General features: G+C 39.0%; 39 protein-coding genes (2 of these 39 cut by a window edge). 26 read left to right on the top strand and 13 right to left on the bottom strand.

Going from position 1 to position 57,671, the window contains the following annotated elements:
* On the bottom strand, positions 1-981 hold the start of the coding sequence (locus BMY50_RS17745) for a TonB-dependent receptor (protein WP_093326945.1). 1,443 nt of this gene lie to the left of the window's left edge; the window shows 981 of its 2,424 coding nt (coding positions 1-981); its start codon is at positions 979-981; its stop codon lies off the left edge, out of view.
* A gap of 361 nt (positions 982-1,342) precedes the next feature.
* On the opposite strand from BMY50_RS17745, the gene BMY50_RS17740 reads away from it, so the two are divergent.
* From BMY50_RS17740 to BMY50_RS17725, 4 genes are all read left to right on the top strand, one after another.
* On the top strand, positions 1,343-4,795 hold the full coding sequence (locus tag BMY50_RS17740; protein WP_093326942.1) for a family 43 glycosylhydrolase: 3,453 nt from the start codon (positions 1,343-1,345) through the stop codon (positions 4,793-4,795).
* Positions 4,796-5,016: 221 nt separating this feature from the next.
* Positions 5,017-8,016: a SusC/RagA family TonB-linked outer membrane protein gene (locus tag BMY50_RS17735; protein WP_093326939.1), complete on the top strand. Its 3,000-nt coding sequence runs from the start codon at positions 5,017-5,019 to the stop codon at positions 8,014-8,016.
* 10 nt (positions 8,017-8,026) lie between these two features.
* Positions 8,027-9,421, top strand: coding sequence for a SusD/RagB family nutrient-binding outer membrane lipoprotein (locus BMY50_RS17730; protein ID WP_093326936.1), 1,395 nt, complete (start codon positions 8,027-8,029; stop codon positions 9,419-9,421).
* Positions 9,422-9,475: 54 nt separating this feature from the next.
* On the top strand, positions 9,476-11,224 hold the full coding sequence (locus tag BMY50_RS17725; RefSeq protein ID WP_093326934.1) for a DUF885 family protein: 1,749 nt from the start codon (positions 9,476-9,478) through the stop codon (positions 11,222-11,224).
* Positions 11,225-11,633: 409 nt separating this feature from the next.
* On the opposite strand, the gene BMY50_RS17720 is transcribed toward BMY50_RS17725, so the two are convergent.
* The 3 genes from BMY50_RS17720 to BMY50_RS17705 all read right to left on the bottom strand — a co-directional run bounded on the left by BMY50_RS17720 (position 11,634) and on the right by BMY50_RS17705 (position 17,092).
* Entirely contained in the window at positions 11,634-13,304 is a 1,671-nt protein-coding gene (locus tag BMY50_RS17720) for a M1 family metallopeptidase (RefSeq protein WP_093326931.1), read from the bottom strand.
* A 193-nt stretch (positions 13,305-13,497) separates the two neighbouring features.
* Positions 13,498-15,687: a S9 family peptidase gene (locus tag BMY50_RS17710; RefSeq protein ID WP_093326927.1), complete on the bottom strand. Its 2,190-nt coding sequence runs from the start codon at positions 15,685-15,687 to the stop codon at positions 13,498-13,500.
* A gap of 10 nt (positions 15,688-15,697) precedes the next feature.
* Entirely contained in the window at positions 15,698-17,092 is a 1,395-nt protein-coding gene (locus BMY50_RS17705) for an aminopeptidase P family protein (protein ID WP_093326924.1), read from the bottom strand.
* 514 nt (positions 17,093-17,606) lie between these two features.
* On the opposite strand from BMY50_RS17705, the gene BMY50_RS17700 reads away from it, so the two are divergent.
* The 7 genes from BMY50_RS17700 (at position 17,607) to BMY50_RS17670 (ending at position 29,539) form a co-directional block, all read left to right on the top strand.
* A complete protein-coding gene (locus BMY50_RS17700; RefSeq protein ID WP_093326922.1) occupies positions 17,607-18,482 on the top strand; it encodes an AraC family transcriptional regulator in 876 nt (291 codons plus the stop codon).
* A gap of 91 nt (positions 18,483-18,573) precedes the next feature.
* The gene (locus BMY50_RS17695) at positions 18,574-19,485 is read left to right on the top strand and encodes a dihydrodipicolinate synthase family protein (RefSeq protein WP_093326919.1); all 912 of its coding nucleotides are present in this window, start codon (positions 18,574-18,576) and stop codon (positions 19,483-19,485) included.
* A gap of 84 nt (positions 19,486-19,569) precedes the next feature.
* Positions 19,570-21,051, top strand: coding sequence for an aldehyde dehydrogenase (NADP(+)) (locus tag BMY50_RS17690; RefSeq protein ID WP_093326916.1), 1,482 nt, complete (start codon positions 19,570-19,572; stop codon positions 21,049-21,051).
* A 130-nt stretch (positions 21,052-21,181) separates the two neighbouring features.
* Entirely contained in the window at positions 21,182-22,180 is a 999-nt protein-coding gene (locus BMY50_RS17685) for a 4-hydroxyproline epimerase (protein WP_093326913.1), read from the top strand.
* A 39-nt stretch (positions 22,181-22,219) separates the two neighbouring features.
* On the top strand, positions 22,220-23,500 hold the full coding sequence (locus tag BMY50_RS17680; protein WP_093326910.1) for an NAD(P)/FAD-dependent oxidoreductase: 1,281 nt from the start codon (positions 22,220-22,222) through the stop codon (positions 23,498-23,500).
* A 127-nt stretch (positions 23,501-23,627) separates the two neighbouring features.
* Positions 23,628-25,262: a hypothetical protein gene (locus BMY50_RS17675; protein WP_139202286.1), complete on the top strand. Its 1,635-nt coding sequence runs from the start codon at positions 23,628-23,630 to the stop codon at positions 25,260-25,262.
* Positions 25,263-25,480: 218 nt separating this feature from the next.
* The gene (locus BMY50_RS17670; RefSeq protein ID WP_093326904.1) at positions 25,481-29,539 is read left to right on the top strand and encodes a hybrid sensor histidine kinase/response regulator transcription factor; all 4,059 of its coding nucleotides are present in this window, start codon (positions 25,481-25,483) and stop codon (positions 29,537-29,539) included.
* A gap of 138 nt (positions 29,540-29,677) precedes the next feature.
* Here the strand turns inward: BMY50_RS17670 and BMY50_RS17665 are convergent, their stop codons facing one another.
* The 4 genes from BMY50_RS17665 to BMY50_RS17650 form a co-directional block, all read right to left on the bottom strand.
* Positions 29,678-29,902, bottom strand: coding sequence for a hypothetical protein (locus tag BMY50_RS17665; protein WP_093326901.1), 225 nt, complete (start codon positions 29,900-29,902; stop codon positions 29,678-29,680).
* 218 nt (positions 29,903-30,120) lie between these two features.
* Positions 30,121-30,630, bottom strand: a complete 510-nt coding sequence (locus BMY50_RS17660) for a hypothetical protein (RefSeq protein WP_139202285.1) — start codon at positions 30,628-30,630, stop codon at positions 30,121-30,123.
* A 303-nt stretch (positions 30,631-30,933) separates the two neighbouring features.
* Entirely contained in the window at positions 30,934-32,256 is a 1,323-nt protein-coding gene (locus BMY50_RS17655; protein ID WP_093326896.1) for a sensor histidine kinase, read from the bottom strand.
* Between the two features lie 11 nt (positions 32,257-32,267).
* Positions 32,268-32,948, bottom strand: coding sequence for a response regulator transcription factor (locus BMY50_RS17650; protein WP_093326894.1), 681 nt, complete (start codon positions 32,946-32,948; stop codon positions 32,268-32,270).
* Positions 32,949-33,524: 576 nt separating this feature from the next.
* On the opposite strand from BMY50_RS17650, the gene BMY50_RS17645 reads away from it, so the two are divergent.
* From BMY50_RS17645 to BMY50_RS17620, 6 genes are all read left to right on the top strand, one after another.
* A complete protein-coding gene (locus tag BMY50_RS17645; RefSeq protein ID WP_093326891.1) occupies positions 33,525-36,755 on the top strand; it encodes a SusC/RagA family TonB-linked outer membrane protein in 3,231 nt (1,076 codons plus the stop codon).
* Between the two features lie 11 nt (positions 36,756-36,766).
* Positions 36,767-38,767, top strand: coding sequence for a RagB/SusD family nutrient uptake outer membrane protein (locus tag BMY50_RS17640; protein ID WP_093326889.1), 2,001 nt, complete (start codon positions 36,767-36,769; stop codon positions 38,765-38,767).
* Positions 38,768-39,048: 281 nt separating this feature from the next.
* Positions 39,049-39,912, top strand: a complete 864-nt coding sequence (locus tag BMY50_RS17635) for a glycoside hydrolase family 16 protein (RefSeq protein WP_093326887.1) — start codon at positions 39,049-39,051, stop codon at positions 39,910-39,912.
* Positions 39,913-40,056: 144 nt separating this feature from the next.
* The gene (locus BMY50_RS17630; RefSeq protein ID WP_139202284.1) at positions 40,057-40,935 is read left to right on the top strand and encodes a LamG domain-containing protein; all 879 of its coding nucleotides are present in this window, start codon (positions 40,057-40,059) and stop codon (positions 40,933-40,935) included.
* Positions 40,936-40,966: 31 nt separating this feature from the next.
* Positions 40,967-41,398, top strand: coding sequence for a hypothetical protein (locus BMY50_RS17625; RefSeq protein ID WP_093326884.1), 432 nt, complete (start codon positions 40,967-40,969; stop codon positions 41,396-41,398).
* 306 nt (positions 41,399-41,704) lie between these two features.
* Complete coding sequence (locus BMY50_RS17620; protein WP_093326882.1) at positions 41,705-43,012, top strand: Gfo/Idh/MocA family protein; 1,308 nt, start codon at positions 41,705-41,707, stop codon at positions 43,010-43,012.
* A 67-nt stretch (positions 43,013-43,079) separates the two neighbouring features.
* Here BMY50_RS17620 and BMY50_RS17615 read toward each other — a convergent pair whose 3' ends face one another.
* Positions 43,080-43,577, bottom strand: coding sequence for a hypothetical protein (locus BMY50_RS17615; RefSeq protein WP_093326880.1), 498 nt, complete (start codon positions 43,575-43,577; stop codon positions 43,080-43,082).
* A gap of 251 nt (positions 43,578-43,828) precedes the next feature.
* Here BMY50_RS17615 and BMY50_RS17610 point away from each other — a divergent pair, with 251 nt between their 5' ends.
* Positions 43,829-44,545, top strand: a complete 717-nt coding sequence (locus tag BMY50_RS17610; RefSeq protein WP_093326878.1) for a hypothetical protein — start codon at positions 43,829-43,831, stop codon at positions 44,543-44,545.
* A gap of 10 nt (positions 44,546-44,555) precedes the next feature.
* Positions 44,556-45,029 carry a DUF6097 family protein gene (locus tag BMY50_RS17605; protein WP_093326876.1) on the top strand — a complete coding sequence of 158 codons (474 nt, stop codon included), beginning with the start codon at positions 44,556-44,558 and terminating at the stop codon, positions 45,027-45,029.
* Positions 45,030-45,069: 40 nt separating this feature from the next.
* On the opposite strand, the gene BMY50_RS17600 is transcribed toward BMY50_RS17605, so the two are convergent.
* The 3 genes from BMY50_RS17600 to BMY50_RS17590 form a co-directional block, all read right to left on the bottom strand.
* A complete protein-coding gene (locus tag BMY50_RS17600; protein WP_093326873.1) occupies positions 45,070-45,735 on the bottom strand; it encodes a TetR/AcrR family transcriptional regulator in 666 nt (221 codons plus the stop codon).
* Between the two features lie 193 nt (positions 45,736-45,928).
* The gene (locus tag BMY50_RS17595; RefSeq protein WP_093326870.1) at positions 45,929-46,636 is read right to left on the bottom strand and encodes a hypothetical protein; all 708 of its coding nucleotides are present in this window, start codon (positions 46,634-46,636) and stop codon (positions 45,929-45,931) included.
* 115 nt (positions 46,637-46,751) lie between these two features.
* Positions 46,752-47,660 carry a helix-turn-helix domain-containing protein gene (locus BMY50_RS17590; RefSeq protein WP_093326869.1) on the bottom strand — a complete coding sequence of 303 codons (909 nt, stop codon included), beginning with the start codon at positions 47,658-47,660 and terminating at the stop codon, positions 46,752-46,754.
* 392 nt (positions 47,661-48,052) lie between these two features.
* Here BMY50_RS17590 and BMY50_RS17585 point away from each other — a divergent pair, with 392 nt between their 5' ends.
* Both BMY50_RS17585 and BMY50_RS17580 read left to right on the top strand, forming a co-directional pair.
* Positions 48,053-49,051, top strand: coding sequence for a glycoside hydrolase family 43 protein (locus BMY50_RS17585; RefSeq protein WP_093326867.1), 999 nt, complete (start codon positions 48,053-48,055; stop codon positions 49,049-49,051).
* 68 nt (positions 49,052-49,119) lie between these two features.
* A complete protein-coding gene (locus tag BMY50_RS17580; RefSeq protein WP_139202283.1) occupies positions 49,120-50,949 on the top strand; it encodes a family 43 glycosylhydrolase in 1,830 nt (609 codons plus the stop codon).
* 24 nt (positions 50,950-50,973) lie between these two features.
* Here the strand turns inward: BMY50_RS17580 and BMY50_RS17575 are convergent, their stop codons facing one another.
* A complete protein-coding gene (locus BMY50_RS17575; protein WP_093326861.1) occupies positions 50,974-52,119 on the bottom strand; it encodes a glycoside hydrolase family 88/105 protein in 1,146 nt (381 codons plus the stop codon).
* A gap of 267 nt (positions 52,120-52,386) precedes the next feature.
* Between BMY50_RS17575 and BMY50_RS17570 the strand changes: the two genes are divergently transcribed.
* The 5 genes from BMY50_RS17570 to BMY50_RS17550 form a co-directional block, all read left to right on the top strand.
* Positions 52,387-52,815: a DoxX family membrane protein gene (locus BMY50_RS17570; RefSeq protein WP_093326859.1), complete on the top strand. Its 429-nt coding sequence runs from the start codon at positions 52,387-52,389 to the stop codon at positions 52,813-52,815.
* A gap of 61 nt (positions 52,816-52,876) precedes the next feature.
* The gene (locus tag BMY50_RS17565; RefSeq protein WP_093326857.1) at positions 52,877-54,583 is read left to right on the top strand and encodes a glycoside hydrolase family 3 protein; all 1,707 of its coding nucleotides are present in this window, start codon (positions 52,877-52,879) and stop codon (positions 54,581-54,583) included.
* Positions 54,584-54,755: 172 nt separating this feature from the next.
* Positions 54,756-56,474 carry a glycoside hydrolase family 3 protein gene (locus BMY50_RS17560; protein ID WP_093327104.1) on the top strand — a complete coding sequence of 573 codons (1,719 nt, stop codon included), beginning with the start codon at positions 54,756-54,758 and terminating at the stop codon, positions 56,472-56,474.
* A 45-nt stretch (positions 56,475-56,519) separates the two neighbouring features.
* Complete coding sequence (locus BMY50_RS17555) at positions 56,520-57,299, top strand: ABC transporter ATP-binding protein (protein WP_238383807.1); 780 nt, start codon at positions 56,520-56,522, stop codon at positions 57,297-57,299.
* 34 nt (positions 57,300-57,333) lie between these two features.
* Positions 57,334-57,671 carry the beginning of a hypothetical protein gene (locus tag BMY50_RS17550; RefSeq protein ID WP_139202282.1) on the top strand. It continues 1,342 nt past the right edge of the window, so only the first 338 of its 1,680 coding nucleotides appear in the window; its start codon is at positions 57,334-57,336; the stop codon falls past the right edge of the window.

Genomic DNA, 57,671 nt, shown 5'->3' with positions numbered 1-57,671 from the left:
AACGGCACGCTCTTCCTCGAGAATTTCGGCCATAAGGTGGAAGGAAAGTCGGTCGTTTACTTCATAAACGAGAGACGGGGCGAGGAAGAATGACTTTTTAGATCCGGCATCTTGAAAACTGTTTTCATCATGATAGGCTGTATTAATGCGCAAGGCTATCTTTTCTGTTTTGCTTAAGGGTGTGTTGATATCGGCCGTCACCCTGTTTAATCCGTAGCTTCCCATTTGATAGGTAACCTCACCTCCAAACGCATAGTACGGCTTCTTCGTGATCGTATTGATCATTCCTCCATAACTATAAAAGCTACCCCCAAACAGTGTAGCCGAAGGCCCTTTGATAACCTGTATTTCTTCGATATTTATTGGATCAAGATTGCCGCTTGTTAAACCAGGTAAGCCATTATACATAATGGGTTGAGAGTCAAAACCTCTTAATGCAAAGTAAGAAGCTCCATCACTGGCTCTTCCCGTTGATTCCCAGGTTCGGGTAATGCCTGGAACGTTGCGTAAGGCATCGTCAAAGTTGGTAAGGCCCTGTTCCTTCATTGTTTCCACTGAAACAGTACTATAAACTTGTGGGTTTTCCAGCTTCTTTAAGGGCATCCGAGCGCTGTAAGTGTCTTTTTTATTCAGATTCTTGGTAGATACAAGCACCTCTTGTAAGGTGGCGGCATTCTCTTTCAATACAAAATTTACGTTCAGTGAACTTCCGGGACTTATCTCAATAGCCTTTTCTTGCTTTTCGAGGCCAACTGACGTCACTTTTAATATATAGGAGCCAGGTGTAACATCTTTTATTGTGTAATTTCCAGTTTTATCGGTTATGGAACCCTTGTTTGTGCCCTTAATGGTAATAGTTACCAACTCGGCCGGTTTGCCATCTGAGGTATGGATAGAGCCACTGACCTCGCCATTTTGGGCAAATGAAAGGCTGAAAGACCATAAAAAGAGAAAAATAAAAAGTGTAAACGGTTGTGACATGGGTAGTTAGATTATTTTGGCTGCAAATATATTATTTAAAACAAGTCTAAACAATTTTATTTTAAATTGTTCTAAATAAGAATTGATTCTTCTCTATTTTTATGTGCTATAAGAAATGAGAAGGAATGCGGATAAAATGCTAAAATATACTGCAAACTCCTAAAGAAGCACAAAACGACTTTCCGATAAAATCTGCTAATTCCTAGCAAAAATATAAGTAGAAAAGGGCACTGCTGGCGATTAACTTTGACTTATGTTTTAAATGTTTTATTAATCTTTAAAAACTACCCAACATAAATATGTTAAATTGTTAAGGGGCCTAACAATTCAAACCTTCTAAAATCATGGACAAATTAAGCCTATGTTCAATACAAAAAAAATACTCACTTTTTTCGTTTTTCTAGTTTCATTTTCGGGCTTTGCCCAGCAGCTGAAACATACTTCTCCACAAACCGGTAATCCAATTATACCGGGCTATTTTGCTGATCCTACCGTTAAAAAATGGGGCGATACCTATTATATTTATGCAACGACTGATGGCAATGGCTTTGGCTTAGGTCCCTCTCAAGTGTGGACTTCCAAAGATTTCGTAAACTGGTATATGCAGCCTATGAACTGGCCTTCAACACCTATTTATTGGGCACCGGATGTAAACAAAGCAAGTGACGGTAAATATTACATGTACTATAGCCAGCCCGTTGAATTATATGGGGCTTCTTCAAATTCACCTGTTGGGCCTTGGACTTCGCTGCTACCTGATAATAAACCCGTAGTTCCTAATCACTTCGTGCCGAATGTAATTACACTGGATGGACAAACCTTTCTTGATGATGACGGAAAAATGTATATGTATTGGGGAACTTGGGGTATTTATCCAAACAGTGGCTGTGGTATGGGCTTACTAAACGCCGATATGAAATCTTTTGCTAAAACGGATATCATTCCAAATACCATCGCCAAGGATTTCTTTGAAGCGCCATTTATGTTCAAAAGAAATGGGATTTACTACCTGATGTATAGCGCTGAACATTGCGAAGATGCAAGTTATAAGGTGCACTATGTAATGAGCAAGACCGGACCCTTAGGGCCCTTTACTTATGGTGAAAACAGTCCGATTTTGGTTACCAATGAAGAGGGTACAGTGCATGGACCTGGGCACAACAGTGTGCTGCAAGAAGGGAATGATTTTTATATTGTTTACCATCGGCATAATAATCCACATAGTGGTGGGGGATTCCATCGGCAGATTGCCGCCGATAAATTAGAGTTTGATGCCATAGGAAATATAAAAAAGATAGTTCCAACGCATACAGGTATTGGTGGATTGGCCAAAAACACCATCTCCGGGAAGAATTTAGCATTGGGCAGATCGGTCAGTGCATCTTCAACTTATAGCGACGACTTTATGGCGGCATATGCCGCAGATGATAATAATGGAACCTTATGGAAAGCTGCAGATAATATGCATGATGCCTGGTGGCAGGTGGATTTAGGTAAAGAAGAATCTATACGGAGCGTGTTAACACAATTTGAATATGCCACGTGGTATTATCAGTACTTGGTAGAATACTCGAGCGATGGCAACTATTGGGAAACTTTTGCAGATCGGACTAAAAATACGCAATGGGGAAGTCCGATGAAAGATTATGGTAACGTAATGGCACGCTACCTTCGTATTACCATAAAGGATACCCAGCTAGCAGGTTTAAACAAAGCAATTTGGAACGTGAAAATTTATAGTGAGGCCAACGTAGGCCGTGAGGAAGGAAAATTTTCGGACCCGCAGCAGCCTGTCGGCAGACAGCAGAGTATGGGTTTGTTAGTTGATCTAGAGGCAGATCAATACGACCTGCAAGCATCAGGAATGGAAGTGTCAAATAAAGGTGTGTTAGGGGGTGCCTTTCAGGTGAAGAACGGAGCTTATTTAGTGGATTTGGTACAGGGAAAGAAAGCTTTTATTTTCGACGGACAAAGTTACTGGCAATCACAAATGCTGCTTCCGGCAACATTAAGCGGCAATAGCAGTTTTACTATCAGCGCTTGGGTGCACAACTCGGAGATTGCTAAGGAAGAACCGTTGATGCAATGGGCTTCTGGCGGAAGGGATTTAACACATGCCTCGTTAGGATATGGTTCTGATCAAGCATTAGGTGCGGCTGTCCACGGGGGATGGTCTAATCTGCCTTTCAAAATAACGCCAGCGCCAAATCAGTGGCATCATATTGCGCTCGTTTTTGATGGCACAGAAGAGCGACTTTATGTGGATGGTATGTTAGAAAATGAAGGTAATCGTATGCTTTTTTTGCAAAAGGCATCAGACATTCTGATCGGAACAGACAGGCGTTTGCAACATTATTTCAGTGGAGCTCTTGCTTCTTTAAAGATCTTTGATCGAGCATTAGGAGTACAGGAGTTAAAGCAATTACAAAGAAGCGCAAAAAGAAGTACATACTTAGCTTCTTTTGAAGCGAAAGATTTGACTTTCGGACCAGTGAAAGCGTGGATCAACAAAGGCTACGGGGATGCAAGAATTGATTTTCAGGATCGTGCCGCTGAACTCTTGGCTTATAAACAGCAGATGGCACTGTCTTTAAAAGGTGGAAAAGCTTCTTTGTTGCACTATTTACAACCAAAATTAGACAGCATGGCTACCTATACCTTGACTTGGGTGCATGCGAATAATAAAGAGCAAGATAAAGGAGATTGGAAGTTAAGTACCCTCATAAAAAAACATAACACAATTTATCTCTATATAGCCAACAAATTGGTAAAGGAAAGTAGTACAGCGGATGTATTGAAAGATCTATTGCCCGCTGGAGATTTCTATCTGCGTTCTTTCTACTTATTGGATGAAGCATTAGATGTGATTCAGTTGGAACGTTTGGCAAATACGTTAGTAGTAAACATGGAATCAGTGGAGAAGTTGAAACTGACCTACTCCGTTAAGCCAAAATGGCTGACAGAGCATTTGGCATTTATGCAAGTAGATACCTCGCTTGCAGATAAGGGATATCAATTTAGTTTTAAAGATGCACAGGCAACTGGAAGCACTGCTTGGCAATCGGTTACCCATTATCTTGCCCAGGGATTGGCTTCAGGCGAGAAAACTAGCTTCAAATTCTTTGCAAAAGATCGTTTTGGTCGGGTATGGGTTTCAGCGGAAGCTCCGTTGGAGGGCAGCGTAAAAAACCTTCTTACCAATCGGCAGGAGGTGAAGGATTTTGCAAAAGACTTTTCCGTTCAGCGAATATGGGATGGAATGGAAGGGGGTATAGCTGACAGTGTAAAGCTTTCGCAGAGAAATGATACAATTGTATTGGCTTCTGCAAAAAGTGCATGGGACGGGAGTTCGAAAAAGGGACCTTTTTTATATAAAAATACTACTGAAAATTTTCTTATGCAATTGAAAGTGAGTGACATCGCTGGTTTGCGGCAAAAAAGACCCTTAGGAGCGAATGAAGTAGGTCTTATGTTACGTTACGTTTCTAAAGGGAAAGAGGATCAATTATTACAAAATGGTATTATGTTAGGCTGGGGGATAGGTAACATTGTAACCGATTTAGCAGGAGTTCGCCGGCAACAGCATAATAATACCGGTTTTGATTTTTATTCTTACCTGCAAATTCAACGAGAAGGTAGGTTTATTTTTGTTCGAGGCAGCAAAGATGGTGAGAATTGGCAGGAATTTCCGGGAAGTCCATATGAAAAGCCGCAATGGATAGGTGAAAACTTACAGATAGGGCCCTACCAAGCGAGCTATGGGGAGAAAAAAGGTTTTGGAATGTTTAGTGATTTTATATTTACGACAAATTAGAAAAAATACTAAACAAATTTTGTATTTATTTTTGTTTTCTACGTTAAATAATGCTAAAAAGTGATAAAAAATTAAAAATTTAACATAAAATTTAGATATATGCCAATATACGGTTTGTTGTAGTTAAAATTTGATAATCGTTGAATGTCATGATGTAATAGTTTTGTTATAGAGATCTCAAGGAAGATTCAACCAGCACAAACACCAACACTAAATTACTCATGAGAATTAACTATTTCATTTTACTCTTGATCAGCTTATTAAGCTTTTTCAGAGTGCAGTCTCAAACCGCTACCCTCAGAGGGAAGGTGATCGATGCGGCAAATTCACCCGTACAGGGTGTATCGATCCGTATTAAAGGCATTTCAACGGGTACCTCCTCTAATAGTGAGGGCGCATTTACTATTAATACTCCCTCAGGGGCAACATTGGTAATAACCGCCTTAGGGTATCAATCTCAAGAAATACCCTTTACCGGGCAAACACAGCTTACTATCCAATTGGAAGAGGACAACCAAACCTTAAATGAAGTGGTAGTTACGGCGCTGGGTATTAAACGAGAAAAGCGACAACTAACGTATAGCACACAGGAAGTGACCGGTGCCGATATCGCAAAAACCAAAGAGCCGAATGTATTAAACTCCTTAACCGGAAAAGTTTCCGGTGTGCAGATCACTTCTTCTTCCGGTCAGCCTGGTAGCTCTTCCAGGATCGTGATCAGAGGGACGAGCTCATTAAGTGGAAATAATGAAGCACTAATTGTGGTAGATGGTGTCCCCATTAACAACGATCAAACGGGAAATAATGGTAATGGAAACGGAATTAGCAGGTTTTCGGATATTGACCCCGCCATTATCGAAAGTGTCAATGTGTTAAAAGGTTCCGCGGCTTCTGCACTTTATGGTTCAAGTGCCGCAAGGGGAGTAGTGATTGTTACTACCAAAAATGGCTCTAAAGATCAAAAACCAAGCATCAACTTCACCTCACAATATGCAATAGATAAGGCCATTTATCCTGAAGTACAATCGCTCTATGCGCAGGGAGACCGCGGAATATACTGGAATGGTATAGATAATGATCAGAAAACAAGCTTGATATGGGGTCCAAGATTAGACACATTAAGGGTAAACGGAAATCCTGTAAGAAATGTTAATCCGATGGACGCCTTTTTCCAAACGGGAAAAACCTATACAAACACAATAAGTGTGCAAGGCGGAACGGATAAATCTAATTATTTTATGTCTTACTCATACTTAGATCAGGAAGGTACTGTTCCAACGACAGATTATAAGCGGCATGCTGCATTTGCAAAATTTAGCAATAAGATTTTTGATAAGCTAACGGCGAACTTTCAGTTTAACTATGTTTCTACTACTTCCCACCGCACCTCAGAAGGGTATGGCTTAGAAAGTCCGCTTTGGACGATCTATACAGCCCCCTTTTCTTGGGACCCATCGCCTGCTACCAATGAAGATGGAACCCAACGTGTTTTTCGCTATTCAAGGAATAACCCTTTTTGGGCATTAGAGAATATTTATAATGACACGCGAGGTAATCGTTTTATTCCCATTGCTACTTTCACCTATAATCCAGCGGATTGGCTGACAATAACTGAACGGTTAGGAGCCGATATTTATTCGGAGCAATCCAAGTACCATGAAGCACCGAGTGATGTGCTGGCGACACCGGGCATCCTGCGCGATCGTAATAATAACTATCGTCAGTTTAACCATGATTTCATTGCCGAAGCCCGCAAACAAATAGGAGATGATTTTGAAGTAAGTATGCTGGTTGGTAATAATGTGTTTTCAACCTACGATCAGCGGTATCAGATTACAGGCACAGGTGGTTTTACTGTTGAGGATTTTAATAATATTAGCAACACTGAAACACAGGTGAGTACAGAAGACTATAGGCGTTTTAGACGTGTCTCTTTTTACGCGCAGCCAACGGTTGACTATAAAAAGATGCTCACCCTATCTTTCACTGGACGCATGGAACAGAGTTCGGTTTTTGATAAAGAGAATCGAACGTACTTTTATGGTTCTGCATCTGGTGGTTTTGTATTCTCAGAGCTCTTAAAAGATAAAATGCCATGGTTAAGTTTTGGTAAATTAAGAGCTTCTTACTCAAAAGTAGGGAATGATAATGTTGGAGCTTATGCAACCACTACAGTGTACAGCATTGCCGATAATTTCCCATTCAATGGTATTCCGGGTTTCTTAATTAGTGGTGATTTGGGTAATTCTAACCTGAAAAATGAAACAACCACCGAGCTTGAAATAGGATTAGAAACACAATTTTTAAATAACCGTATCGGCTTAGAAGTTAACTATTTTGATCGGGATCATAAAGACCTGTTGTCGTATGTTACTTTGGCGAATTCCACCGGATACCGTAATTCATATATCAATGCTGGAAGCATGTATAACAAAGGTATTGAAGCTTTGTTAAATATTGCGCCTGTAAAAAAAGAAAATTTTTCATGGGACCTGACCTTTAATTTTACTAAAATTAAAAATAGGGTGACGGCTTTATACGACGATGCTGAGAGCGTACAGATCGGACAAACCTATGCCTTTAAGGGGCAACCCTACGGCACCTTCTTCGCCTCTGGTTATAGTTACAATGATGCCGGACAATTGCTAATTGATGATACAGGCTTGCCTGTAATCAGCGAGTCGAAGGCCATCGGGAATATTCAACCCGATTGGTTAGCCGGATTAAATAACAGCATTACGTATAAAAATCTAAATCTAAGCTTCTTCTTCGATATGCGAAAGGGTGGCGACCTGATGAATTCGGATGATCGCTATGGCTTCTTCTATGGAACAAGTAAGGCCACCGAAAATCGCGAAGATCGTGTGGTAGAGGGAGTGAATATAAATACAGGAGAAACGAATACGGTTACTGTTTCCGGACAGGATTACTATCAGCGCTTAAGTAATATTTACGAATCGGCCATTCAAGATGGTACTTACGTAAAGTTGCGTAATGTTAGCCTAACCTATAATTTTCCAGAGAAATATATTAAGAGGACCCCTTTTAAACGTGCTTCGTTAACGGCAACCGGACGTAATCTTTGGATTTACGCCCCTCACTTTACTGGGTCGGACCCTGAAGTCAGCAGTTATGGGACTGGTAACGACGCGTTAGGTTTATATGGTAATTCAGTACCTACTTCGAGGTCTTATAACTTTACGCTATCCTTAACCTTTTAATCGTAAAAAAATGAAATCATACATAGCTTATATAACTACCTTTGCAGCGTTGACTTTTTCTAGCTGTGAAAAGTTTTTGGATGTAAATGAAAATCCTAATCAACCTTCTACCGTACAGGAATCATTAATCCTTCCAGCAATTGAATTTAACCTTGTTCACAATGTGGTGGCTGGCTGGGCATCTATTAACGCGGCTCATTTTATGCAGTTAATAGCCCTTAATCAAGCACCTCCAAATACCGGAACGTATCTGTTGAATCCGGTGGATTTGAATGATACTTGGCGGTATACGTATACCGACTGTTTGCAGAATTTAAAATTGCTTAAAGAACAAGCAGATGAGAAAGGAAACGATATCTATGCTGGTATCGCTAATGTATTGACCGCTTATACCATTGCCTATGCTACTGATATGTGGGGGGATGTTCCCTATTCGCAAGGCTTAAATGCTACTGAAACTTTTCGTCCTGCCTATGATAGCCAGGAAACGGTGTATACAACTATTCAATCGTTGTTGGATGAAGCGATAGCAAAACTGACTACGGGGGAAGGCTCTGCTCCTGGCGATCGTGATTTTTTTTATAATGGAAATACAGAACAATGGGTTAAAGCTGCCTATACACTTAAAGCAAGGTATTATATGCATTTAAGTAAAGCGCCAAATCACAATGCAACAGAACAGGCACAATTAGCATTAAATGCCTTAGAGAATGGTATGCAAAGTAATGATGATGATTTGTGTTTGGTATATGATGGAACTTCTGGTAGAGAAAATCGGTGGTACAGAAACTTTTTACCTGTTGAAACAATCGTTTTATCTTCTAAAACGGTTGATTCATTGGTTAGTAGAGCCGACCCTCGGCTAGATAAACTGATATCGCGATCGAAGTTAAATAATAATTACAAAGGAAGATCGATCGGTTCCGCAGGAATAGGCGCATTGGAAGAATATTCTTTAGGGGGTTCATTTTATGCAAATGCTAATTCGCCGCTATACTTAATTAACTATAGAGAAGCGCTATTACTGAAAGCGGAAGCTACTTTAATCTTGTCAGGGCTAGAGACGGCAGCTCCTTTTTATCGGCAGGCAATTGAAGCAGACATGGCTCATATTGGTGTTTCGTCTAGCACTGCTATCGCTACCTATTTAGCGAGCAGAGGAAATATCAATGCTGATAACGCTTTGTCGTACATGATGGAAGAAAAAGCCGTTGTCAATTTTCTCTCACCAGAGATATTTAATGATTGGCGTAGAACAGGATATCCTGCAATTAATAAAGTGCAAAATGCTGTTTCCGATATTCCGAGGAAGATGCTTTATCCATTGAATGAGTTGACCAATAATCCGCAACCTCAACAGAGTGCCGATGCACTTACCAAACGTGTTTGGTGGGATGCGCAATAGTTATTCATTTTTTAGCGCCAAATCAAGAGGTTTGGCGTTTTCTATTTGAAAGAAATGCAAAAGAAATTTTTTTTATCAATAGCTGTTATACCGCTTTTTGTCAATTGGCATTCGGTTAAAGCGCAGATTTCTCCTGAACTATATGTCCCTTGTCAGGAAATCCCTTATTTGATGCAACAGTTTGAAGCTGACGAAGCAGCCATTTATCGTTTTTACTCACCTTCAGAAAATGCACCCCGATATCGTCCCGCCGAAGGGATGGGTTCACCCGATCGGCAAAATCGCTTAAAAGAATTGAATGAAAAATATGTCGCAAAACTGAAGACTGTTCAATTTAAGTCACTTCCACAGGAATGTAAGGTAGACTACCTCTTATTCACTAGGGATCTAAAAGAAAATCTGCACCTTATTAACCGGCAGGTTACTGCGATGGCTGAGTTGCAAAATTGGTTTCCTTTTGCCGATAGTCTTTTTTCTTTGGAGCGCTTGCGTAGACGGGGACAACCGCTGGATGCTCCTCGTGTGGCAGCTAATTTTAATAAGGTAGCTAAGGAAGTGCCAATGCTGATAACGAAACTAGGAGCGGTGGAGCTAACTCCAGAACAGATTCGGATTGCGCAGGAGGAGCTTCAGCTATTACAAAAAACTGCGAACAGTATCTTCCAGTTTTACAATGGTTATGATCCGGCCTTTACCTGGTGGGTACCCACCTCCTACCAGCAGGCCGACAATGCTTTAGATCGCTATTCACAAGCTTTTAAAACGAAGCAACAGCCCAATAAGATGGGGATTTATACCCGCTCACCTATCGGTAGAGAGGAGCTCCTGCGTCTTTTGAAATTGGAGATGGTGAATTACAGCCCGGAAGAGTTGCTGGCCATTGCGCATAAGGAAATGGCTTGGTGTCAAGAAGAAATGCAGAAAGCCACCAAAGAAATGGGTTACGGTACTAACTGGAAGGCCGCACTCGAAAAGGTGAAACAAAGCGCTGTGCCTCCGGGCAAGCAGCCCGAAGCTATTAATAAGCTGTACAAAGAATCGATAGATTTCTTGAAAAAGAACGATTTAATAAGTATTCCACCGCTCGCGGAAGAGACCTGGGGAATGATAATGATGTCACCTGAACGCCAAAAATCAAATGCTTTCTTTACCGGTGGATGGGAAATCAGTGTCACCTATCCAACTAATACGATGGATTATGATTTAGCTCAGATGCGGATGCTCGGTAACAATCCATACTTTTCAAGGGCAACGGTACACCATGAATTAATTGCAGGACACAACTTAGAGTTTTTTATGAATGCCCGGAATAGAACCTATAGAAATTTTGACACACCGTTTTGGATGGAGGGTTGGGCTCTTTATTGGGAAATGCTCCTGTGGGATAAAGGTTTTGCCCGTACACCCGAAGAAAAAATGGGCATGTTATTTTGGCGGAAGTATCGTTGTGCGCGTATAATCTTTCAGCTTAATTTTCATTTAGGAAAATGGTCGCCCGAACAATGTGCCAACTTTCTGGTAGAGGAGGTTGGCCATGAACGGGCAAACGTAGAAAGTGAACTCAATTGGCCGCTTTCGAGGGATAGCCAAGCTTTTCCGCTCTATCAAGTGTCTTACTATATTGGTGGACTGCAATTCTATGCCCTGCAGCGAGAGGCACTAAAATCTGGTAGATACACCTTGAAAGAGTTTCATGATACGGTGCTGAAATTGAATGCTATGCCTGTTGAAATGATCAGCGCTATTTTGTTAGAAAAACCGTTGGAAGTAAATTATCAGACCAAATGGAAGTTTTATAACTAGTTTTCGTAATGGCTTCCATATTAATAGGGCAATGCTAATACTTAATGCTCATTTTTACTTCAGATGAATAGTGTGGTCACTTATTGAATAGAGAATATGGGGTTTATACTAAGAAGTAACTACTTTAAGGATAAAATTATTCCTAAAAAGAAATTGTGTTTAACTCCAATATAGGCTTCTTGCTACAATGGCATAACAAACACCCAATAAACACTATAGAATGACCCTATAAACATACTATAATCACCCTGCTTTCTCCCTAGATCGACATAAGCATGTTGCTAGCTTAAGCCTGCCTTAGCCCTGTCTAAGCATAGGAATAAAGCTATAAAATAAAAAGCTCGGAAGCTTTATAAATTTGGTTAGGTTTATAAAGTTTCCAAGCTTCAAGGCGTAAACATTGATTTTACTACTCCACTAATACTCCAATATAATAATTAAAAGTATCTACTTCTAAGTTCTCTTTAGTAGCACCCGTGATATCTACTTTCTTCCATGATCTATCAGGGTTAATAAATTGATATTGCCCCCCTTTTACACGCACTTTAACAGGCATGCTAAAGTCGGCAACATCGGCAATCCAACGGCTATATAATTTGTTTTCTTTAAATCTGAATTCAAGGGTTGGGATATTAGTATGTTTGATATATTGATCAAATACCGGATTTAAATTCTTGCCTGATTGCTCGCTGATGAAGTTTACAATATCTTCATAATTAACGGTCTGATGATAAAATGTTTTATTTAAACCGCGCAAAATCTGCCTCCATTGTTCGTCGTTATTAATAATGGTGCGGATCATATTCAATAAAACGCCCCCTTTTGGATACATATCACCAGACCCTTCTTGATTTACCCCATAAGGACCCTGTACGGGATTATCGTTCTGTATGCCGCTTCGTATGCCGTGCACGTAGGCTTCTCCGGCCTCTTTTCCATAATTATAATCAACAAACAAGGCTTCCGAATAATTGGTGAAGCTTTCATGTATCCACATATCAGCAAGATCTTTGGAGGTGATGTTATTGCCAAACCATTCATGTCCGCTTTCATGCACGATGATGAAATCCCATTTCATGCCCCATCCCGTATCAGAGGCATCTCTGCCCCGATAACCGTTTGCATATCCATTACCATAGGTTACAGCACTTTGATGTTCCATACCGGTATAGGGGACATCCACGAGTTTATAACTGTCTTCATAGAACGGATAGGGGCCAAACCAATGCTCAAAGGCTTTAAGCATGGGTATAACATTAGTAGGAAAAAACTTCTTTGCTTTCGCCTCATTTTCACGCAATACCCAGTAGCTTAAATCTAATGCTCCTTTTTCTCCTTGGTAAGTGTCTGTAAAATTAACATAGTCGCCAATATTTACGGAAACACTATAATTGTTTATGGGATTGCTGACAAACCAATCAAATTGTGTATAGCCATCTTTATGGTTGGTTTTCTTTACAAGTCGGCCATTAGAAACGTCACTTAGGCCTTTCGGTACACGGATACTGATGAGCATGCTATCTACTTCGTCCGCTTGATGATCTTTAGTAGGCCACCAAACACTGGCACCCAAACCTTGACAAGCAGTAGCTACCCATGGTTTTCCTTTACTATCTTTTGAAAATACAAAACCGCCATCCCAGGGCGCTCGCTTGGCTACCTGTGGATTGCCCGAGTAGAATACTTGCATAGAGTCTAACGCACCTTCTTTAATTTCCGTAGGGAAGTTAACAAAGACAGCATTGAATTCACGCGTAAAGGGTATTGCTTGGCCATGGTATACCACTTTTTCAACTTTTAAGTTGGCGAATAGATCGAACTGTAGCTTCTTGAAATCTGTGACTGCCTCAAATTTAAAGAGATTGCTGCCACTGATGAACTTATTGTCGATATCTACTTTTACGTCTAAGTGGTAGTATTTGATATCATAGGAGGTACGTAACGGGGTCAAGGTGCCCCGTAAGGAATCTGCTTTTGTAAATACTGGCTGGTCTTTTATGAGCAGCTGCGCAGAACCTGCCAATGGTAACACAGCCATTGATAGGATGTATAATATTTTTTGATAGTTTAATTTAAACATGTTGATTAATGATAAACTTATTTTTTTCGATATCGCTTTTCATTTACTATGGTTTAGCGCAGGGACTTATCGTCCTGCTTTTTCGGCCTTGGCTGACGCGGAAGCTGAAAAGTATTTAATGCAGAAACGATGTAGCATCAGGCACAGCCGCGGCCTTTTTTGTTACTTTTGTGGCTGAAGACAAAAAGTAAACTCATCTTCCTCCCGGAGTGCAATACTGTTTCAAATAGTTCGTATATAATCTTGCCAAATGCGCCGACGTTCCTGCGCCTTCTGAAATAGAATGTGTGCGATTTGGGTAAGACATTAACTGAAATTGTTTATTATGTTTTACTAATTCATTGATTAGCATTTCAGCGTTTTGATAATGCACATTATCGTCTCCCGTACCGTGAATATATAATAAATTACCTTGCAGGTTTTTAGCATGCGTAATGGGAGATCCTTTAATATAATTTTGTTCTGCTTCCGGAGGTACTCCCATATAACGTTCCTGATAAATATTATCATACATCAATTGATTCCCTACAGCAGCCACAGCAATTCCTGTTTTGTAAATTTCAGGATATTGGAATAGTAAATTTAGGGTGGATGAACCGCCACCACTCCATCCCCATACAGCTACGCGGTCAGCATCCACAAAACCCCATTTGAGTATTTCCTTGGCAGCCATTGCCTGATCTCGGATATTAAGGGTGCCGATATTGCCATAGATTGCTTTTCTCCATGCTCTTCCTTTGGGTGCAGGTGCTCCGCGATTTTCTACTGATAGATAAAGATATCCGTCATCTGCCATGCTCCCCTCATAGAGTCGGTTTGAACCGATGCCGTAGGTGTCGGTAACCGTTTGTCCAGCGGGCTCACCATACACCATAAATACTACAGGATATTTTTTAGCTGGATCAAAATTTGTTGGTTTTACCATCCACCCGTCCATCTCTATACCGTCTACCGTTTTAATTTTAAAAAATTCTGGTTTAGGGCTATTTGTAGGAAGATCTCGGTGGACTGGCGCAGCAAATTTTTCTTTATGGTCAGGTAAACTTACCACAGCACCTGAACGATAGGTCATACTACTGCTAAATTCATGTTGTGCTATTTTTCCATTTGGAGAAATTTGATAACTATGGGTTCCTATTTCATCGTCAGGAGAGATTTGTTTTGCTTTCCCGCCTTTTAAAGAAATTTGATACAGATACTTTTGTGTTGCATTCTCAGGGGAAGCACTGAAATATATCTTTTGATTGGTTTCATCTATCAGATCAATTGCAATGATGTCATATTCGCCTGCTGTAAGCAATGTTTCCTTTCCTTTTAAATCTATTTTGTAAATATGACGCCAACCGTCTTTTTCACTTACCCATAGAAATGATTGACCTTCATCTAGCCACTCCCAACCGCTTGGGTCATCGTCATTCCAACGAGATTTTATATCTATCCAAGCATCATCATTTTCCCGGTAAATATCTTTTGCTGATCCATCAGCGATCTGACAAAGTATTAACTTACTTTCATTCTGCTTGCGGTTCAGCTGCTGTATAATAAGTGCCTTTCCATCCAAAGTCCATTCCATACGTGGAATATAGTGTTGTATGGGGTCGCCTGGAACATTCATCTGCTTACTTTCCTTTGTGTTAATATTCACTACATGAACAGTACAGGCGCTTGGATTTTGCCCCGCTTTAGGATACTCAACAGGAATCGTAAAAGAGTAAGTAGAATCAGTCGTGTTTAGCATGAGGTAATTACGAATGGTGCGCGCATCAATTTTCCAATAGGCAATATGTTTACTGTCCGACGACCAGCGGAAACCGTCACGGCAACCAAATTCTTCTTCATAAACCCAATCGAATGTACCGTTAATGATGCGGTCTGTACCATCCGTTGTTAGCTGAGTAACGGTGTTGGTTGCCAGGTCCTCGGTATATAAGTTGTGTTTACTAACATAAGCTACTTGTGTGCCATCAGGGGAAAGCTTGGCAAACATCAATGAGGAGGCAGGTAGGTTTTTTCCTAATTGTGTTAATTGTTTTTTGTTTAAATCATAAATCCAATAATCTCCACGGGTGTGATAACGCCAAACTTTTTTAGTATTGGTGAAGATTAATACTTTTTGCCGATTGTCCGAAATAGTAAAAGATCGAATATTTAACGGGCCGCTGCTATCTTTAGGGGTTAACTGGGCCGCGTCTAAATAACTTGTTGGATGGGTTGGATCCAGCAACTTGATCTCTACTATTTTTCCCTGTTCTATTTCATAATAGGCATTTCCATCTTTGCTCCATTGGGTTTTTACACCAGGTTGGGCAAATAAGAGATTTACAGAAAGGGTACCGAAAAAGAGGCAGCACGCCCATAATAGTTGGTTTATGTTTTTATTCATGTGTGTATTATTATATGTCTTTTCTAATCTCCTCTACTTCCTCTATTGTTTTAGCTAATTCTTTCCCTAGCTTTTTGTATCCCGTATCTGTGACAAGATAATTGTCTTCTATACGTACTCCTCCAAAACTAAGGTATTTTTCAACTTCATTGTAATTAATAAAATCCTTTAACTTATTTTCTGCTTTCCAGCGAGAAAATAATTCGGGAATAAAATAAATACCGGGTTCTACAGTTAGCACATAACCTGCGGCCAATTCTTTTCCCAGACGAAGAGATTTAAGGCCAAAGGTGGTGGTATCTTTCTTCAATGTTTCGGTATAACCTACATATTGTTCTCCAAGGTCCTCCATATCATGTACATCGAGCCCCATCATATGTCCCGTGCCGCATTGAAAAAATAATGTATGAGCACCTAAAGCTACCGCCTCTTCGGTATTGCCTTTCATGAGTCCAATAGATTTTAGTCCTTCTACTAAGGTGCTACAAGCTTTGAAGTGAACGTCTAAATAACGAACACTAGGAGCAAGTAATGCGGATGATTGCTGTAGCGCTTCTAGTACGATGTTATAAATCTCTTTTTGTTTATTTGTGAACGTCTTGCCTACAGGAAACGTTCTGGTGAGATCTCCGGCATAACCCATGGCGGTTTCCGCACCTGAATCGTTTAATACTAACTGACCATCTCTCAACGTGTTCAAGTGCTTATGATTATGCAATATTTCACCATGCACAGATAAAATGGTTGGATAAGCTAAACGACCTCCGGCATTTTGAGCCATTTCTTGTATAGCATTCGCTACTTGCAATTCTGTCGTTCCTGCTTTTGCCAATCGCATGGCTAACAGATGCATATCAACGGATGTATTTACCGCTGTTTCAATTTGCGTAACCTCTTCCTGACTTTTTACCGAACGTTGTGCTACTACCGCTTGGATAAAGGGTGCAGATGCCTGGCTAGCTAATTCTTTCAGACTAAGACCTAACAGGTCGATGAGTTTTAATTTATTCTCTGACTGATACGGAGGAAGGAAATGAATAACTCTTTGTTGCCGTAATGCTTTTTGTAGATAGGGTGCTAATTGTGAAGAAGGTTGTATATCCTCAATGCCTACCTTTCTACATTTTTCCTGGAGTGTTTCCTGTCGACCCATCCATACAATTTCATCAATGGTTAACTCGTCACCAAACAAAATATCCTTATTTTCATCAAGGTCAATGACGGCTGCAAGTTTTGGCTCTTGAATACCAAAATAATATAAAAAAGAACTGTCCTGTCGAAAAGGAAAAGCATTATCTGCATAATTCATGGGGCTCTCATTATTTCCAATAAACAATAAAATTCCTTTTGAGATAGTTGTTTTTAACTGCTTACGACGATCAATATAAGTACTCGAGTGAAACATATTTAATAAAATAGGTGTTTAAATTATGATCCGTTCTTGTTTAAAATTCAATTGCTGTCACCTAGTATAAGGCAATTTTTAATATGTTAAGCCTCCTGCCAGCCGTTGGACCAAAAATTAATTACGGATGAACTGCAAAGGTAAAGGAGTCGCTATAAAAACACCAAATAACCTTTTGAAATTATTTAAAAGGATGACTTTTTGTTTTTGCTCCTGCATTCTTCCTGAAACCGGCATTAGCTTGTCTGCTCGACCCATGTCAGAAACCTAAATCCTGCTTTTGATTCTGGTGACAACTTACGGATCATTGTTATGAAAGGGTAAAATTCATGATTTGTTTGCTAATAATCTATACTGTTTTTCTCTTATGCTGTTCATATTTTAACCTAAGGAGTAGTGTTTTGGTAATCAATTAACAAATATTGACCGTATTTTAACCTATTTTACAATTTATGTTGCATTTATCGGTTAAAATTAGCAAATTCACCCTACCTAATATACCAAACCGATTGAGATGAAGACACTACAATTTACAATTCCGGTTGCGCATGATCGAACAGTAATAGTTCAGGAAGATTGCATGCCCCACTTTTATCCGTATTTACATCGACATCATGAAGCTCAATTGATGTGGATTGTGGAAGGAAAAGGCACCTTAATAGCAGATAATAGTATGCATCCTTTTCAGGAAAATGACATTTTTTTATTAGGAGCAAATCAATCTCATGTCTTTAAAAGCAATGCTGATTATTTTGATGATGCTAACCCGAAACAAGTGCGTTCCGTTTCCGTATTTTTTAATCCGAATGGTAATTTAGCATCTTTTTTCAATCTTCCTGAACTTTATATGTTGCAAACTTTTGTGAAAGATCATACTAATGGCTTTAAGGTGCCTACGGACCATTTCAGAGAGGTTTATAGGCGAATCGTTCGTTTAAAAGAGGCGAATCAGATGGATCAATTAATGCATTTTTTCTATCTGTTGCGTACATTAAGTATCGTGTCAAAAAATGTACCAGCGCTGTCGGGTGGGACAAATGCTATTTCCGAAAATGAAGGAATCCGTATAGGGTCTATTTATAACTTTATTTCTCAAAATTTTACCAAGGCCATTACCCTGGAAGAGGTTGCTGATCAAGCGAATTTAACTCCCCAGGCATTTTGCCGTTATTTTAAGAAGCATACCGGAAACACGTTTGTGGCCTTTTTAAATGAAATGCGCGTGCATGAGGCCTGTAAAAAACTGACTCACCAGAAATGTGAAAGTATATCTGCCGTAGCTTATAATTGTGGTTTTAACAGCATCACAAACTTTAATAGAGTGTTTAAAAGTGTCATAGGAAATTCTCCGAAAGAATTTATGATAAGCTTCCATAAAAATGTTCACTAATGGAGATATGTTAAAATATGCTCACAATTGATTAATACATGGAAGGATGTCTTGAAAAGTACACTTTACCTTTGAAGAAAAAATTAATATAATGAGTAAAGAACTTTGGAAAGGAATTTATCCGGCATTGTTGACTCCCTTTAAAGAGGATGGAACAATTGATTATGACATGTTTAGTAAAAATCTTACAGCCCAATTAGATGCGGGAGTGCATGGATTGATTTTAGCAGGATCACTTGGAGAAGCGAGCACGTTAAGCACTGAAGAAAAATTTGAATTACTCAAATTTACGAAAACAACTGTTGGGAATGACTATCCTGTCGTATTAAATATCGCTGAACAAGGAACGAGAGAAGCGATTGCAATTGCAAAAAAAGCAGAAGAATTAGGTGCAGACGGACTTATGTTATTGCCTCCAATGCGTTATAAAGCTGATAGTAGAGAAACGGTGGAATTCTTTAAGTCAGTCGCGAAGAGTACCTCGCTACCAATCATGATTTATAATAATCCAGTAGATTATGGTATTTTTGTCACAGTAGAGATGTTTGAAGAGTTAGCACTATTGCCAAACATTCAAGCGGTAAAAGAATCGAGCAGAGATCTAACAAATATTACACGAATGATCAATCGATTCGGTGATCGCTTTAAAGTATTAGGTGGTGTTGACCCGATTTCTTTAGAATCCCTTATGATTGGTGCCGATGGTTTAGTTGCAGGTTTGGTAGATGCATACCCAAGAGAAACGGTTGCCATTTATAATTATGTCAAATCAGGTAATTATGAAGAAGCTATTAAAATCTATAGATGGTTCATGCCGTTGTTGGAGCTAGACATCCATCCAAAATTAGTACAATATATTAAATTGGCTGCCGTTAGCGAAGGAATAAGCAATGAATATGTAAGGGCACCCCGACTTACGCTAATAGGAGAAGAACGTGAACGCGTATTGAATGTGATCGAAGCGAGCAAGGCGAATAGACCGCAACTTTCCGTTAACGTTTAAAATTTTAACATAGCTTTAGGGTATTTTGGTAGATAGGTCCAGGGGACCAGTGTCTTAATATCTTGATATGCACAAATAATAGATATGTATAAGGAAACAACGCAGGATAAAGTAGATGAATTGTTAAATGGTGCGGCCGAGGCTTTTCAATACCTTAAAAAAAGATCGATTAAAGACCGTGCTGCACTCATGTATGCAATTGCCGATAAAATAGCGTCTTTAGGCCCAGAGCTAATAACTGCTGCAATGGAGGAAACTTCGCTACCCGAAGCGAGGTTGGTTGGTGAAAAAGCACGTACAGTTTTTCAATGGAGAAGTTACGCTGATAGACTAAAAGACGGAGCTTGTTTATCCGCACGAATTGATACAGCAATTCCTGACAAAACGCCGCCCAAGCCTGATCTTCGTAAGCTGATGGTGGGTGTTGGTCCTGTCGTGGTTTTCGGTGCAAGTAATTTCCCTTTTGCCTTTTCAACCGCCGGTGGAGACACTGCTAGCGCTATCGCTGCGGGTTGCCCGGTTGTACTGAAAGCGCATCCAGGGCATCTTAAAACCTCTTCTTTAATGGCTGACGCCATTTTAAGTGCCTTAAAAGAAGAAGGATGGCCCGAAGGAATTTTTTCACATATTTATGGAAATTCTAACGAAGCGGGCGCCTATTTGGTGAAACATCCATTGGTAAAGTCGGTTGCTTTCACGGGATCTTTCCACGGAGGTAAGGCTTTATTTGATTTAGCAAACACACGAGAAGAGCCTATCCCCGTATTTGCCGAGATGGGAAGTATAAACCCTGTGTTTGCACTTCCTGAAAAGTTAGCGACAAATCCGCAAGACTTCGCAGCTCAATACGCTGCATCTCTTACTTTAGGCGTGGGTCAGTTTTGTACTAATCCGGGTGTGCTGGTGGCAATAAAAGGAGAAACACTTGATGCCTTTAAAAAGGCATTAACAGGGATAATTCAGGGTTCATTACCCGCTAATATGTTACATAAAGGAATAGCCAATGCCTACTCTTCTAACAAAGAAAAAATGTTGTCTCAGAAGGAGGTAACTGTATTGGCAAGTGCTGAAAATAAAGAAATAGAGGGTCAGGGTGCTGCACTAATTGCGGCAACAGATGCTGCCGGCTTGCTTAGCAATGAACATCTACTGGAGGAGGTTTTTGGGCCTTTTGGCCTGATCGTGAGTTGTAATGATGTTGCAGACATGTTATTGGTGGCAAAGAAATTAAAAGGACAACTGACCATTACTTTAGCGGCTACTGAAGCTGATATAAGGCAACAACCTGAATTAGTAAACATATTGCAAGACAAATGTGGACGCCTATTATTCAACGGTATGCCAACAGGTGTGGAAGTTTGTTTGTCGATGCAACATGGCGGTCCTTTCCCGGCAACAACTGATAGCCGCTTTACCTCTGTAGGGTCTGATGCTATCGTGCGCTTTTTACGCCCAATTGCTTTTCAGAATTGGCCAGATGGCTTATTACCCGATGAATTAAAGAACAGTAATCCCTTGGGAATTTATCGTACGGTAGATAATGTATTGACGAAAGAAAGTATTTAGTTCCTAGTTACTCGTTATTAGTTGCCTGCTGTTAGCACGTAAAGCAGACAACTCCTTAAAAGTTAAAATTGAGTTAGAGTAAAATATTAAATGAGTTAACGCTGAAAAACCGATAACTCATAGCCACAAGATGAAGAAAACATTTTTCTGTATAGACGCCCATACCTGCGGTTGTCCGGTGCGTTTGGTTGCTGGTGGTGGACCACTTTTAAATGGGAACTCCATGATGGAACGCCGCCTCCATTTTATGAAAGAATACGATTGGATCCGTAAAGGCCTTATGTTTGAACCTAGGGGGCACGACATGATGAGTGGTAGCATCCTCTACCCGCCATGTGACCCAGCAAATGATATTGGGGTCTTATATATCGAAACAAGCGGTTGTTTGCCAATGTGCGGACATGGTACGATCGGTACCGTAACGGTGGCTATTGAGGAAGGGTTGATTGAACCAAAAACACCCGGTAAGCTGCGACTGGAGACGCCTGCTGGTTTAATTTTAATAGACTATAAGCAGGAAGGTAGGAAAGTTAAATCTGTTAAACTTACGAACGTAAAGTCCTTTCTTTACGCCGAAGCACTGGAGGTTGAATGCCCTGATTTAGGTACCGTAAAGGTTGATGTTGCTTATGGCGGTAACTTTTATGGAATTATCGATCCGCAAGAGAATTTTAAAGATATCGCAGATTTTACCGCGAGTCAGCTTATCCATTATGGCAAAATCATTAGGCAGCTGCTAAATGATAAATATGAATTTATCCATCCAGAGAATTCAAATATCTTTGGCTTGAGCCATATTCAGTGGACAGGAAAAGTGATCGATCCAAAAGCGAGTGGCCGTAATGCTGTATTGGTAGGCGAAAATGCGCTTGACCGTTCCCCTTGCGGAACAGGCACTTCTGCCAGGATGGCGCAGTGGTATGCCAAAGGAAAGCTAAAAAAAGGCGATCAATTTATTCATGAGAGCTATATAGGTTCTCAATTTACAGGAACAATTGAAGAAGAAACAGAAGTAGCGGGTAAGCCTGCTATTATTCCAGGCGTGGAGGGTTGGGCACTAATAACGGGGTATAACCATATCATTATTGATGATGAAGATCCTTATGCTTTTGGTTTTCAGGTGATTTAAATGCTATTGACTACCAAGATTGAGTAATTTTAATTTAACATGACATCAACTACTATAGATACCAATCAATTAAGTAAAGGGAATGTCCTCATCATTGGTGGAGGTATTGCTGGGCTATGTTCTGCCTATTATCTTTTAAATGAAGGATGGCAGGTAACCTTGCTGGATAGCGGAGACTTACAAGACAATTGCTCTTATGGGAATGCGGGAATGCTTGTCCCGAGTCATTTTACGCCTTTAGCTGCGCCCGGCATTGTGGCACAAGGTATCAAGTGGATGTTTAATAGTAAAAGTCCATTTTATGTTAAACCAAGTTTGAGTGCCAATTTAATCTCCTGGGGGCTGAAATTTGTAAAGCATGCCAATAGCGAACATGTTAATCGTTCCGCTCCTTCCATACGTGACCTGAATTTGTTGAGCAGTAATCTATATGACGAAATCGCAAAAGATAAAGGTTTTGATTTCGAATTATTACATAGAGGGATATTAATGCTGTATAAAAGTGAGAAAACAGCGGAAGAAGAGACCCACTTAGCTCATCAGGCACAGGCACTTGGGTTGGATGTTGCCGTTTTGAAGAAGGACGAAGTTCAGCAACTCGAGCCGCATGTAAAACTAGATGTGCTGGGAGCAGTGCATTATCGTTGCGACGGACATTTATATCCGCAGGCACTGATGCAGCAATTGATAGCTTACATAAAAGGAAAAGGTGCGGTTATCCTTGAACATACAAAAGTGACGGATTTTGAAGTGGAGGGAGGAAAAATTGCTAAGGTTATTGCTGGAAATCAAAGCTTCAAAAGCGATAAAGTGGTGATGACTGGCGGCGCGTGGCTGCCGGAACTGGCAAAAAAGGTCGGGCTAAAGATTCCGCTAATGCCAGGTAAAGGATATTCATTTATGTATAAACCAGGCCAGCACACACTGCAACACCCTTCCTTGCTTTTAGAAGCCAGGGTTGCTGTTACACCTATGAATGGCCATATCCGTTTTGGCGGTACTATGGAATTAGCGGCCATTAATAGTAATATTAATATGAATCGTGTGCAGGGCATTGTAGAGGCAATACCTCAATACTATCCTGAGTTACAGGTTGATATTCCTGAAAAGCGAGATGTATGGTTCGGGTTTCGACCATGCTCACCCGATGGATTACCTTATTTAGGTGAAAGCAAAAAGATAAAGAACCTAATTGTAGCGGGTGGTTGCGGTATGATGGGATTGAGTTTAGGGCCGGCAGTAGGGAAGGTAGTAAGTGAACTTATAAATGAGCAAAAGCTTTCCGCAGATATTTCACTTTTCGCGCCCGAACGGTTTTAGTAGATTGAACTGGGGCGCTAGTTCTTTCAAAAAATTTCACACTTTTTCATAGTTTGATACACAAAGCAAACAAATAATAGAATATATTTCTTGTTCTATCGTATGTACTACCAAAAAAACGTTGGTAATGCAGAGTAGGAGGTATGAAAGGACGACAGTCATAGCGAAAGAAAGTATAAGAAGCTATGTCAGTAGTCGATCAGTGGTACTGTTTTGTACGGCAGTAATTCTTGGCGCAGTCATTTTTTACTTCCTTTTTTTTTCGAATAGCCCTCTCAGTAATCATTCCCAGGAGGAAAAGAAGTTTACACCTCAAGCTTCCCTACTAAAATTGGAAGATAGTATCGCTGTCACCAACAAGAAGGTCGAACAGTTAGATCTAGCCATTAATAAGGAATTGCAGAAAGAAGAACCCGTTTTAAAAAAACCGGCACCGAAACAGGTATCAGAATTTAATAAGCAGCTACTTATAAAAAAGATAGACGCCATTTTAAGATACCTCAAAACACCTTTAAATCAATTCAACCAATTACCAACATATTTTATAAACAACCCAAACTTAGAAAAGCAGATAAAAGACTACAATACCGAGCAGGTTAAGATCGCTAAAGAATATCAAGCAAAAAGCAAGTACGACACGTCTTTTTTTGACTCGTTGAGCTTTTTGCAGCGTAATTTAATTGAAAAGTTAATTGCCGAAAAGGACATGCTCGCTCGACGGCCCGTGCAGCGAAAAGTTGAAGTAACAAACAAACGGACAACATCTAAAAGGCTTAATGAATTGCTTCGTGAAAGAGGGGCTATGCTCGATATATATGCTGATCAGTTAGAGCGTTATCAAAAAAAACTTGATAATATGACGGTGGTTCAATTATCCAACCCCTCGATTCCCAATTTGGATCAATCAACTAAAAATACCAGAACTACTGCTCACCAAATCAATAGAATTGTATCTAGTTGGCTATTTATTGCCATACCACTGTTTTTACTTTCATTTAGTGTACCTTTTTTTATTATACTATTTAAAAAATATACTTCGCCTTTTGTTAAACGTCTCGAAGATGTAGAGGTGCCCAGTTCGGAAAAATTCATCACATTAGCGCTCAATAAAAATGTAAATGAGGAGCTCATTGCTTTTAACTACGAACGTTTTGTGAAAGAAGTTAAACGCCTAAAAAAGAGTAAACATGCTATCGTAGCATTTTATTCGGTGGGAGCGGGAGATCAAAAGCAAATAATAAGTAGGCAATTGGGCGTGTTATTGTCCAAGCTTGGAAACTTAGTACTTACTATTAGCTTATTAGATCAGTCAAACGACAAAGAACAGCATGAAAATATATACAGTCTATCCGACTTTACGGCGAACGCAGATGCAATAAAAGAGCGTCTTCTAAAAACAACAAACGATCAGCCATATCATCAAATAAACATTAAAGTCGATAACTCATTAATAGAGCAAGAGCCTCAAGCAACTCATGGGCTTAAATTTTACTGGACCTTGCAACATTATTTAACCAAAACGACATTCAAAAAGGATTTGTTAGCCTTTAAAAAACATTTTGATTATGTAATAATCGATACGCCTGATTTTATGCAGCTTGATTCGTCATTGCTGTTCATACCTTCAAAAAATATAAATATAAACGTTTTTAAGGCTGATAAAACGGAAAGGGCATCCGCCAACTTGCTATGTAAATTAAATGACAACGAGTCGATCCCAACCATTAATGTTATCGATTTCTCGCAGGATCATTTAAACTGACATTCGTTCTTTCTCTGTCCCGAATATTGCTATAAAAGTCACTTGGGTAATACTACTACCTGCAATTGATTATAAACCTATCATGTAAAATAATTGCCTTTTTTTGATTAGAAAATAGTCTGTAGATAGCTTGAAAAGCTGAACATTTAGTTAAGACTTGTTTTTTGAAATCAAGGACTTAATGATTAAGTTTGGGATAAACTATTTGAGAGCCAATTATGTCTAAATTTTTCCTACCAAACAGTAAAAAGTGCTTTATCGTAGTTGTTTTAATAAATGTGTATTTAACAGTTAATGCGCAGATTAAAAGACTCAATCTCCATGATGGCCTTTCAAATAATTCTATTACTGCCGTTTACGAAGACCGATATGGGTTTATGTGGGCAGGAACCTTTGACGGATTGAACCGCTATGATGGGCATCAGTTTAAGATATTTAAGAATAAGCTCCATGATACCCTTTCACTGCCTAACAATAGAATATCCGCCATACAGGAGGATGGTGATGGTGCTCTTTGGATTGGCACAAAACGAGGAGTTTACCGTCTCAATCAAATAAAATGGGAATTCTTGCCCTTATATTATCAGTTCGGTTCTTCTCAGAAAAAAAAGAAATTAACCAATCCAGTTAATGGTCTTTTAAAAAGCAATAATGGTGCACTGTTTATTTGCACAGCTGGGGAGGGGTTATTATTAAAAGAAAACGGAACGAATGTAGCCGTTCAAATTCCGCTAGATGACAAAAAAAAGCAATATTTATTCCATGCGCAGTCGGCAGTTATTGATCAAGATAATACTGTATGGATTTTCATTCAAAACGTAGGTCTTACACGTTATAACACCTCAAAGAGAGTCTTAGAAGTGGTGAATCGTGCTATCTCGCATGCTAATTGTTTGCTGGTAGAGCAGAGTGGAGATATTTTTCTAGGTAATAATAATGGTTTGTACAAATACGAGATGGCGAATAAAAAGCCCATCTCCATCCAATATTATGCGAGCGTAGGCAATTCTCCTATTATGAGTTTAAGCGTTGATAAACAAAGCCAAGTGTGGGTTGGATCTGATGGGGCAGGTGTATTTCAAATCGATCCCAGAACGGAGCATGTTACTAAGCACGAGGTGGGCGATGGCCCGGAGAATCTATCTAGTGCGGCGGTATATGCTGTTTATGTTGATAAAACTAATCGAAAGTGGATAGGTACGTTAAGGGGAGGGCTTAATATTATTGATAAGTCTACAAGTCGTTTTACACTAATCCAACGTAATACCAATAGCGTTTCCCCGCTTAGTAGCAATTTTATTCTTTCATTTTGTGAAGAAAACGATCAAAAAATTTGGATAGGTACCGATGGTGCAGGCATAAGCCTGTGGCACAGATTATCCGGAACCTTTGAGAACTATAAGTATGATGCGCTTAAACCGAACTCGTTGAGTAACAACAATGTCGTAAATATTGTCAAAGATAATGAAGGGTCTATTTGGATTGCCACTTATGGTGGTGGAATAAATAAGTTAGATCCAAAAACGAAGAAATTTAAACGCTATGCCTGCTTCAATGCATCCTATGGATATGAAGAAGTGAATGTGTGGGCTTTATATAAGGACAGCAAGGGTACGATATGGGCTGGAGCCTTATCTGATGGAGGACTGTATCGATTTAATAAAACAGCAGATTATTTTGAGTTGGTTGATAATCGCGTTACAAATCTATTAACCCTCATGGAAGATGAGGCAGGGCAGTTATGGGGAGGTAATTTCAATAGCTTGGTGAAAATAGATCTGGTTAATAAGAATCATGTTTGGTACAAAGTGGGAAGCGCGGTAAGAGCTATTAAAACAGATAGAAAAGGACATCTTTGGGTGGGAACAGAGGGTGCCGGTTTAAAATTTTTCGACAAACAAAGAGGTTTTTTAAAAACATATTCAGAGGTAGATGGCCTGCCGGAAAATGCAGTCCTGAATATACTGGAAGGTGAGCATGGTCGTTTATGGTTAAGTACGTTTAATGGATTATCCGAATTCTCTTCTGCTGAAGATAATTTCAGAAATTTCTTTACAGCAGATGGCTTGCAAAGCAATCAATTTAATTATAATGCTGCTCTAGAGTTATCCACAGGAGAACTACTATTTGGAGGGATAAATGGCTTCAATATTTTTGATCCAAAAGCTATTAAACCATTATCTGACGATGCACCTACCTTAATTACAGGCATACGTATTAATAATAATCCCATTGAACTGTCTGATTTAAATTTTAATAAGCAGAATGTTAGTGATATCCAGTTTTTGCGATTACCGCATGATAAGGCAGTGCTGTCTGTTGATTTTGCAAAATTGGATTACAGCTTTCAAGATAAAATTAATTACGCTTTTTATTTAGAGGGGTGGGAAGAAAACTGGAATTATGTGGGGCATTCACGTTCCGCAAATTACGGTAAGCTTCCATCGGGGAGCTATACCCTGCATATAAAAGCTTCGGATGCTGATGGTGTATGGGATGAGGAAGAACGTCTGCTTTTTATTAAGGTTTCTCCACCTTGGTGGGCTACTTGGTGGGCTTATAGTGCCTATGCTTTTTTAGTATTGTTCCTAATCTTTGTCTATCATAGATATCGCAAAAATGCAAGTAGGCTTCGTTATGAAATTGATAAAGCAACCTTGGAAAAAGAGAAGGAACATGAATTGAACGAGAAAAAGACAGCCTTTTTTACGCACATATCGCATGAGCTGAGAACACCTCTTACGCTCATTATAAATCCTATACGCCAACTTCTTTTGGAAAAAAAGGGATATGAGCATGAAACATTGCAGGTAATTTTTCGAAACAGTAAAAGGCTCTTAAGTATGGTGGATCAGCTACTCTTATTCAAAAAGGCTGATAGCCATAATGATTCATTGAAAATTGCCCGCCTTAATGTGAATGAAATTTGTAAAGAAGTATACCAATGCTATCAACTACAAGCGGCTCAGCAACAGATAGATTTCAAGTTAGCCACAACAAATGAGTTGCAAGAAGTATATGCAGATCGGGAAAAGGTCGAAATTATTCTCTTCAATTTGTTGGCAAATGCTTTCAAATTTACACCATATGGAGGATATATTGGACTAAAAGTAAGTTGCGATCAAGAGAAGGTCCATATACTGGTAGAAGATAGTGGAGCAGGTGTGGCTGATGAGCTAAAGGAAACATTATTCGATAAATTCGCTAGAAATGTGCAACATAAGCAAGTCGGGTTTGGTATTGGCCTATTTTTATCGAAAAAGTTTGCCGAGCTACACCGCGGAACACTCACCTTCCATAATAAGGAGACGGGAGGGGCCACATTTGTCTTATCGTTATTAGCTGGAAAAGAACATTGGACGAATCGTTTAATATATGAGGATATAGATAGTAAGTCAATCTTTTTAGAAGAATTATTGGTTGACGTTGCTTTTACTGAAAAAAATGCACGTACAATAAAACGACCATCTATCATGGCTAATAGCATAGTAGAGAATAAACCCTCTATGATGATTATTGATGATCATAAAGAAATAGGAGATTATTTATGTAATGTATTTGAAGAGGATTTCTCCTTAAAAGTATGCTATAGTGCCGAAGAGGCATTGATGGATATTCATAATTGCAAGCCTCAAATTATTCTTTGTGACGTGATGATGGATAAGATGGATGGACTGCAATTCTGTAAAGAAATAAAGACCGACAAGAATCTACGTCATATTCCTATTATTATGCTAACAGCAAGCAGCTCGGAAGAAAGCAAACTTCGGGGAATTGAGTTAGGGGCAGACGATTATATTAGTAAGCCTTTTAATCAGGCGCATTTAACTGCCCGCGTGCGGGCAATTCTTAGGCAAAAGAAGGACCGCGCAGACGATTTTTATGAAGAAATAACCTTATCAAATCAAACAGGTATTTCAAAGGAAGATGTGAAATTTCTGCAACGTTGTGAGCAGATGATTTTAGAACATTTGCATGAAGGTTTTACCATTAAAGAACTTTCTTTAGAAATAGGAATGAGCCATTCGGCACTTTATAAAAAAATTAAAAATTTATCTGGCCGTACGGCCAATGAATTTATGCGCCTAGTTAAACTTCGAAAAGCGGCTCAGACATTACTTAAAGAGGAGGTTAATATCAATGAGGTGACTATTATTGCGGGCTTTAACGATGTGAAGTACTTCCGGGAACAATTTCAGCAAGCATTTGGCATGACGCCCTCAGAGTATGTTAGAACCTACAGAACTGCTTTCCAAAAGAAATATCAAATGAGTTAGAACGCATTAATCTCTTAAATTAGCAGCTTTTACAAAGAATTTGAGTTAAACCAAAGTCTCCAAAGCTGTTTTAGTTGGAGAACAAAAAAGCCAGCATATTCTTTTCTGCTGGCTTTTTTGCTAATACCTGTCTCCTGATTATTTGATGGGTGCTTTAACCTCTTTTTTTGCAGCCATCACTTTATTTTCTGCTTTTTTACTTTCTGCTTTTGCAGCACGATTCTTATGATGCTTTTTTACACCATCTTCTTTCTTCTGAATTTCAGTTTTGGTAGCAGATGCTGTTTCTTTTTTAACTGTTTGTTGTGCGAATGCGCCGAAAGTTGTTGCAACTAATGCTAGCGCTAAAATTGCTTTTTTCATGGTATTTATTTTTTTAATGCATCGAAACACTTGACTAATCTTATAATGTTAATGTCTCAGCTTCGTTGTTTTGTTATACCAAAGTTGCAACGTGAAAATGAAGTTTTGATGAAGAAAAAGAGAAGATGCATTTTAATAAGCGGCTTTTTCATTGTTGATCTGAAAACTGTTGTATTTACTATAGCTATTTGAGCGAGAATGCTTAAAGAGGGTACTGTCTATTGACTAGGAACGGTTAAACTATCTGTAACAGTAGCGTATTGTAGTTGAAACGCTCTGTAAATGAACTGCTGCTTTTCCACTACATCTTTTAGATCTCCTTTGGTGTTGGCAGGAACACGATATCGGATAGGGTGCGCTTTCAGAATAAAGCTCGTGCTGTCTTTCCATCTGACAGTAGTACCGATATAATCGGTATTATAAAAAAAAACATCCGGCAACAAATTTCCTGTGCTATCATGTAACATGTCGCCTTCGCGACTAATAATCAATTCACCATGAATGTTTTCATAGGAAAGCTCTTTTCCCAGCTCATCGATAGACGTACCAATGTTAATGCGAGGAGGTGAAACACTTATCTGAAATTTGCCATCAGTCGAGCGGTAATCTCTCACGGAATCACTGGCACCAGATAACTCATGGAATTCATTTTCAGAAGATACTTGGGTCTTTAGTATAATACGGCTATGGGTAAGACTGTTGTATAGGGTATCAGTTTGTTGATACATTGTGTTTAGCTGACCATTTGAAATACAGCCAGACATTATAAGGAGGGTTGCTAAGATTATGAATACCGTAAATCTCATTTTATTGATTAAAAATACGATATTTTATAAAGGTGCGGAAAATAAAAACGATAAAAAATTAATAACTGGAAAGTTCACGTAAGGAGTGCAGGCGTAAATATTGCTTTTTTATAGTACTTTTCTTTAAATTTTGGAGCATTTTACTGACCTTATCTGATCTGCCAGCTTAAAGTTGAGATCTTTGTTATGCCAAAGATGTAAAGTGGAAATTTGATAGAGAAGAAACTAGCTATGCGGAATAGGTACGCTTAATTCTATGGTAGTGCCTTCGTGAAGAATACTAGACACATGGATATCCACAGCATGAAAAACAGCAATGCTTTTGACAATAGCCAGCCCTAAACCATGTCCTTCCTCTGGTGATGTACTGAACCGTTCATAACGGTTAAATATTCTTTGCACAGCTTCTTCTGTCATACCTATTCCGGAATCTTCAAAGAAGAGAATTATATTTCCATCTTTAATTTCATTTGAAATTTTGATTGTCCCTTGTCGTTTATTGTACTTTATAGCATTCTTTATCAGGTTAGCGAATAAGATATGGATGAGGGTTGAATTTCCTTTAATATGGATGTCTTTAGCAAGCATATTATGGAAATGAATATCCTTACTTGCCAGTAAGTCTTCCATCTCCATTTCAATTTCGCCAACCAGGTTTGCGAGATTGATTTCTTCAAACTTTTCATATTGCCCATTTTCAATTTTCGCAATCAAAAGCAGGTCTTTTATAGTCCGTTTTATAAAGGTAAGCGTTAGCAGCGAGTCGTTGATTTTTTTAAAGGCAGCGGCCGATAAGCTTTCATCGTTAAGCAGATTTTCAAAGCGAGTACTTAAGGTGCTGATGGGCGTTAATAGCTCATGTGAAACATTCGACGTAAATTGCTTCTCTACGTCTAACTGCTTACTGACCTTTTCCATCAACTGCATTAAACTCTTATCAAGTAGCACAAAATCTTCAGTGTTTGTTTTCTCAGGCACATAGCTAAACGAGAGGGGATCATGAATTTTATTTAGTTTCTTGTCGACAATATTGTAGAATGGTCTTAGTAATCGGTTGGTAAAGGCGATGTCGATAATTAAGGTTACAGCAACAGAGATAAAAAGAACTAAAAATGTAAACAACCAAATGCTCTTTTCGAGCTGTGCCAGTACGGACATCGTTTCACCTATTTCCAGCCGATAATTGTGGTGGTTGAATCGAAAGTAATAAGTATAAACAAGATATTCGTGCACTTCACCTTCTATTTCGCGCGTTTGCTTAGTAAAGTTGTCATGGTTAACGTTAATAACCTTCCTAATGGGGGTAAGTATAATAAATTCTTCTTTTAAGATATTATAATCGGTAAAGTTAACCTGACTTTGAATCAGGTCATCGATATGGTCTTGGGTAAGCCCTGACATAAACTTCTTACCTTTGTCAACCAAACGTTCCTGTAAATGATAGTTGGAAATGCCATCAGTAAAAACATAAATAACAAAGCTCAATACTAAAATAATAACGATTTTTGTGAGTGAATTATATAACGCTATTTTATTAGAAAGCTTCATCTTCCATGCTGTTAAATCTTAATTCGATAACCCATACCACGCACGGTTTCAAACCAGTCAACTTTTGCATAATTTCTTAATTTCGTGCGTAAGTTTTTTATATGAACATCTACAAAATTAGAATCCGCATATGCATCATATAAATCACCCCACACGTGCTCTGTTAAACTCATGCGTGCAACTACCTTATTCTTATTTAAAATAAGATAGTTTAAAATTTCATATTCTTTTTTAGTAAGGTTTAATTCTTGGTCCTCATAACTGAAGGTTCTTTGTTGTATGTTTAATGAAAAACCATGCACCATAATGTTGTTGTCATTAAGTTGATGCTTTCTGCGTAAAATAGCATGGATCCGCGCGCGCAGCTCTGCTAAAGAGAAGGGTTTTGGTAGGTAATCGTCTGCCCCTAATTCCAAGCCCACAATGCGATCGTCTGTTGCTCCCCGGGCAGAAAGAACAATGACGGCATCCTTTCTATTTTTGATCCTTTTTAGCTCTTTTAATACCTCCAGGCCGTTTCCATCAGGTAATGTAATATCCAACAGGATAAAATCATATTCTACTTCATTTATTTTCTCAAGAGCAGAACTTTTTTTCCACGCATGGTCGATGATGCAACCTTCTTCTGTAAAGAGAAATTCGGCAATCTCCAATGCAAGATCCTTCTGGTCTTCTATAATGAGAATTTTCATGTTTACCGAAATGGTAGATCCATTATGTTAATCTTTTAATGCACTTAAACATTGATTTCAATCCCTTAAGCACTTAGATAAAGATAGAAAATTTAGTAGATATTCATCCTTACTGTCGCATCTCAAAATTTCTCCACCCATCCACCTCCATCACAACAATTATTGTTAATTGAGCTAGATACTTTGTTCGTACCTGCTTCGTCTCTCTGGGAATCATCTAGCGGGCATACGGTGATTAACTGGGAGTTCGCTCTAGGCGGCGTGTAGTGGTAAGTCCCGTATGATCCCCAGCTTACTCTTATTGGAACGACGAAAGTTGGTTGCAGGTAGCTACGATTTGTTTTGTTGGATGTAATGTGCAAGTATAACTACATCTGAATAAAAAAGTCGTCAAATCGATTTTAGCTTAGTTAGCGTATTATTTTGCCCCCCTAATTATCATATTTCAACCCCTGTTTCATCGGTTAAAATCTTCCATTATTGCAATACAATAGGATGACTGGTCAATATCTAACCACAATGCCTTTATCTATTAAAACCAACCAACAACATTATGAATTGTAATTTTTTTAAATTATGAGAGAGCCAAAGGTATATTATTTCCGATATGGAAGTTTATTGTTCATTTCTCTTTTGCTCTTAAGTGTGCGGCTTGTAGCTGCACAGAACATTCAAGTTACCGGCATTGTCAGAGATGCGCATGGCCCTGTTCCAGGTGTATCGATTAAGGAGAAAAGCAGTGGAAAAGCCCTGGGGCAAACGGGGGATCAAGGGACGTTTAAAATTGAAGCTACAAAAGAGGCTACATTGATTTTTTCATTCATAGGCTATCAATCGAAAGAAGTAAGTCTACGTGCACTGACTCCAAACGATCAGGGAACTTATGTATTAAAGGTGGAACTATTTCCCGATGAAGCCAATAACCTGGAGGAGGTTGTAGTAGTCGGATTCGGGACACAGAGGAAAGTGAATTTGACAGGAGCCGTAGGAACAGTAAGTGCGAAGGATTTGGAAGCTCGACCTGTGCAGAACGTTACACAGGCGCTTCAAGGAGTTTTGCCAGGATTAAATATCTCCACACAAGGATTGGGGGGAACACTTAATGCGGGCAGGAGTGTCAATATTAGAGGAACCGGGACAATTAGCGGTTTTTCGTCGGGAAGTCCCCTAGTGTTAATAGATGGTTCTGAAGGATCCTTGGATGCCTTGAATCCACAAGACATAGAAAATATATCGGTATTGAAAGATGCCGCCTCTTCTGCCGTATATGGCTCACGGGCCCCATTTGGAGTTATTTTAGTGACAACCAAGAAAGGCGCATCCGGAGCAGCACGCATCAATTATAATAACAGTTTTCGGTGGAGCACACCGGTATTGTTGTTGAAAATGATGAATTCTTATGAGTTTGCCAATTATTGGAATGACGCGGATTATAATGGCGGTGGAAGCGGACAAAAATTTGCGCCTACAGTAGTTCAAAAGATGAAGGACTATATAGACGGCCTTTTGGACCCAAATGATGTGGCTGTAGCAAGACCGGATGGTAAATGGGATTACGATAATACTTATGGGAATGTGGATTGGATGAAGGAGTATTATCGCGATTGGGCCCCTACGAACGAGCATAATCTTAGTATCAGTGGCGGTTCTGATAAATGGACTTATTATCTGTCAGGTAACTTTCTGAATCAGGGAGGCTTTATGCGCTATGGAACAGATAAATTTAATCGATATGGCATTACTGCTAAGATAAGCGGCCAGCTATCTAATAATCTGAGTGTTGAATATATGAATCGACTTATTCGTACGAATTATGGTAGACCTACGTCCATGACGGATGGGTTCTACGATAATGTTATGCGAAGAGCTAGACCAAACCGGGCACTTTATGATCCGAATGGGTTTTATATGTCGGATATTAACTATGTAGATGCCCTGCAAAATGGCGGAAGAAGAACGGATGAACAGGATTACATTACGCAGCAGCTGAGAATGACTTATACACCAGTCAAGAATTTGAATGTTATTGGTGAGTTAAACTACAGAACGGAGACGCAATTTGTTCATGAAGATGCTTTCAAAGTGTATTCACGCAACGCTGATGGGGTAGGACAATATGTCTCGCTGCTTAGCCCTGCCAATGATTATGTTTATGAATATGCCCGAAAATTATACTTCTTCAATCCCAATGTTTATGCAAATTATACAAAAAGCATAAATGATCACAATTTTAAATTGATGACGGGATTTCAGTCCGAATGGACAAGCACGAAGAACTTCAATGCACAACGAATGGACTTGATCACCACCGAACTGCCTGTATTGGGTTTAACAGGTAACCCTGTTCCTACTGTAAGTGGCGGTTTGGATAAATGGTCAACTGCCGGTTTTTTTGGTCGCATCAACTATGATTATAAAGGTAAGTATTTACTTGAAGGTAACCTGAGGTACGACGGATCGTCACGTTTTAGAAGAGATGAGCGGTGGAACTGGTTCCCTTCTGTTTCTGCGGGATGGAATATTGCACAGGAAGATTTCTTTCAACCTTTGGCCAATACAGTGCAGATGTTAAAGCTTCGGGTTTCTTATGGAAAGTTGGGCAATCAAAACACATTAGATAATTGGAATCCGGAATATTACCCTACTTATCAGACTATTCCGACAGGAACTGCGAATGGTGGCTGGTTGGTAGATGGAGCTAGGCCTAACACTTCCAGTGCTCCGGGTTTGATAAGCACGATGTTAACTTGGGAGAAGATTCGTAACTGGAACGCTGGTTTGGATTGGCAGGCATTAAACAGTCGCTTGAGCGGCTCGTTTGATTACTATTTACGCTATACAGATGACGGACTTGGTCGTGGCCAAACTTTGCCGGCTACATTGGGAACAGGTGTTCCCTTAATAAATAATATTGACATCGTTACTAAGGGGTTTGAGTTTACGTTGGCTTGGGATGACAAAATTGGAGAAGTTTCCTACGGTGCAAAATTGAATCTTTCCGATTCTAGAACAAAAGTCCTCAACTTTTATAATCTAACCAATGATATCGGAAATTATATCGCAGGCCAATATATTGACAATATATGGGGGTACCATACTATTGGCATAGCTAGAACGCAAGAAGAAATGGATGGTCACTTAGCGTCTCTTCCAAATGGCGGTCAGACAGCTATATCTGGTGGTGCTTGGGAAGCGGGAGATATTATGTATGCTGATCTCAATGGAGATGGAAAAGTGGACGGTGGTGCCAACTCTTTAACAAATCCGGGTGATAGGACAATTATAGGGAGCTCTACTCCCCGTTATGCAATAGGGATGAATTTCAATGCAAGTTGGAAAGGATTTGATATCAGTATGTTTTGGCAGGGAATTCTTAAAAGGGATTGGGCACCATCAGGTATGGTATTCTGGGGTACCACCGGTGCAGGTGATTTTTGGTCGACTGCGTTGAAAGAACACTTGGACTATTTCCGTGCAGATGAAAATCATCCCCTCGGACAAAATTTAGATGCTTATTATCCAAGACCATTGTTCAATGGGAAAAATCAGCAGGCACAGACGGGGTATCTGCTGGATGCTTCTTATATAAGGCTCAAAAACTTCCAGCTTGGTTACACCTTACCCAACTCCTTGATCAGAAATATCAAAATGTCTAATGTTCGCTTATTTGTTTCGGGTGAAAACCTATTGACATTTACCAAGCTCAATGATACGCTTGATCCGGAATCAATAGGTATAGGGCGTCAAGGAGGAACAGTATATCCTTTGCAAAAGGTCTTTTCATTTGGGATTAATGCAAACTTTTAAGTCAAATAAACATGAAAACGAATAAATTCATTGATATAAAAAGAGCAACATTTCTTTGTTTTTTGACCATTATGGTCATAGGATGCAACAAGCATCTCGATATTACGCCACAGGCAGAAGTATCGCCAGAGAATTATTTTAATGACGAAAGCCATCTCAGCGCCTATACTATAGCGCGTTATCAAGATGTGTTCAGAACTACAGACGGGACAGGTGGTGCAGGCCTCTATTTAGACGATGCGGCCACCGATAATATGACAAATCGCGGAAGCAATAACAGGTTCTTGCCAGGACAGTGGCGTGTTGGTGCTACTGGAGGTGGCTGGTCCTTTGGTACTATTTTTCAATTGAATTATTTTTTGCAGACGGTCTCAGCGAAGGTAGAAGCGGGTAGCGTTTTTGGAAACGCTAACAACATCAATCATTATATTGGTGAGGCTTATCTAATGAGAGCATTTGTCTATTTCGGAAGGTTGATGGAAATGGGGGACTTCCCCATCATTACAGAAATATTACCTGATCAACAGGCTGCCCTAGTAGAGGCAAGTAAACGGAAACCTCGGAATGAAGTTGCGCGTTTTATTCTAAATGATCTTGATAAGGCTGCCGAACTGCTGTTAACGGTTCCACCAGCTGGAGGGCGAACCCGGATCTCAAAAGACGTAGCTTACTTAATTAAATCCAGGGTAGCATTATTTGAAGCAACATGGTTGAAATATCATCAAGGAACTGCATTGGTGCCTAATGGTCCCAATTGGCCAGGAGCAACGAAGGACTACAATAGCGGCTATCAATTTCCTGCCGGAAGTATAGAGGGTGAAGTTGACTTTTTTTTAGGAGAGGCAATGTCGGCAGCAAAGGTTGTGGCAGATGCACACGCGTTGTCCGTTAATTCAAAGAACATCAAGCAGAATGCTGCTGATCCGAGTAATCCTTATTTTGAAATGTTTAATGCTGAAAATCTTGCAGGATATGATGAAGTTTTGCTGTGGAGAGATTTTGATTTAACACTAGGAGTTGTTCAATATTGGAATCATTACATGTATTACGGCAATGGTTATGGGTATACACGTCAATTTGTTGATAATTTTTTGATGGATAATGGTCTGCCTATTTACGCTACCGGTTCTGGATACCAAGGAGACGATTTTGTAGGAGAAGTCAAAGTGAATCGAGATTGGAGACTTAGGTTGTTTATGCGAGCACCGGGAGAAACTAAAGCATTCATAAGCCTATCTGCCGGTACAACACCGGAGGTTGAGCCAACGGTTCCAAATATAGACCTTGCAAGCCGGTTTTTGGAAGGCACAGGTTACTCCATCAAAAAGGGCCTGTCTTATGATAATAATATGCAGTCTATTGTTGGCCGAGACGTAACAGCCCTTGTATGTTTTAGGGCGGCGGAGGCCTATCTCAATTATATAGAGGCGTGTTTTGAAAAAAATGGTGGACTCGATGGTAGTGCTACTAGTTATTGGCAAGCAATAAGGAATCGCGCCGGAGTGAATCCAGACTTCAATATAACCATAGCGGCAACAGATATGAGTAAAGAAGGATCGAATGATTGGGGAGCTTATTCTCACGGCAACTTCATTAATCCCACACTCTACAATATCCGTCGTGAAAGAAGAGCAGAACTGATGGTAGAAGGGCTACGTTATATGGACCTGATACGCTGGCGGGCAATGGACCAGTTAAATGGATTCAAGATAGAGGGAATAAAAGTTTGGGGGCCGATGCAGGATATATATGGCAATAGACTGAAATACGGAGGAACAACCACCAACACGGTGTCCGACCCATCTCTTGGTATTTATCTAAGAATACATCAGATTTCCCCCAACAATCAATTTTATGATGGCTACTTTTTTACCGAGGCACACTACCTGAGTCCTATTGCGACCGAGCATTTTCTGATTTCTTCGCCAGATGGGCAGTCTATGGAAACCTCGCCTATTTATCAGAACCCTGGATGGCCCCTTACAGCGGGTGCCGGCCCCATTGGATATTAGCCTTGGGAAGTGCTAATTAGACTAATAACGCATAGCAGGTAAGCAAAATGAGAAGAAAATAGAGCTAGATAAAAAGATGGGGAATAATTTCGAGCAATAATGCATATTAAATTGCTCATTTTCTTGATCTTTATGACGGTGATTGGAGAACGATATAATTACACATAAAAGGGTCTACAGGAATCTGTAATTGGGGTTAGCTCATGAAAAGATACTTATTACCCTATAAATATCATGTTTAGAAAGACATGATATTTCCTTTAAAAATTAATTAATGAAAAATGAACAAACATAGCCTATTTTTAATATTCCTCTTTACAATAAGTTGCCTAACATCTTGGTCGCAGTTCAAACAAAATAAGCAAATAGAAAAGTATAAACAAGAAGGATATCAATTGGTTTGGGCGGATGAATTTGATCATGATGGTCCTCCCAGTTCTAAAAACTGGAAATTCGAGGAAGGTTTTGTGCGCAATAAAGAGCAGCAATGGTATCAAAAAGAAAACGCTTGGTGTGAAGGGGGATTTCTCATTATAGAAGCGCGGAAAGAAAAAAGACCAAACCCGTCCTTTAGCTCAACTAGCGGTCAATGGGGTGAAAAGAGGCCAGATATTACACATACCTCTTCCTCAATTAATACACTGGGGTTGCATAGTTGGCAATATGGGCGTTTTGAGATGAGGGGACGCATCAATACCGATGCAGGTCTATGGCCAGCATTCTGGACGCTGGGCGTTAATGGACAATGGCCTTCAAACGGAGAGATTGATATTATGGAATACTATAAAGGTAATATTCTTGCTAATATAGCTTGTGGTACAGATAAGCCCTATCAGGCTAAGTGGTATAGTAAAACAAAAGCAATAAAGGAATTAGGTGGAAAGAAGTGGGCAGAGAGATTTCACGTTTGGCGAATGGATTGGAATGAGAAGATGATAGCGCTTTATGTAGATGATGTATTGCTAAATGAAGTACCCTTAGACAAATTAGTAAATAGAGATGGAACAGAAATAAATCCTTTTAAACAGCCACATTATATATTACTGAATTTAGCAATGGGAGGGATGAATGGGGGTAAATTGGGGGATACAAAATTTCCTAATCGATTTGAGGTGGATTATGTAAGGGTGTATCAGAAGAAGTGAAAGAGACAAGCTATTTAAACTAATCAGCTTAATTAAACGAGAACACCCCCTAAATTATAAGAATATACCCCTTTTTTTTAATATTTCGCACTTTAAGTTTGTGGTGTAAACCAAATATATATTATAAACTTAAAGTTAACCAAGATGAACACATCTATTTTATTGAGAAATTTAAGCAGGGCAATCTTAGGTTGCGTCCTCTTGAGTGCCTGTTCAAAACAGGATGAAGGGCTGTTAAATGCAGACGCGTTGGTGAGTGCCAACTTAAACGGAAAAGACCAGATAGTTGTTGCGAATGCTCCTGTAGTATTGATAGATTCACTTTCTTTCAATGATTATACCTCCTTCGAGCAAAAATGGAATTACCTGTATCCCTGGGGAAGTGATCACAACGGTACCGCACGCATGTATGGCAGTACAACAGACCATAATCATATTTTCCTTGGAGGGGGCGAACTGAATATTAAAGCTACCCGTATTACCTGGGACGAAGGAAACAGTCCACATGATCCTTGGTTGCCGATTCGCTACCATTCGGGAGCTATCCACTTAAAGGAACAAATAACATTTACAGACGCCTTGCCGTATTGGGAAATAAGAGGTGATTTTCAAGTACCCACCGTAAGGGGTTCCTGGCCTGCTTTCTGGTTGACAGGAGCAAACAGTTGGCCTCCGGAAAGTGATATCATGGAATTTAAAGGGGATAACCGCAATTGGCAAAATACTGCTACGGGACCTGACTGGCAGAACGTTACCTGGCAAAATAAGTTAACACCCGTTACAAATGCCGGTAATTGGCATAATTATAAGCTTCGGGTGAAGAAGGTATCCTCAACTGACGTGGACTTATATTATTATATCGATCATCAGCTAATGGCGACTCATCGGGCAAATTTCATGAATAAACCTTTTTGGTTAATAATTAACATGCAGATGGAAGGTTCTAGCGGTCAGCCGGGACCGCAAGAGGCGTTAATGAAAGCTCGAAATGTTTATGTAGCAGGCGCTACTGCAGAATTTTAATGATGTAATTAAAAGACAAGAACAGAAATCTATGCGAACGTTAAAGTACCTATTTAACTATACATCAGCGGTAAAACATGTTTGGGTGAACTATGACCCAGGTGTGCCAACGGCTGATGCAAATAACGAAGGATGGATGCGTTTTGGTGCGAGTTCTTCTTACCAGAATCTGCGTACGATGTTGCATGAAATGAATCACACGTTTGGAACAGGCACTATAAGCTGGTGGACAGGTACTGCAATATCGGGAGGCAAATACCAACCTACTAATGCAAATCTAATATTACAGCAGATAAACAATAACGCGACTGCTCAGCTTAGCGGGGACAGTCAGCATTGGTGGCCTTATGGATTGAATCAAAATGCTGAAGTTTCTTCTAGCTGGGATTATGTTTACAATTGCTTAATCATTGAAGCGATGCGTAAGGATGGTTTACCAGCAGCAGGCACCTATAACCCTTAAAATATAACCAATGCCAACTCGTGTTGGTTTTCCTGCGGTTGGTGTTTTTAGAAGCTGTTTCGAAAGAGCAGCTTCTTTTTTTACTTATAAGTCAATAGCTGAACTTCTGAAATCAAATGAGCATTTATTTAAAGTTCAATCCCCCAGGATAAAAGATTAGCAATTCAAAATTTATGGTTGACGCAAAGTAAAATACCTGCACCCTATTGAAAACAACGCAATGAAAACGTTGGCATAATTGAAAAAAAGAATTATTTTTGAAGGAGAAAGCCTTAAATTTTACTAATTATAAATATTATCCTTTTTATGAACAACTCAAGAAGAAAGTTTATTCAAACATCAGCCAAATTATCTGCAGCAGCAGGTATAGCCACGGCATTTCCGTCTGTGTTCTCCATGGCAGCAGGAAAAGTTCAGCATAAAATAAAGGTAGGTGCTATCGGAATTAATGGAATGGGCTGGGCCGATCTCAATGCGATTATTAAGCACCCAGATGTCGTGTGCACTTCTTTATGTGATGTGGACAAGAATGTCTTGGAAAAGCGTACGAAGGAATTAGCTGATAAGGGGATCAAAACAAAGGGATACAACAACTACAAAGAATTATTGGCTAGTAATGACGTGGATGTTGTGGTTATTGGCACGCCCGATCATTGGCACTGTTTACAAATGATTGAAGCTTGCGCTGCAGGTAAAGATGTATATGTAGAGAAACCATTAGGAAACTCTATTACCGAATGTAAAGCGATGGTCGCGGCAGCTACGAAATACAATAGAATTGTACAGGTAGGTCAATGGCAACGCAGTCAGCAACACTTCAAGGATGCTATCACTTTTGTACATTCCGGCAAGCTAGGAAAAATACGCCTAGTAAAAGCGTGGGCATATCAGGGATGGATGAAAAGTATCCCAGTAAAACCCGACGGACCAGTACCAGCAGGTGTTGATTACGATTTATGGCTTGGGCCAGCAAAAAAACGCCCATTTAATCCGAATCGTTTTCATTTTGAATTCAGATGGTTTTGGGATTATGCTGGCGGCCTGATGACCGACTGGGGAGTGCACATGTTAGATTATGCCCTAATGGGAATGAAGGCTACTACACCAAAATCTGTTATGGCTGCGGGAGGGAAATTTGCTTATCCAGATGACGCGGCAGAAACACCGGATACACTTACAACGGTTTATGAATTTAATGATTTTAATATCCAGTGGGAACATGCAAATGGAATTGATGGCGGGCCTTATGGAAGGAACCATGGTGTTGCCTTTATTGGAAATAAAGGAACATTGGTAGTAAACCGTGAGGGATGGGAAGTCATTCCAGAAGGTGATCGCATGGGGGCCACGCCGTTACAAAAGCGGGTTGATAATGGATTGGATTTACATGCCGTCAATTTTATCGATGCCGTAAAAAGTAGGGATAAAGCATCTCTCAATGCGCCAGTAGAAGCAGGAGCGCACATCGCTATTTTTTCTCAGATGGGGAATATCGCGTACAGAACAGGAAAAAAAATCTACTGGGATGAGGCAAAAGGGGGCTTTAACGATGCTGCTGCAGATAAACTTATAACTAGTACTTATAATAACGGATACAAAATACCAAGTGTCTAAACGACTATTTAATACATCATTGCTTCTTAACTTTAGGAGAGAGGCAATGATATTTGCTTATTTAATACTAATGCAGATGTTCTATTGAGCTATTGTGTCTCAATAATTTTAACTCAGCAATATAATCTGAGAGCTTCATCCAAATAAATAAGTCAATAAAAAACATAAGGCTCGCACAGATTATAAGGGCATAACCTATTCCCTGTTTTCTCGAATCAGCATCTGCTCTCAATAACATAAAAAGCGCAATTAAAACTGTGGCAATTTCTACGGTGATTCGGAATTTGGTTTCTGTTCTAAAATCTTCATTTTTTTCTATTTCGGTATTATAAACAGATTCATTTTTAACTTTTTTCTGTCTCCAATCGTTTACCCCCTGGTAAAATTTAAAAGCTAAAGCAGAGAAGAGCAATGCTTGTACAAGTACTACAATTGCTATCCCTTTTCTAAACGGTGTTTTTTTTATACAAAGGTAGAGCAGCAGGAAAAACAAGACTACACTTAGCAAAATGAGCATGTTCCCTGCGGTTAATCCTCTCGAATAAAAATCTGTTATGGTATCCATATTAATACATTTAGGTGGTATAACAATAGCCAAGTATGAAAGTAATGAACGTTTGCGTGTTTTTTATTGTTTAATTGTCAAATTCGGTGCGATTATAATGAAATTAAGGACATGCAAACTTCATTCATATACATATCCATTACGTATACGTCTGTCTACATTATATCTACATAATAGGCAAGAATGCTGTTTCCGATCATTGTAAAAACTCGAAACGCCTATATTTGCACCCCTATTAAATAATTATAAGAATGATCTTTATATATAGCATCGTTGAAAAACAGCTCACACAAAAAAGCATCAATGCGACGTTAAAATCGAATTCAGTTCCACAAGATATTTTTCTTACTGTTTCTCAAAAATATATTTCCTGGCTGGGTCCATGGTTTCCGGCAAGTCCAAAAATGACAAAAGCATTTAACCAACAAGGAGAAGAAATTCGTCGCAAAGAATGGATTGACTTGGTTAAATCGGAAGCAAGAAGCCTTAAAGAGACGGTTCCTTTTCAATGGGGATTTTTTCGAAATACAATTATACTACTGGTAGTTTTTGGGGTATTAGCGATCATCAGGCCGGGCATGAATAAAAGAGCGGCGGAAGCAATCGCTAAACAAAATGAGCAGTTGCAATATGCTGTAGAGAATTTATCAGGAGGAGATATTGCTGTTGTCTCGTTTTATAATGATGTGCAGGGAAAGAGCATGAATGGCATCGGTTTGATGAAAATTAACCATGTAGAAGGTGATACTATTTTTATCAATCGTAGCAAAACAGTTATTGACAATATGAAGCCTACTGAGGCGGCTAATATAGATAGAAGTGAAGGCGCGTTTGAGACTATAATAGAAAAAATTAAGAGGCCTGTACTCATTTCAAGTGTTAAGGATAGGGTGCTGATAACATATCCTACAGATGTAGAAACATCCGGCTATACAGTGGGCTCAATATTAAGTGTTGAAAGTAACTAAATCAATAAAAATGGGATTTTTATATAACCTCGGTGGCGGAATTAACCAAGTACTTTTTATCAAGGAACAATTGGCGGCTGCACATGCATATATCGATCGTAATCACTTGAAGGTGGATAAAGTGGAAGATGATCTTGATAAGCAGATGATCCAACTGGAAAATGCCGCAGGTACAAGCACATTCCAATCGGCCTTGCAAAAGGCAAAAAGTGCCCGCCGTTTCGTTTTAGCAGTGGCGATTCTTATAGCAATTGTACTTGGCGGGATTTATTTAATCGACAAGATTCACGCAGAGGCCAGTCTGATGAAGAATACCTTAAATTGGGTTTTTGAGAATATAGGAGTGGCAACGGCAATTTTACTCGTCCCATTTTTATTATTAATTGTTGGAGCGCAGGTTAGCCGTTCCAGATTCAATAAATTGTATGGGAAGAGGTATGAAGATGCTTGGCGGGCTATTGAACACAAATTGGGAAATGCTTAGAAAAAGAGTAGAATCTCTGTATTAAAGCTATTTTCTTATTTTACCCGACTACTTCATGATTTATGACGCCCAGTGATAAGGGAAGTCGTAAGCCATTAATAAAAATTCTGGTAAGCTCTTTTTGCTTTTCCAATATTTCCTCAGGTAGGTAAGGCACACCCATGCTTATACCACTTATTTTAGTGCTTGCTCCAAGAACCAAGCCATTAAGGATCTCAGCGTATAGTGATGAAATATGTTGTATCGGGAAATGCGTCAATTCACCATTTTCTATTCCCCTTTTAAAAATTCGTGATAGCTGTCTCAATTCTGCTGTCTTGATCAATTTAATGAGGCTCTCAGGTAGGCCGGCATAAATACCACCGCGGGTGTAAAGAATTTGTGTTCTGCTATATTTCCGCCGGGTTTTATCTTTGATTTCCAATAATCGATATAAGGCTTGTAATATGGGGGTATCTTTACGTATGAGATTTGAAAATTGTGTGCTTTCTTGTTGAATAATTTCTTTGCCTATTTCGTTTACTAAATCTTGCTTGTTTATAAAATAGGAGGCAAGGCAAACAGTCGTAATATCTGTAGCTTTTGCTATTTCATACATAGTAGTCTTTTCAATTCCGAAATGAGCGAAACGTTCAAGAGCTACGCTTATAATCTGTTGACGTACCTTTTCGCTACTTTTCAAAAAAATATTTTCAGTAGTTTTCATCTGTTGCTTTTTTATTTTTTTATGATCAGATGGAGCCTTGTGTGTTTTCCGTTAGCTCGAGTTTTAACAAAGATCTATTAGTTTATAGCCAATAAAAAGGGTCTCAAGACGCTATGTTTCGTTTAAAAGACGCTTCTTTTATTTAAGAGGGAACGGACTTTTTTTAGAAACAGGTTGGCAGAAACCAAACCAGTTAATTGACCTGATTCTCTAGCATTATTGATCGTTCCGAAGTCCGCCTTTTTGTGTTGAATGGCGTTTTGTAAGACGTCTTTTGTTTAGATAGTATTAATAGCTCGATGATGGATATTAAAATCAATAGATAACCATATAGTTCAAGGCACTCTTCGGCTGCATTTTTTACGGCTCTTATATAATGGTTTTCCATTACAACATACCAAAATACTTTTCGTCCAAATAAACGAGAGAAAATATACGTTGTAATAAGTCCTGTACTAAATATTCCAAAGGACAAGCTACTCATATAACTTTTCATTTCTGCTAAAAAGATACTACGGTTTCTTATTACTTGATAAAGTGTAAAGATCAAAATCGCATAGGCAGGAATTTGCCAACTACCCTGTCCAATATACTTTTCAAAGTAAATATCTTGTTCACGGATGAGTGATGCGCCAGTTAATCCAAAAAGTAATATAGCGGTATATTTATAGGTGGTTGAGGTGCTGTACATGCGAAGTAATATGAAGCTGGAAATGAATAGGAAAGCCGTTTGAAGCATTTCTGTTAGAGAATCTTCTGAAAATTTATTGTCAATGGACGATAGAGAACCATCCCACCTGATAAATTCAGCAAGCAAAACAGCAGCCAAGGCATAGAGAATAATACGAAATGCGCTAAAAAGGAATGATCGTAAATCATTTGAAAGATTGAACTTGTCCATATATAGATAAGAATGTAATTTAATAATGAAAACTTTAGCCAGTGACAGCCGGTATGCGCACAAAGATCCGTTAGATCATGCTCATTGGAAAGGGAGTAAGAATGCTATAATTCGTCTAAAAGACGCTTTTTTTTTCTGTATTACGAAATGCTGTAGGTGATGTGCCGAAGTGTTTTTTAAAGTATTTTCCAAATACTGACTGATCGGTAAATTGGAGATTTTGCGCTACCTCATTGATATTAAGCGCTGGATTAGAAAGTAATAGCTTGGCCTCGAAGATCACTGCCTCATCGATGATTTCGCAGGGAGTTTTTCCGGTAATTTCTTTCACGATCTTAGTGAGGTGCTTGCGTGTAATAAATAATATATCAGCATAAAACCGTACACTGCGCTCATTTCTGAAATGAAGTTGGAGCGCCTGTATAAATTGAATAACAAGGTGCTCCTTGCGCGTTATTTTAGGTTTTTGAAGCGTTTTGTTTTTTCTGTATACATTACTTACTTCATAAAAGAGGGTTAGGAATGTATGATAGATGATTTCGCGACTAAATAGATGAGTTGAATTGGAAGCATTTAATTGTTTTAATCGTTGCAGAAGCAGGCGTAATATTTCAGCCTCATCTGACTGTATAGTTAAAACTTTTTCTGCATTTGGTACAAACATTTCTAATGTCTCCTGGTGATTAAAAATGACACCTGTTTTAGTTAAAAATTCAGGTGTAAAGACAAGTCCAAGCAACTCACAATCATTTGAAATAAAGGTAGTCTCCGCCACGGTAGACGGAATAATAACACATAATTTGTTTGAGGTTATCTTGAAAGGCTTTAAATTTAAGTTAACATGCAACTCTCCTTTGTTCAGTAAAAACATACAGAAAAAGTTAGTACGCATTGATTGATTTATTGATGCCAGATTTCTGATATCAGCAATATCATAAATGTATAGATCAGCAATAGATTCCTGAAACCGTTGTTGTTCAATTATTGGAGAAATCTGAGTGCTCGAGAAAAAACGCTTTACCATAATTGTGCTGAGATATTTTACCTTGTAAGACAAACTTATACTTTTGACTATTTTTTTCAAATAGTCAAAAGTATTCTTTACATTTCTGTGTTTATTTCGTCACGTGGAGAAGGCCTGTCTTTGTGAAAATATTTGATTGGTTATTATCGAAATAAAATGTCATATTTACATTTTAAAAAACCAGATAAGACCTAGGTTAATTATTACTATTTCTTGGCGGGTGAATCAGAAATGAATTAATTTGAAAAGATAGGCGATAATGATGGACGATGCTTTGGACATAATATCCGATAGATCGTATACGAAAATACCCCCTTTTTTATGTGAAATAGAGGTGTCAATAAATGGAGAAATAAATAGAATTTGCAAGTATTATTAAGATACTAAATATTATGAACAGAAACATTTTTTCTTTTTTGCTTGCATGCATGCTACTAACTTGCTATAAAATTGATCTCTTTGCACAAAACGAAATTAGTGACAATAAATTCATTCCTAAAGCCCTATGGTTAGATACAGAAGGGCATCACATTAATGCTCACGGAGGGGGGATTGTATTTGTGAAGGGTACCTATTATTGGTATGGTGAAAAAAGAGGGGATAAAACAACATCAGCAGGTGTGAGTGTTTATTCTTCTAAAGACTTATATCATTGGAAGAATGAAGGGATTGCCTTGTCTCCTGTTGATGACGATAAAAGTGATCTAACGAAAGGGTGCATTATAGAACGGCCAAAGGTGATCTACAATAAAAAAACCAAAAAATTTGTAATGTGGTTTCATTTAGAATTGAAAGGGCAGGGATATGCCGCGGCTAGGGCGGGTGTAGCGATTGCTGATCAGGCTACTGGCCCTTTTAAGTATTTAGAAAGTTTCAGACCAAATGGCAATATGTCAAGGGATATGGGGCTTTTTGTTGACGAAGATGGAACAGCGTATCATATTTATTCTTCTGATGAGAATTATGCCTTACGAATAGCAAAGCTAACTGATGATTACTTGAGGCCGACAAAGGCCGATTCTCTTTTGTTTAGAAAGCATCAGGAAGCGCCTGCCATTTTTAAATACAAGGGAAAATATTATTTGATTACAAGCGCCTGTACCGGCTGGGCACCTAACCAGGCAAGTATACATGAGGCTACTAATATATTTGGGCCCTGGAAATTCACCGGGGATCCAATGAAAGGACCAAATGCTTTATTAACCTTTGGCGGGCAGTCTACCTTCATATTACCTGTGCAGGGCAAAAGAAATGCATTCATTTTTATGGCAGATGTATGGAGACCGAAAAGCCTTCAAGATAGTCGCTATATATGGTTGCCCATAAAGCTTGCCCCTGAAAAACCTGTAATAGAATGGGTAGACAATTGGGACTTAGATTATTTTAATTAATGTAGAAATGAAGGTTTATTTGAACAAAGAGAAAATATAAACCTGCATTTTTTGTGCTTAAAAATAAGATGATGAATTGGAACAAAAGTATAAGTAAAATAGGTGGCGTAAATAGATGGTGCTTAGCGGTGGTGCTGTTATTGCTGGCAAAAGTAACTTTTTGCCAAGATGAGCAAGAAATATACGCTTTCTCGTATTTCAAAGGCAATGGAGAAGATGGGCTTCATTTGGCTTACAGCGAAGATGGTTATCAGTGGACGGCCCTGAAGGACGACCAATCCTTTTTGAAACCAGTGTTGAGTAAAGATAAATTAATGCGTGATCCTTGCATCATTCGTGGCGGTGATGGAAAATTTCATATGGTTTGGACCGTAAGTTGGACAGATAAAGGGATTGGTTATGCTTCTTCCAGTGATTTAATTCACTGGTCTGAACAGCAGTATATTCCTGTAATGGCACATGAGGAAGAGGCAAGAAACTGTTGGGCTCCTGAAATAACTTTCGACACCTCTACAAAAAAATATATGATCTATTGGGCAACAACCATTAAAGGTAAGTTCCCGGAAACACAGGTGAAGGGCGACGATGCCTATAATCATCGAATTTATTATGTGACAACGAAAGACTTCAAAACGTTTAGCAAAACTAAATTACTATATGAGCCAGGGTTCAATGTAATTGATGCAAGTATTGTTAAAGAGGGTAAGCAATGGCTTATGTTGTTAAAGGATGAAACAAAAGAACCTGCGCAGAAGAATATAAAAATAGCGTATGCTAAAAATTTAGAAGGACCTTACGCGGAGGCAAGTAAACCTATTACGGGTAAATTTTGGGCAGAAGGGCCAACCGTCACTAAAATTGGGGCGGATTGGGTTGTTTATTTCGATAAATATACTGAACACAAATATGGAGCTATCAAGTCGTCTAATCTGCAGCAATGGGAGGATGTATCTGATAAAATTAAATTACCTGAAGGAATTCGCCATGGTTCGATTTTCAAGATTTCTAAACAACAATTAACAAAACTGTTGGCGCAAAGCGCACCACAAGCCGCTTTACCTGGAGTGTATGCGGATCCACACATTGCTTATTTTGATCATAAATTCTATATCTATCCAACAACGGATGGGAGTGAAGGTTGGCAGTCCGATCAATTTTCTTGCTGGTCATCTACTGACCTGAAAAAATGGAAAAACGAAGGTACAATACTGGATCTAAAAAAAGATCTTTCATGGGCTAATGTGAGGGCTTGGGCCCCAGCCATCGCTTATAAAGGGGGTAAGTACTTTTACTACTTTTCTGCAGATGTGAATATTGGGGTGGCAGTGTCTGACAAGCCATCTGGACCTTTTAAGGATCCTTTAGGTAAACCCTTAGTCGCTAAAGGAGAGTACCCCGGCCAAATGATAGACCCAATGGTGTTAGTTGATGATGACGGTAGTGCGTATCTCTACTGGGGCCAAGGCAACTGCTATGTGGTTAAGCTAAACGAAGATATGGTGTCTTTTGATCCAAAGAACGTAAAACAATTTAAGCCGGAAGGTTATAATGAAGGGCCTTTTGCCTTTAAGCGGAATGGTAAATATTATTTAATGTGGTCTGAGTACGATACGCGTGATCCTCGCTATTCAGTGGCTTACGCGCTGAGTGATTCTCCGCTAGGCCCTTTTGTGAAAGTTCAACAAAACCCCATACTAAAAGGAAAAGGTATAGTGAAGGGGGCGGGGCACCATGCTGTTGTACATGTTCCGGAAACAGATCAATGGTTCATAGCCTATCATCGCTTTAAAATTCCTGGTGGGAATGGGTATAATCGAGAAACCTGCATTTCTCCTATGTATTTTGACGCAGCTGGCAATATTACAGAAGTAGATGTTTATGAAGCGGGAATGAAATAAGAATTCCCGCTTTGTCATGCAGTTTTAATCTAAAGTCCGACTCAGCTCACAGGCTGCTAAAAGAAAGGCGCCTACACCAAAATTGGCTTCTGAATGGGCATTAACAACTTGCCCGGGGATCGCTTTTTCACCTATTGGCTGTACATAGCCTACTTTTCCGTTGGGCTGTAAAGCAATGGTGCTTAAATAATGCCAAGCCTTTAAAGCAACGGGTAGGTAGGTGCCTCTATCTAATAGGCCATTATTTATGCCCCAAAGAAAACCGTAAGTGAAGAAGGCTGTTCCACTGCTTTCATAACCGGGCGCTTGCTGTGGGTCTAACATACTACGGGTCCAATAACCCTCTTTTTGTTGAGTTGATGCAATGGCCAAAGCGAGCTCTTTAAAAACCTGCTCATACTCCTTGCGATGTACATTTTCCTTAGGAAGGTCTGCTAATACCTTGGCTAGGCCTGCAAACACCCATCCATCTCCCCGTGCCCAAAAATCTTTCTTTCCATTATTGGTCTTATGCGCTGGGAAAATGTATTTGGCGTCGCGATAAAAGAGTTTCGCCTCTTTGTCGTACATTAAGTCTTTAGCAAAGCTGAAATATTCATGTAGCTTATCTAGATAGAGTTCTTTATGTGTAATGCTATATAATTTTGTCATCACGGGCATTACCATATATAAGCCGTCTACCCACCACCAATAATCGTTCTTGTTAGTACTCATTTGGTATTGCATAACTTCTTCTGCTCGTGCTATCTTTTTCTCGTCGGGTTGTAACTTATACAAGTCAATGTACGTTTGAAAACAGATTTGCCAATCGCCAAAGAGCACGTAGTCATCGGTTTCGCCATAAGTATACTTCCAATGAGCCTTATTGTCAGATTTTGCTCCTTTCCACTCGTTTTTTATTGCCCATTCTTCTGAGTATTTCCGATAGGTGTTGTCGCGTGTGATGCTGTATGCTTCCATATTTCCCGTATGATAGGCTGCATTGTCCCAGAAAGCTCTTCCTTGGTCAGGATGATTGGCCTGCCAATAGCGGTTTACTAAGTGGATAATATTTACAATATCTTTCTTTTTTAGCTTTTTTAATTCTTCTCTATAATCGTTCTGAGCAGATAAATTATTGGTTAGAAATAAAAATAAGCCAACTAAAAGTATACGAGCAGAAATAAACATGAATTTATTCGTTTTTTTAGTTTTTATTGTTGATTTGACGTTTATTGTTGTTTCCCAAACATAAATAAAAAAAAGGAAGGATCAAATGCTTATAAGTTTATAAGTGAATATGCACACCAGTAAATTATCATGCTAAACCCGCTGTCAAGAAGTGTAATGTAAAGCTGTCAATTACAAAATATTTATTGTCTTGTTATTCTCATAATTAAAGCGTAACTTTAATATTACAATAAGCTAACTTTATATAAACACTTAAAACTGAATGCTATGCTCTCACATCATGTTACGCACAAGGGTGAAAAGCGCCACCCGCTTTGGTTAGAAATCACAAGGATTGTACTATCCATTGTCATTCTTTGGAAAGGTTTGGAATTTGTTGCCAATATCCACAAATTCACCGATCTAATGATGAACAGTAGTATCCCAGTGGCTATTATGATTAGTGTCTTAGTACACTTGATTATTGTAGCTCATATACTGGGTGCTATTGCGCTGTTTACTGGTACTTATGTGCGGTTGGCTTGCGTTTTACAAATGCCTGTCATCATTATGGCCTTAGTTTTTAAGAACCTGGCGGATAGTATACTGAATCCTTACGCTGCTGTTTGGGTAAGTGTGGCTATTTTGTTTGCATTAGTGCTCGTCTTATTGCGCGATAAGCATGATGCCATGGATAAAGAACGAGATAAACATTGAATTCTTTGTTGAGCTAGTGTTTTTTAAACCTTGGGTATTATCTTTGAGGGATTGAATTCCCATGGTTAAAAAGATTGTAATATTTTTGCTCGTCGGATGGTGTAATAACGCTTTGTATGCACAGAATGGAACGGAATTCAATACTTTCATTAATGCACAGCACGTTTGGGTAGATTCCGTTTTTAATAAACTGAACCTACGTGAAAAGATTGGCCAGCTCTTCATGGTGCGGGCACATACAAATCTTGGAAAGCGTTATATTGATTCTGTAGCAAATGTTATTAAGGAAGATAAGCTTGGAGGGGTGGTTTTCTTTCAGGGTGGCCCTGTTAACCATGCTGCAACAATCAACTATTATCAAAAAATATCAAAAGTTCCACTTTTAGTGGCCTTAGATGGAGAGTGGGGACTAGGGATGAGGTTGGCAGACTCCGCTATATCTTACCCCTATCAAATGACCTTAGGAGCCATTCAGGATAATAGCTTACTTTATAAAATGGGACGGGAGATCGCGAAAGACTTTAAACGTATCGGCCTTAATATAAATTTTGCTCCTGTAGTCGACATCAATAATAATCCAAGAAATCCCGTTATCAACTTCAGATCTTTCGGAGAGAATAAAGAAAATGTAGCTCGTAAGGGAAGTGCTTATATGAAAGGAATGATGGACGAACGGCTCCTAATAACTTTAAAGCATTTTCCTGGGCATGGCGACACAGATGTAGATTCGCATAGAGATTTACCTACACTTAATTTTACACGCGGCAGACTTGATTCGCTTGAGCTATTTCCTTTTAAGCAACTAATTAATGAAGGGGCCCCGGGTGTTATGGTTGCCCATATGCATATTCCCTCGCTCGATAAAACACCTAATTTACCTTCTTCTCTATCTCCTCATGTGATTAATGACTTATTAAAAAGACAATTAGGATTTAAAGGCCTGACTTTCACAGATGCTATGGATATGAATGGGGTTGTTAAATATTTTAAAGGTGGCGAGGCAGATGTACGCGCGGTCATTGCCGGTAATGATGTGCTGGAATTATCACAAAATAGTAAAAGGGCCATTGACATGATTGAAAAGGCAATAGTGAGCAAGAGGATCTCCCGTCAGGAAATAGATGTGCGAGTAAAGAAAATTTTAGCAGCAAAGCTTTGGCTGACGTTAGATAGATATAAGCCTGTAGATTTACTGGGTATCTACAAAGAAGTTAATCGTAGTGCCTCTAAGACTCTTAATCAGCAATTGGCAAATGCTGCTATCACGCTATTGAAAAGTGACAGCCTGCTAAATGCCTTGGCATATAACAAAAGGACGGCTATTATTAGTATCGGCGCGTCAGAGATAACTACCTTTCAGAAAACGCTTAGTGAACGCTTCGACAATGCACTCAATTTTGTTATTTCTCCTAATGCAACGCCTAATGATATTGCGAAAGTTTCGGTTGAGCTGATGCGCTATAATCAAATTATTGTAGGAGTGCATGATAATCGTAAAAGTCCACAAAGCAAAATAAACTATAGCGGCACAGTAAGATTATTTATGAATGAGCTGGCTAGTATGAATAGCGTGTTTTGTGTATTTGCAAATCCTTATACGCTAGCCGGGCTTCCAGGGGTCGAACAATGTAAGAGTATTATGATGGCTTATCAAAACAGTGCCGAATTACAGCGTGCAGCTGCAGCGGTTATTTTAAGAAAAATTAAACCCAGCGGAAAATTACCTGTTACTATTAATACATTTTTTAAATATGGGGATGGTATATAGAGCATTTTGTTGCATGTTGATTTTATATAGACGCAAAAACACTTATTTTTAAAGCTTTTAAATAGAATATTGAAGGCCTTTTTGAATAAAAGCAAATAAATATTCACCTAGATTTGTTTTAGTGTTGCACAAACAAGCATTTTTATCTAAGTTTGATTTTTACCTGATAGATATGCTTAGAAAATCCTTTTTCACTGGTTTGATAACCTTATTAACCTTCCAAGTAGTTACTGCTCAAACAAAGACCTCATTTGTAAATTTTATTAACCAGGAACACCAGTGGGTAGATTCTGTTTTTAAAACACTAAATAAAAAACAGCGTATAGCTCAGTTATTTATGGTTCGAGCACATACTAATCTTGGTCAAAAGTATATTGATTCTGTCGCTAAAGTGATTAAAAAAGAAAAGTTAGGTGGAGTGGTACTCTTTCAGGGTGGTCCTATAAGACATGCTTATATGATCAATAAGTATCAAGCGCTTTCAAAAGTGCCCTTGTTTATGGCGCTGGATGGCGAGTGGGGCTTAGGTATGCGTCTAGTGGATTCCACCATTTCTTTTCCTTATCAAATGGCGTTAGGGGCTGTCCAGAATGAACAGCTTATATATCAAATGGGGCAGGAAATTGCGAAAAACTTTAAAAGAATTGGGTTAAATATCAATTTTGCACCGGTAGTAGATGTTAATAATAATCCTAATAATCCGGTTATTAATTTCAGATCTTTTGGAGAGAACAAAGAAAATGTGACTAGAAAGGCCGCAAGCTACATGCGAGGAATGATGGATGAAGGGATCATCACATCATTGAAACATTTTCCAGGGCATGGAGATACGGATGTCGACTCCCATTATGACTTGCCGAAATTAAATTTTACCGCTGCACGTCTTGATTCTTTAGAGTTATATCCTTTTAAAGAACTTACTAGGCAGGGAGCTTCGGGCGTGATGGTTGCGCATATGAATATACCAGCCTTAGATACAAATGCTAATTTACCTTCTTCTTTATCGCATACTATCATTACGGGCATATTGAAGGAACGCCTTAACTTTAAAGGTTTAGTATTCACGGATGCTATGGATATGAAAGGGGTAGTGAAATATTTTCAGGACGGGGAGGCGGATGTTAGGGCAATTATTGCAGGGAACGATGTCTTAGAGCTCTCCGAAAATAGCAAAAGGGCAATAAAAAAAGTAAGAAAAGCGGTTAGAAAGAAAAGAATATCTAAGCAAGATCTGGATGCCAGGGTGAAGAAAATACTTGCGGCTAAGTATTGGCTTCATTTAGATGAGTTAAAACCTGTTATGATAGAAAATCTCTATCAGGATTTAAATAACCAGCCTGCAAAAATGTTAAATCAGCAGCTGGCTGATGCTGCTATCACCTTATTAAAAGGCAATGGTGCGGTCGACTCCTTAAACGCGAATTTAAAAACAGCAGTCATAAGCATTGGAGCCGATAGCATTACTAATTTTCAATACATATTAAATGATTATTTTAAGAATAGCTCGAATTTTGTAGTGGGAGCTCAGGCTAGCGCTACGGAAATCGCGAATGTTACGGGCGAACTAGAAAAATATGATCAAATCATTGTAGCGCTTCATGACCAGCGTTTAAGGCCTCAAAGTAAATTGAATTACAATAGTGAAGTAAATTTATTTATTAGTCAACTTGCTACCGATAAAACAATATTCAATGTATTTGCCAACCCCTATGCTATTGCAACTTTTCCAGGTATTGAAAATGCAAAGGGTATCGTGGTGGGCTACCAAAATGACGCTAGCTTCCAACAAGCATCGGCGAAAGTACTGATGGGAGAGTTAAAGACTTCTGGGAAATTGCCTGTGACTATTAATACTTTTTTTAAATACGGAGATGGGATTAATATGAACTAATTTTATAATTATGCTTATATTGCTTGTCTAAACTCAATTTAGACAATGATGAACCAACAGGAACCTATCATATGTATAAAAGGTCTTTATAAAAATTATGGCGATAAACAGGTTTTAAAAGGTGTTGACCTGGACGTTTATCCTGGAGAAGTAATAGGTTATATTGGCCCTAACGGTGCTGGTAAATCTACAACAGTAAAAATATTGACCGGTCTGATTGACGAATTTGAAGGGACTATATCCGTAGATGGAAAAGACCTAAGAAATGATACCTTATCAATTAAATCCATAATTGGTTATGTCCCCGAAAATGCAGAATTATACGATGTATTAACGCCACTAGAATACCTCGATTTTGTGGGGAAACTTTATGGAATGGATGAACAGCTTATAACAGCGCGTGCAACCAGACTATTAACGGCTTTTGAATTAAGTGAATACCTTCATAAACGCATGGATACCTTTTCTAAAGGGATGAAACAGAAAGTATTGCTTATAGCTGGAATTATCCATAATCCGAAAATTCTAGTGCTCGATGAGCCGCTTTCCGGATTGGACGCAAATGCCGTTATCACTGTTAAAGAACTCATATCGTTAATGGCAAAAGAAGGGAAAACAATTTTCTACTGTTCGCATATGATGGATGTCGTAGAGAAAGTTTCTGACCGGATTTTGCTTATAAATAATGGTGTAATCGTTGCTAATGGTACGTTTGAACAGCTGAAAAGCGAACAGGCCGATTCACTCGAACACATATTTGCGAAGCTTACGGGGCAGATCGATACTTCCGGGAATGCCGCTAGGATTATTTCGGCTTTCGAATAGATTAAATTAAGGAGATCATTACAGCCTATTTTTTATGATGAATAATCTGATTGTACGGTTTACTTTATTATTTAGTCCCCTGTTTGCAAAATTAGGAGTAAATACCACGCAGTTTGAAATTGTCCTACGAACAAAGTTGTTAATGGATGATAGAAGACCTTTAACTTCTTTTGGTAATAAGCCAAAGAAGGAAAGCAATTACAGTTCTTGGATAAATTTTTTATTGCTAGCGGTTATGGGGGGTGTGCTACTGTTGTTCTTGTTCTCTGTTAATAAGCCTTATCTGTCTTATACAATTTATTTTGGAGTGTTTATGGCTATGCTGTGCCTCACTTTGATTGCAGATTTTTCTGTATTGCTGTTAGATAGTCG

Origin of the sequence: Olivibacter domesticus, assembly GCF_900109575.1 — a bacterium.
GTDB classification, from domain to species: domain Bacteria; phylum Bacteroidota; class Bacteroidia; order Sphingobacteriales; family Sphingobacteriaceae; genus Olivibacter; species Olivibacter domesticus.
This window is presented reverse-complemented; position numbering and strand designations above follow the sequence as displayed.

Excerpts from the sequence above, each read along its gene's own strand:
- BMY50_RS17740 (WP_093326942.1), top strand. The coding sequence starts at position 1,343 with ATGTTCAATACAAAAAAAATACTCACTTTTTTCGTTTTTCTAGTTTCA.
- BMY50_RS17735 (WP_093326939.1), top strand. The coding sequence starts at position 5,017 with ATGAGAATTAACTATTTCATTTTACTCTTGATCAGCTTATTAAGCTTT.
- BMY50_RS17730 (WP_093326936.1), top strand. The coding sequence starts at position 8,027 with ATGAAATCATACATAGCTTATATAACTACCTTTGCAGCGTTGACTTTT.
- BMY50_RS17725 (WP_093326934.1), top strand. The coding sequence starts at position 9,476 with ATGCAAAAGAAATTTTTTTTATCAATAGCTGTTATACCGCTTTTTGTC.
- BMY50_RS17720 (WP_093326931.1), bottom strand. The coding sequence starts at position 13,304 with ATGTTTAAATTAAACTATCAAAAAATATTATACATCCTATCAATGGCT.
- BMY50_RS17710 (WP_093326927.1), bottom strand. The coding sequence starts at position 15,687 with ATGAATAAAAACATAAACCAACTATTATGGGCGTGCTGCCTCTTTTTC.
- BMY50_RS17705 (WP_093326924.1), bottom strand. The coding sequence starts at position 17,092 with ATGTTTCACTCGAGTACTTATATTGATCGTCGTAAGCAGTTAAAAACA.
- BMY50_RS17700 (WP_093326922.1), top strand. The coding sequence starts at position 17,607 with ATGAAGACACTACAATTTACAATTCCGGTTGCGCATGATCGAACAGTA.
- BMY50_RS17695 (WP_093326919.1), top strand. The coding sequence starts at position 18,574 with ATGAGTAAAGAACTTTGGAAAGGAATTTATCCGGCATTGTTGACTCCC.
- BMY50_RS17690 (WP_093326916.1), top strand. The coding sequence starts at position 19,570 with ATGTATAAGGAAACAACGCAGGATAAAGTAGATGAATTGTTAAATGGT.
- BMY50_RS17685 (WP_093326913.1), top strand. The coding sequence starts at position 21,182 with ATGAAGAAAACATTTTTCTGTATAGACGCCCATACCTGCGGTTGTCCG.
- BMY50_RS17680 (WP_093326910.1), top strand. The coding sequence starts at position 22,220 with ATGACATCAACTACTATAGATACCAATCAATTAAGTAAAGGGAATGTC.
- BMY50_RS17675 (WP_139202286.1), top strand. The coding sequence starts at position 23,628 with ATGCAGAGTAGGAGGTATGAAAGGACGACAGTCATAGCGAAAGAAAGT.
- BMY50_RS17670 (WP_093326904.1), top strand. The coding sequence starts at position 25,481 with ATGTCTAAATTTTTCCTACCAAACAGTAAAAAGTGCTTTATCGTAGTT.
- BMY50_RS17665 (WP_093326901.1), bottom strand. The coding sequence starts at position 29,902 with ATGAAAAAAGCAATTTTAGCGCTAGCATTAGTTGCAACAACTTTCGGC.
- BMY50_RS17660 (WP_139202285.1), bottom strand. The coding sequence starts at position 30,630 with ATGTATCAACAAACTGATACCCTATACAACAGTCTTACCCATAGCCGT.
- BMY50_RS17655 (WP_093326896.1), bottom strand. The coding sequence starts at position 32,256 with ATGAAGCTTTCTAATAAAATAGCGTTATATAATTCACTCACAAAAATC.
- BMY50_RS17650 (WP_093326894.1), bottom strand. The coding sequence starts at position 32,948 with ATGAAAATTCTCATTATAGAAGACCAGAAGGATCTTGCATTGGAGATT.
- BMY50_RS17645 (WP_093326891.1), top strand. The coding sequence starts at position 33,525 with ATGAGAGAGCCAAAGGTATATTATTTCCGATATGGAAGTTTATTGTTC.
- BMY50_RS17640 (WP_093326889.1), top strand. The coding sequence starts at position 36,767 with ATGAAAACGAATAAATTCATTGATATAAAAAGAGCAACATTTCTTTGT.
- BMY50_RS17635 (WP_093326887.1), top strand. The coding sequence starts at position 39,049 with ATGAACAAACATAGCCTATTTTTAATATTCCTCTTTACAATAAGTTGC.
- BMY50_RS17630 (WP_139202284.1), top strand. The coding sequence starts at position 40,057 with ATGAACACATCTATTTTATTGAGAAATTTAAGCAGGGCAATCTTAGGT.
- BMY50_RS17625 (WP_093326884.1), top strand. The coding sequence starts at position 40,967 with ATGCGAACGTTAAAGTACCTATTTAACTATACATCAGCGGTAAAACAT.
- BMY50_RS17620 (WP_093326882.1), top strand. The coding sequence starts at position 41,705 with ATGAACAACTCAAGAAGAAAGTTTATTCAAACATCAGCCAAATTATCT.
- BMY50_RS17615 (WP_093326880.1), bottom strand. The coding sequence starts at position 43,577 with ATGGATACCATAACAGATTTTTATTCGAGAGGATTAACCGCAGGGAAC.
- BMY50_RS17610 (WP_093326878.1), top strand. The coding sequence starts at position 43,829 with ATGATCTTTATATATAGCATCGTTGAAAAACAGCTCACACAAAAAAGC.
- BMY50_RS17605 (WP_093326876.1), top strand. The coding sequence starts at position 44,556 with ATGGGATTTTTATATAACCTCGGTGGCGGAATTAACCAAGTACTTTTT.
- BMY50_RS17600 (WP_093326873.1), bottom strand. The coding sequence starts at position 45,735 with ATGAAAACTACTGAAAATATTTTTTTGAAAAGTAGCGAAAAGGTACGT.
- BMY50_RS17595 (WP_093326870.1), bottom strand. The coding sequence starts at position 46,636 with ATGGACAAGTTCAATCTTTCAAATGATTTACGATCATTCCTTTTTAGC.
- BMY50_RS17590 (WP_093326869.1), bottom strand. The coding sequence starts at position 47,660 with ATGGTAAAGCGTTTTTTCTCGAGCACTCAGATTTCTCCAATAATTGAA.
- BMY50_RS17585 (WP_093326867.1), top strand. The coding sequence starts at position 48,053 with ATGAACAGAAACATTTTTTCTTTTTTGCTTGCATGCATGCTACTAACT.
- BMY50_RS17580 (WP_139202283.1), top strand. The coding sequence starts at position 49,120 with ATGATGAATTGGAACAAAAGTATAAGTAAAATAGGTGGCGTAAATAGA.
- BMY50_RS17575 (WP_093326861.1), bottom strand. The coding sequence starts at position 52,119 with ATGTTTATTTCTGCTCGTATACTTTTAGTTGGCTTATTTTTATTTCTA.
- BMY50_RS17570 (WP_093326859.1), top strand. The coding sequence starts at position 52,387 with ATGCTCTCACATCATGTTACGCACAAGGGTGAAAAGCGCCACCCGCTT.
- BMY50_RS17565 (WP_093326857.1), top strand. The coding sequence starts at position 52,877 with ATGGTTAAAAAGATTGTAATATTTTTGCTCGTCGGATGGTGTAATAAC.
- BMY50_RS17560 (WP_093327104.1), top strand. The coding sequence starts at position 54,756 with ATGCTTAGAAAATCCTTTTTCACTGGTTTGATAACCTTATTAACCTTC.
- BMY50_RS17555 (WP_238383807.1), top strand. The coding sequence starts at position 56,520 with ATGATGAACCAACAGGAACCTATCATATGTATAAAAGGTCTTTATAAA.